This is a genomic window from Pseudanabaena sp. 'Roaring Creek' (assembly GCF_001402795.1).
In the GTDB taxonomy this organism is placed as follows: Bacteria; Cyanobacteriota; Cyanobacteriia; order Pseudanabaenales; family Pseudanabaenaceae; genus Pseudanabaena.
The window spans coordinates 1-57,671 of the sequence record NZ_LIRE01000676.1; the positions used below are offsets into that span (position 1 = coordinate 1).

A 57,671-nucleotide genomic window follows, 5' to 3' on the forward strand; every position below is an offset into this window, starting at 1 on the left:
AACTAAAACAATATCCTTCAATTGATTATAATGAATTATATAAACAGATTGATGCTAGGTTTAAATCATTTTTAGATGGCTTGAAAGATTCTGAAGAAGAGCAATTGAATATTAGTGGGAATGACTTTATAAGAGAACAAATTGATCAATTATTTTACAATAAAATTGGTTCTCCTCCAAGCAAATCTGAGTTAGATTCTATATATGAAGAAGGCAAAGAAAGATATTCAAATTTTTATCCTCCGGGATTTAAGGACAATACAGCAGAAAAAAAGAAAAGTCCTTATTTATGTAATGGGTTGATTTTTAAACGTGAATATGGTGATTTAATTGTCTGGAAAGAAATTCTTAAAAAGGTAGAAGAAGAACAGTGGAAATATATAATTTTTGTTACTGATGATGATAAGGAAGACTGGTGGCGAGAAGAGGATGGAAAAACATTAAGCGCATGTCCTCAATTAACAGAAGAGATTTTTAAGTTTGGTATTAAATGTTTTTATATGTATTCTTCTGATCGATTTTTGAAATTTGCTAAACAATATATACCAGAAGTTGATGTTAAAGAAGAATCAATTGGACAGGTTGAAGAGTTTATAGAACTTGCGCGAGAACAAGAAGCCGAAGAAAATAAAACTGATATATTAAGAATGTTAAGTTCACGTAAAGTCAATCTTTTAGTTTCAGAATGGCTTGTTGATAATTATTCTTTTGAAGAAATTATTGTGCAGGAAACAGGAATAGATATTATTTGCTTAACAACATTAGATTCATTAGATAATCAATTGAAGGTCGGATATGAAGTGAAAAACTCACACAAATTTAGACTTTCTCGATTGGGAATGAGAAATTCGTTAAATCAGATTGTGAGTTATATCCAATCCTCTCAACTTGATAAAGCTTATCTTGTAATTGTTATTCCTTCTTCTGACTCAACGACTTTAGCAATTAAAAGTTTTACAATTTCCCTAAAAGAACTCATGATTGATACACCCTTAACTAACTTTACAATTGGCTTGATCGTAGGTACTATCATCAATAATCGTATTGATTATCCTTCTCCATCTCTTTGCTTTAATGAGCTTGCACGTATTGAACCTTAAATTTTCTTAACGAAGAAGGGAAGTTCTTCGTTAAGAAATAACTATCAACAAAATAGTATGATCGCATCTCGAATGGGTTCGGGGTTGAGGGGCATTTCATGGAATCAGTAATTCGTGATATCATTAACGTGTTGATAACATATTGATGATATGCCGCAGGAAATTAAATGCCTTGTTGTGGACAAAGACAATACATTAGTTCTCCCAAAATCTGGGGAAACGTTTGTTCAAGCACCTGACGATCAGGTATTGATTGATGGTGTATCTAAGGCGCTTCGACAGTATGTTGACAATGGTTGGTCTATTTCGATCGCAAGTAATCAAGGTGGATGTGAGATAAGAACCTGTCATCCAAATGCTCTGCCAGTAGGGGCATACTATTTGGATCGTGACACCCCTTTAAAAGTTGAACAGGTTGCGATTTTGCATGGCAAGGTTGCGATCTATACAAATCCACAGCCAAAAGATATTATTTTCCTGCCTCTGGACGCGATCGCTAGATTTCAGTACAAGACTATTGACATGGCAATTTCGGAAATGAGATTTGCTATGGAACTGACTGGAATTCAAAAAGGTTATTTCTGCCCAGATATGGCTGGACAGGAATGCTATGCAGTGGGAAAATCGGCAACAGCAGAGGTAGGAGAAGTATCTCCTGTTACAAGAGGTTTATATCGAAAACCCAATGGCGGAATGCTTCAAGAAGCCCTTTTTGATTCCTGTGGAGAATATCTGACAGCTCAAGAGATAGCCAGTCGCGGTATTGAATTTCTCATGGTTGGAGATCGCCAAGAAGATCTTGAAGCGGCAAAGAAAGCTGGTGCTAAATTCAAGTACAGGACGCAATGGATAGATTTGGATTAATTCAAACCTGTCGAAAATGTCAAGGAAAACTTGTCAAAAATGGGCGATCGCACAATATCCAACGGTACGTCTGCTCTAACTGTGGTAAATATTCCAGTGAAGGTAAGCGTAAGCGTGGTGGACAGTGTAAAGGCGATCGCCCAATGACTGGTTACGAACGATTAAAAAATAGTAGGAATAGACGTATGAAAGCAAAAGAACTTGCATCCATTTTGAATGGACGAGAAATAGGTGAAGAGATTACCGCCGAAGAAATTGAAGGTGTAATTGAAAACAATTTAATAGTTGCTTTTGGGTATAGCGACGATACTCTTGTCGTTCACGGTGTAAAGGAGCGAGTTGACAGCCTATCGATCGTTCGTGTTAATGGCAAATTTTTTGATAAGTCCGAACTCCAAGAGGACAAGTCGATCTTGGCTAAGTATGGCTTTAACATTGAGCCTGATATTGCGATTGATGCGATCGATGACCCTGAAGATTTTGATGGTTATTGGCGCATTAATGTAAGCGGTGTTGAAAGCTTTCCTTTTACCATCTATGAGGGTAAATATCCATTCTGTCTTGGGGCTGTAATCCAGATTGAATAGTAAATATTAAATAACCTATGGAAATCAAACTCCTCTCATCCCCAGCAAAGCAAATTGCCGAAGATATTCTCAAAGGAGCTTTACCTCCTGAAACTTATGACATCGAGGTTATCTATTGGTTATTGCATCTTGAACCCAATTTAACCGTTTATCGGATTGATGAGTTTAATCAAAACGGTGGAGGTGATGAACGACTTGACATTCCTATCAAGGTTGTGTTTTCTGCCAATCAAATCAAGATTGCGCTAGAAAATGATATTGAGATGCGTCCTCAATTGAGGTAAATATCCATTCTGTCTTGGGGTTGTAATCCAGATCGAATAATTAATTTTGACTCAACCAAACAATAAAGCAAAAAAATGGGATATCTAAACAGAAGATACGAGCAAGCAGGATCGAAAGAATGGAATAATTTTCCCTTGTACTCTGAGCGATATGGGAAATGGTATCAGGACATCCATGAAGTCTATGAGTGGAACGAACAGCATGTTCAAGAGAGTCAGCCCGAACTTGCTGAATTAAAGGAAGAATGGGATAAAGCTAAGCTTACGGCTGAAGGTATTTGTGATTTTGATTGCCTTTACCTATCAATACCTGAATACCTCCCGACCTTGGATTTTTCGGAAGACATACAACTGCCTGACAATGTTGACGATCTATCTGAAATCTTGCCCGCCAATATTTCAGCAATGCTAAATCAGCTAAATACTCTAATCATTGAGACTAAGTTTGTTGTCAGTTACTCAGAAACAAAGTTTAAGCCAATTCCAGACACTTTAGGGTTTACCGCCAAATAGGGCAGGAAATTATGATTTTATCTACCACGTCAAAAATGCCAAAAAGGTTATCTGAAATCAAGCCTTATCAAGAAATTGAAGAACCAAGGCTAAGGCTTGCAGTTTACCAGCTTGCCAAAAAAACCAAAAATTTAGGGGCTTGCTTGAAATTTGCGATGTGGCTTTCTCCATGTCGAGAAAGCCGACAAAAACACAGGCAGCAAAAAATTGTCCAACTTCTTGCAGGATATTAATGAGCTTCAAAGAGAATCGGGATTTTCTCGGAAATCTATCATAGAAGCAACTTTTCGACTAAGAGATATTGGCTGCATCAAGATCGAGCATGAAAATCGCATACCGCACTATCTGCTTATCCCAGAAAAGCTTCCTAAACTTGGTCACTATAGAGATATTTAAAAATATCAATAACGTGGTAATATCATATCTGCGGAGTGGAGGAGCTTGGTTACCTCGTCAGTCTCATAATCTGAAGTTCGGCAGTTCAAATCTGCCCTCCGCCTTCGGGCTTAGCCCTTTTTTACCACAAAAGAAAGCGATCGCAATTACGATCGCTTTCTTTTGTCTAACAAAATTATTAAATCAAAAAGATGCAAAAAATCACTGAGTTGAATGAACCTCCGATTGTAAATGCATTTTATTTAGTACCTTGCATTTTGATAGGCGATCGCAAGTTCGAGGGATTCAAAAAAGGGGAGTATTGCCCTGTGCTATTACCTTGGCATAATGATGCAGATATTGGGCTAAAAGAAGGTCATTATCATTACGATTTTCGGTTTATAAATCCACTCATAAAAATTCGTAACAACTCAGTACTAAATGAGATTACTAGGAAACCTCATTCGGATATTCCTTTCGATATTACAATTCACTGGAAAAAGAAAAAGTGCTTTGATCCTGATGCTAGATACAGTCGTATTCAGAAGCTAATCGATTTAGATTCTACCAAAAGACTTGTTATGAAAGATAATATCTGCCCACATCGAGGGACACTGCTGCATAGCATTCCTATTCATGATGGCTGCGTAACTTGCCCGACGCATGGATTAACTTGGAATTGTAAATCGGGTGAGCTGGTGGTCTAGTACAGAACTATTAGCGTACTAGGCGATCGCTTATCTGAGTGATTTAGGAACATGCATTGTTCTGGCACGACCATAAAATGATCTCCTCTTAGTATATTTGCATCTACTAAAGCATCTGCACAAGAACCACCAGCATTATCACCGTCCTGCTTTCGATTATGCTTACCGTCGAAGATATACATAATGTTGGCTTGAACTAAAGGGAAATTGTATTTTGGATATTCCAACTTGATGCAAGACAATAACCCAGCAACTTTAGACTTCCAATCCATATAATCCGAGGGCATATATACAGTACCCGTTTCAGTATTCATTCTCGGTCTTTCTTTAGCGATGACAGAACCATTAATCCTGAACATGATTGATTCTTTCATCGCTGACTGTAAGTGCTTAATTTGCTCCGTGATCGCCCAATCTCGTAACTCGCAATCTGTCATAACAATCCTGAAAAGTCTTAACTAAATATAACAGCAATGTATTGATTCCGTGCCATTTTTTAATTCTTTTACAACAATTAAAATGAAAGCGATCGCCGAAGGGATATGTCAGAAGTAGATCTAGCAGGATACGATTCTGACAAATGTTTATTTCTATCTTTGCCAAATTCAAGTTAGAATCTATCCATAAGAGTAAGTAGCTTAATTGGAAGATACCTATAACTTTACCATCTACACCAAGTGGGGATATCGCCATGTAATGACAAGAACTTTAGGGATTTATATTTGAATGTTTTTGAGAATTGTATTCGAGGGGAAGTAGATATATCTACTTCCCCTTTTACTTAGGAGTGGTTATGCGATTATTGTTTGCTCAAGAGATACTGACGGAACTTGGATACAACCTTGGTGCGATCGCCGATCCGATTGCCGAATTAAAAAATGTAATAGAAATGGGTTCGGGGTTGAGGGTACATAACGATAATTTTGAAGAATCTTTACTTGAAGGATTGGGCTATCGCGCCGACGCAATTACGCCAGAATCATTTGAGGATTCTGTACGGTTAATCTGCAAACCCTATCGGATTGATGCTGAGGCAGACCCTAGAGATATGGTTGTGGGTGCAGCTATAGATGACTTAGGCAAGCATGTTACTGCATTCACCGAAGAGATTTCTAAAAAGGTCAAGCAATGGCAAGAAGAAGGCTTAGGATTGCAAGAAATTGGCGATCGCATTGACACAATTTACAGTAGCCCAGATTATCTAGGGAAATCATTTACAGATAGTTTGGCTGATTGGTTTGCAATCTCTTATTTGGGAGGTGTAGACGAGATTTCTTCCGAGGGCAGCTAACCTGCGACCAATCGCAAACCACCGATGGGAATATATATTTTCTTACCAATATTTACTGGGTACGGTAAGGTCAATAATGGGCAAACAATTAGATTTCCACCAACAGCAGCAGTCCAAACACCTACATTATTGATATCAGGAGTAGCGCCGAGGCTATTACCAAAAGGAAGGATTAAAGCATTAGATATTTCTTTTGTGCTTCCAACTGATGTCACTGGTGTCCATCCCGCAGGGGAGATCGCTAATCTTGTAGTAGCAATTAAAGAAGTTACTTCTGTCCCTGCGCCAGTTGGATCAAGGCTATTGCTCAATCCAACGTAGAGATTTGTAAATGAGTCTGGGTGAGCAGTTCCCAATAGCCAATTAAGCTGATTAGTCCTCTCCCAAACTGACCAAGATATAATATCGAGCGATAATGTTATGGCACTAGCTGCGATCGTAACAGGATCGCCAGTGTTGAACGTCAATGGCAATGCTGCACCTGTCGAGTCTTGCAACGGCACAGGCATTAGGAAGTTGCCGCCTACTTGTGAGTCCCACAATCCAAGAAAGGCTACAGATCCCCCTATTAAGGCATTTCCCCAGTCCAATAGCAAGGAATTGCTTGCTTGAACATTCGATCCGACAGTTGTAGGGGTTGAAAAACTGGAAGCTGATATCCTGCCAGAGACAAGAGTAGGAGTAATCTCGTTACTACCAGTTACGTCTACACCTGAAGTATGGAATCCCCACCATAGGGTCGGGGGAGATGGGTAAGCATTACCAAGAATGTAGCCTAATTGGATTGATTGAAGATACGAGGATGTAAAAGTCATATTTTTAGATGAATTTGAAAGTATTTACAATATCGGAAGTAACGGTCATGTTTACGAACTTAGGGTCTGATACTCCCATAGCTTGTTTTAATGGTTCAGTCGCGGCAAAATTTTCCCCGTTAAGCCTGTTGTAGATTGCACCTGCAAAGGGTAGCTTAGTCAGATTTTTGACCGAATTATGCATATAGGTATCCGATTGCAAATAATTCGGGAAAGCACTTGATTTAACAATCAGAGAAGATCCACAATATTCTTTAAATCCTTTATCGATAAAGATTAGATTACCTTTCTGTTCGTTAATAAATCCTGCTTCTAAATAATACCCCTCGGTAACAGGTGGATTTGCAAGAACGTATTCAACGATATTATTACTAACGAAATCATCAGCATCGATAGGCATTAAATAGCTAGGGTCGTATCGTTTTGCATAATCAAACCCGATTTGTAGCTTTTGGGCGCGATCTTTTTCTTTCTCCCGAAAGCTTGCCAGAAGGTTGGGAGATTTTATATCAGTTAGAACCCAATCAATATTGATACTCTCAAGAATTGGCTGTTGATTACAAACGACGATTGTTCTGAAACTGCTATTAGATTGATTTTGAATTGAATCCAGAGTTTTTCTCAAAAGACTGGATGCTTTCAACCAGTCATGACAAGCGGCGGGTGATTTTAATGCGACTAAGAAAACGAACATATTTTTAACTAAAAGGGTAGCTAATACCCGCTCCAGAGTTGTAGATTTGCGTCCAGTCGTCGGGACTGAGTGGCGCGTTGTAGAAGAGCATCTCGTCAAAAATTACGCCGGTGTAAGAACCCTGAAACCTAAGATCGACCTCATCGAGCGTCCCTGAAGGATATCCGTAAGAGTTGCGATAAGAGGTTAAGCCAGAGTCGGTAGCGATCGCTGAATCACTTATACGAAAAGAGTAATCTCCCGAAAATGGATTTAGTTCGATGTTGAATAAATACCAATTCCCTAGAATGATATATCCATCGCCAAGAGTTGAGGTATCAACACTTAAAGAGTAGTGCGTACCGCTAGAATCGGTTAATTTTAACATAGGAGAATAGGGATCGAAGTTTATCTCAAATTGAGGAAACCCACTACCACCACCCTGTCCTTCGTAAAAGACTTTTCTATTACCGAGTGGAAGAGCGCTAAATTTCACCCATACTGCAATGCCTAAGAATCCAGTCGCGCAAAGATCGAATTTTGCAGATTCTAAATGTGGAGCGATAAGCCCTGATTTGTTCATCTGTCCGCCCAGAGCCGAGATATTGACTGCGTTGCCTATTAAGCCCGATGGGTAGGTCGCGCTGTACGAGGGGAAATAGAACCAATAATTATCCGTACTATCTGGACTGTGCAAAGCGCTAGAAGTGTCGTCAAACTTGAAGTAAGCAAGCGTTTTATTGAGCAACCCTGATGATGGTGGAGTTATCCCCCCTGACATCAGGGCTGAAGAAGTGGATTGCGATATGGCAATCTGCGGAACTAATTGAGATGGATAACCCGACGAATTTGCGCTGGCGATCGCAGGTTTAAGTAACATGGGACGACCAGTTATGTACCCAAAAGCAAGTTGAGGAAACATTTATATACTCCTATATCCAAGACTTGCTGGGCTTCCGTGCATAATTCCACCACGACAGACGAAAGTAATGATATCCATTTTGGTAGGGGTAGTAGACAAAACTGGTCGCCCATACGCACCCCAGTCCACTGTTCCAGTCGTACCGTCATCCCAAGTTACGGATCTCCCTCCGATTGAATCTTGAATAAGGTAGATAATCCAAGAACCACCAGATTTTAAATTTGCGAATGAAATTAAGGTATCGCCAGTCAGTGTTACCTCGGCATTGCCTAAATTTAGATCGATAGTAGTAGTTGCGGCGAATGTTGCCACGGAAATTTGAACTGCTTGTGAACCTCGAAAAGTTTGATTCTTGTTAAGCTGGGCAACGATCGCTTCATATCGACCGGGTTGATTGGTGAGCCGATCGGTAGGCTTGAAGAAGCTGTTACCATCATCCGCGCTATACGACAGAGCATTCCATACAACTTCAAGACCAATATCCGAGATCTCTCGTCTGTGGGAATTCACATAAGACCCAGAAGGTAGTGACCTTAGTACTGCGGCATTTGCAACGCCATACTTCCAGTAATCACTTGATTGATATAGTTCAGCCAATGTCCCAGAAGCTTCGTAAATATTGCCCGAAGCTGTACTGTGATCGATACTCGTTACGCGATCGGTGAAAATAAAGGCGATCGCGACTTCATAATTGTCTGTAGAGAATATACTGCTTGCCCCTATTGGGGCGATAGTGTAAGTGCCATCAGCAGCACGGTATAAGCCAAAAGTATCGTCAGGATTAGTAGGAAGACTGCTAATAGTATTGCCAGTGCTAACGAGTCCTATCGTAAATGTTTGCGCTGACCCTGGGAGTACAATTGTATCGAAGTAATTAATAGTGCCACCACCGACAGGGCGCACATAAATCCGAATAGCTGAGGCATTAAAAACACCAAGATTGCTCCCTGCAATAATATCTGGATAATTAATAGAAATTGTATTTGGATAATTTGCTATAAATTGCAACGCTAATGCCGAACTAAGCGCATAGCTGCCTGACCAAGCTAAAGTATGTCCAATTCCATTAACCGTCCCGACTAATGCGCGTTGCCTTGCTCCTGCAACAGTAGAGTCTGCAACATAGAGAGAGCCGTTAATTGAAATAAAAACTTTTTGGCTTGCGGTATTTGGTTCTAACCCGATAACAGGGGATTCGGGAACACCCGTAAAAGTATATGCGCCAACTCCCGCGATCGCGATACTTCCAGAACCCTGCAAACCTTTTGCAGCGTTACCTCCTGAAGCTGGAACGATGTGCCTACGGTCAAATTCACCTGTTATCAAACTGCCATTAATCGCACCATTGGCATCAAATCGGGCAAACTCCGAGTAGATATATGGAGTAGCCCTAAGCACAGACCCTTGCACTGGGCGATTTTCTAATTGAAATGCTCTACAATTTAACTGTACTTGCAACAGGATTGCACTTCCAACTGGTAAATCCTTTTGCAGCACCATCCCAGTTTGCGAACCTGAATAGGGGACTGTCGTATTTACAATCATTGATGAAGTATCAAGTACTCCCGTCGCTACCGTGACAAATCCTTGAAAAGTGATTGCCGCAAGCCCCACAAACTGGCTAGATATGTCAACATTATCCATGTCGAAGGTTAATCCAATCTGTGTTCCTTGGGGAACGATATTGGTGTCGTTGTTATATAGCCAAAATCCCACACTCTGGCTGTAAGTTCCATCGATCGCATAGCTTGGTATCAGGATTACAGAAGTATCAACGATATCTGTAACTGCAATGTCCGCCCCATTCGTCAAAGTGCTATCGGTAACATAAGTTGAATAGACTTGAGGATAAGCAGGCTTCCACCCTGTCGGGCTGAATACCGCATCATAGGCGACAAAACTACTTGGTGAGGCGATCGCTCGGCGCATCCCATGAATGGGACTTGATGGCAAACTGCTCGAATCCGCGACAGTAAGCGAGTTGATTTGTAAGTGGCTGTCTTGATTCAGCGTAATTGCGGCGGGCAATGGGTAGATGGTTCCATTTGCTTGATAGCCGGGGAAAGTTGCGATCGTCACCGCTGTTGTCATATCGTTTGATGCTGACATCAAGATAACGTATTCCTGAATATCTACACCAAAAATTCCACCCACAGCCGCAGGTTGTGCGCCAGTGGGAATTGTGACTATAATCGACTGCCCAGCAACAACGGTAATAGAAGAAACTGTCCCTACAGCGCTATATCCCGCACGATTGCGGTATTGCATCCAGAAATATTTAGTCCCAGCCGATGCTGAGGTCAAACTCCCAGTCCCTAAGCTTAGTTGCGGTGCTGGTGGTGTTTTTGGTGTTCCCTGGTATTGGTATCTCATGTAGCGATTTTATTAATGCGATCGCTGGGTTATCTACTTTGTGGCTATATTAGCGATTTACGATAGGTATGGACTGTTAGCATGTTTCCGTGGGGTTATTGATCTAAAGATTGCGGATTGATTTTCATGCTGGTTTAGCTTGAAACCCTGACTAATAGATCGTTTACTTCACATTTCAATGCTTGGCAAAGCGCGTCTAAAGTATCTAGTTGAATACCTTTAGCCCGACCTTGCTCCAACTTTTGAATATTTTGAGGCGACATACCAGCGAGCTTAGCCAAATCGTACTGACTTAGCTCACGGGACTCTCTTACGTTTTTAAGTCTGATTTCAATCTTGCAAATAGAATCGATTGCCTCAACCTGATGTTTGCCAACATTGTTTAGAGGTGGAGTGAACCACTCAATAAGCGCCATCTCAACGCTAGGTAGCAAATCAGCCTCCATAAACAAATAAGCAATTCTTACATTACCTATCGCTTGCAAATCATCAAATTTATGATGGTTTGACCATCGTTGCTTTACGTCTACTGATCTCCCAATGTATTGAATGTTCCTTTGTGAGTCAATCGCAAAATAAATTGCTGATTGTCTGCGTTGCCGATTTTGCCTTTAGAGGCAAAATCGGCAACGCAGACAAATCTAAGCTTTTTGGACTAATCATTTTTTTAGTTACGGAAACTGGAAACAAAATTACATAGCTTTTTGTAGCGATGGGAGAGGGGCGATCACTAGAAGCTAACTTTCGAGTTGAGACTCTTTAGCTGATTGCGCTAACTCATTGATTGATACTCCATATCCAAAACCAAAGAGCTAGCTGAGTAGAGTTAGTCGATGACGTTTTATTTGTATATGTGACCTACCAAGGTCTTTTTCATATCCTGTGCGATCTCCTTATTGCTAATGGTGATGGTCTTCTTAATTGTTGCGATCAGGTCTTTTTGGTGTTAGGCGATCGGGAACCTGTTCAGATTTGGCTCAACATCAATGCCATTTAACTTTTTGGCTCTTTGATATAGATAACACAAAACTAAACAATGGCGAGATTAAATGGCTAAACTAAAGAAACTGATGGGAGTGCAGCAAAATTTACTGGACTGCGATAAGGAAACTTTGGCAGTTATTACATATTTGTGCGAACAGTCTAATAGTCTCTACAATTGCGGGATTTATTGGGCGCGACAAATCTTCTTTAAGACTAATCGCATCATCTCCAAGTTCGATCCTATCTACGAAGTTGGTGGGAACATTCACGCTCAAGCTATGCCGTCTGTAGCTGCACAGCAAACCTTGTTGAGCGTATCGGAAGCCTTTAAGTCCTTTAAAGAACTCCGTGCAATGTTCTATCGAGGCGAGTTAGAGAAGATGCCAAAAGTGCCAAATTACCGCGATTCGGGTGGTCTGTTTAAAGTTGCTTTCCCAAACAGGGGAGATGGAAAACCCACGTTTAAAGATGGCATGGTTCGATTCCCGTTGGGTTTACAGGTAAAGCGTTGGTTTGGAATTAAAGAATTCTTTCTGCCATTACCTAAAAACCTTGATTTTACTAAGGTTAAAGAGTTTACAATCTTGTCCAAGAATGGTTCATTTTACCTAGAATGCAGCTATGCAATGGAGAAAGTTCAGGTAGATGTAGACCCAAACCAAGCATTAAGTATTGATTTGGGAACCTCAACAAATCTAATGGCTTGCGTTGATACTCTGGGTAACTCATTCCTAGTCGATTCGCGCCAAGCTAAGGCAATGAACCAGCTTTACAATAAGCGAGTAGCCAACCACAAGCAAGGCAAGGCTAAGGATTACTGGGATAAAGTTCTAGATGGCATTACCCGTAAACGCAACCATCAAATGCGCGACATGGTAAACAAATCAGCACGGAAAGTAATCAATCACTGTCTGAAACATGGCATTGGTACTATTGTTGTTGGTTGGAATGATGGCATTAAAACCGAATCGAATATGGGTAAAACCAATAACCAATCATTCGTCCAGATGCCCCTAGCAAGGCTAAAAGGTCGGATTGAGCAACTCTGCTTAATCTACGGAATATATTTTGTGCAAAGTGAAGAAGCTAATACCTCTGCGGCATCCTATCTAGATGGAGACTCCCTGCCCGAACATGGTCAAAAGCCTGTTGGGTGGAAAGCATCTGGTAGAAGAACGAAGAGAGGCTTGTATCGTACAAGTGATAAAAGTTTAATAAATGCTGACCTCAATGGGGCTGCAAATATTCTACGCAAGGTAGCCAGAAACTTAGACTTAGATCTATGCAGACTGGGTAGACGGTGTTTGTCCACCGTAAGCAGGGTTAGAATTTGGTTAACGAAGCCTAATCTTGTCCGAAAGACTCCCCGTCTCTTCAGAGCGGGGAGTTAGTCAAGGTGGTTAAACTTTAAGTGACATTGCGATCGCAAATGGGTTCGGGGTTGAGGGTACACGATCGCTATTCAATATAGGCGCTTGCGTCAATAAGAGTACCAGTATTGTTATTAACGCCAGTGTAAGGGTAAAGGGCAGTAGTAAATGAAATAGTGTCACCTATTGATGTAATTACTACATCAAGATTAGCGCTACTGGATATATCTGTCGGGGGTGTAACCGAGAATACGTTGTTTCCAATTAAATTGGGGGAATAGAAAGAAAAAATATTGTGTCCGTTCCTTGAATCTCCTTCAGGGAATAGTGCGCTATCCGATCCGTCGGTAGGAGTTGTAAAAGCATCAAGATTAAAAAAAACTGGTTGAGTGTTGCGTTCTCGATAAGCAATTTTTGCTGTAGACGTAGCTGAATCGTAGTAATTTAAAAGAGAATTTTGCAGATCCTTTCCTATCGATCGAGGACTATCTAATATCAGGGTGGATTGATCCGATTTGATACCTATCCTCGCAGTTAATTGATTTGAATCGTCATAATTTAATTGCAAGCTATCAAAGGTTGGCGTACTCTGATCTGTTGAAACGGTTAGACTCTTTTTCGTTATAGATCCAATTTTATTATTCAATGCATCAATATAAAACGATCGAAATTTAGCTTCATATACCTTCGGACGTTCAGGGAGCGTAGGTAACGTGCAATCGATAATATCTACACTTACGCCTATTCCTGGTTCATAAGAGAAGGGAACACCCCAAAAAATTCGACTAGCAGGTACTGGATAAGGGGTTTCCGGTTGGAGAGTCGTAACACCGGGAGGCACTGAGCAAAGGAGATATACCTTATCGATACCTGACCCAAATTCAATAAATTTAATTGTGTCGCCTCGCTCGGCATTAAAAGGAACGTAGTATTGGTAAAAAACCCCGACAGGCAATTTGCCTATCGGATCTATGGAGTACAGAATCAATCCTTTACTTGTCTTATTGTATCCAGCATAATAAGTACCACCATTATAAATATTACCGTCATAATCCGTAGATCCATAATATGGAGAAGGTGGAACTGTTATCACATAGAGTATGACGCTACTATACGAATGACAAATTTTTGGTCGAGTATCCGGCAAAGGGGGTTGTATAGGAGTCACATCTACAACACTACTTGCATCTATCGTCGTAAGAAACCCATTCTGAAATGCAGAATTACCTAGTCCAGAAAATGTATACGATCCTTCAGAGACAGGTATCGTTAAAGGGAGTTCATATAATTGCCCACTCAAGATCGCACAAAATTTATAGCTGGTATCATCGCTACTAGACACTAATATAAAGCTTACAATCCAATCATCTTGCCCACTCCCAGTCTTATTGATGTTTGGATTATTGCCAAACCAAGTAAATCCAGATTCTAAATTGTAGATAACTTCTGGTGTATCGCGATCGCCACCAACATAAAGGGTAGCCGAAGCAAGGGTCGGGGGAACAGTTGTGGGATCTGCCGCAATTATTTTCTTAAAAAGCATTATGACGGTAGAAGTGGATGCAGTCGAGATAGGAACGCTTTTCCTCTTATATATGGTCTTTTGTTCTATAGTTCCAGACTGCCTCGCTGAGACTGCATACCATTGACCATCATCAGTTTTCAATGCAACGCAATCACCAGCAGAGATTCTCCCACCCGATTTCGCTAGGATCATTCCACCGTCACTCTGGACGGTGCAATTCCCATCTGGATCTGTGCCAATAGTTTTACCAAAAACTATATTTTGATTTTGCTTTAAAAGTTTCGTTAACTGTTCTTCAGGTGTCATTTCTGAGTTAGGGTTGAGGTAGAAACTGCTGTACCTTCGATCTCAAAGGCGATTAAAGACGTTTTCCCATTCAAGGTAATAGACAATCCATCCTGCGATCGTGTAATGCTTGGAGTGGCAGCTTTAACAATATCGTTAAGCCTCTTTATTACATCACTCTCGCTACTGTTGAGGGGCATTGAAGTTTCTCCTTTGAGAAGTATTGTAGACAAAAGAACCGTAAGTTTGTTGAGAAGTCGTTACCCGAACGTCGGGGGCAATTTTACTATCTAGGTTTCGGGCAAAAGTTGCTTGTTTAAGAGTCACTGTTCTAGCTTGATCGAAACCACAGTCAACTTGAGTTCCTTCTGAGATCACCATCAGATTACCATTTTGTAGCCCACGATATTCCAAGCTATTTGAAACTGTTGAAGCTCTCAACTGCCCGTCTGAGAAGCCAACGCGATCGCCACTGCGAATAGTTGGATAGTACCACGCTATTTTTTTAGATACGACTGCATCGTTAATCCCAATCATCCTTAAATCGGTTTCCAATAATAGTACTGCATCAGCCTGAGTCTTCGCATAGGGAAGATCGATTAAATCGCTATCAGTATAACGAAGCAAGATATTAGCTGGGTATGCTCCGACCAAATCGGAAGAAGCATAATACTTATTGTAGGTATAATTCCTTCCTGCATTAGGATTGGCGACAAGTTGAACTTCTCTTGCATTTCCCCATTTTTTGATTTGGGCTTGAGCTACTGGTGGTTTGCCTTTCTTAATTGATTTGGTTGCTTCATTTGCAGCTTCTGTAAAATTACTCCCTTGAGCCGAATCATTCAATGAAATTTCTTCGTACAATTCGGCATAATCAAAAGGTTCAGAAGAATATTTATTTGTAATACCTGTATTGATAGCATCGACAAATACTTGCCTAATAACGCTGGTATAAGCCTCATCCCCAGTAAATAGGTATTCAGGTCTATAATCTCCAACTTTGCGAGTAATCTCAGGGAGGTACGGATTGAATACAGGGCTTTTTGTGTAGGCAAATGCTGACTTAAAGCTAGATTCAGACTTTAGCCAGAATGGTTCAGAGTCAGTAGGGTTAGCAGTCACGATCCCAACATAATACTCGTCATCAATTACTTGGATGCCGTTCTGAGTCTTGTACTGTACTGGAATATTACCCCGAACAACTGTGTCGGGGGAAAGGTCTGTATATTTTTGGATCTCTATAGTAAATGGGGTTGGAGTAGATTTCCCGTAAATAGATCTTAATGGTGCAGTCTCTACTCCCGAAGTGCCACTTATCGGAATCTTTTGAAAATCACAAAGTTCGGCAGTGTACTTAGATGTCAAGTACGTGGCATTTGATACGGCAGGAGGACTAGCATATATTGATTCTAATTTAGTCGATTCTTTTTGGAATCGTACATACTTCCAACCTGTGGTTGTAGTTCCAATCATATACTTCGCGTTATTAAGTACTATTTGGTTCCCGTTTACTGAGATTACATTTACAGAATCGGGATTAGCAAACAGTCTTACCTGTTTTCCTTGATTAACTGCGCTCACGGAAAAAACAGAAAATATCGATTTGTAGGTATAAGTGACAACTTGCTCCTCTATTTGTTGCCAAAAGAGGCTTGGAGATCCTTCTAACCTGAATGATGTCCCAGATCCTTGGGCAATATCAATACCGCGATACATGTAGCCATATATCTTAGTCGTTTCTTGAATCACGACATTATCGACCAATTGAGTTTTCGTATAGATTTTCTTTGGACCAGATACATCAAAGTTTGAATCTAGCGATTTAAGCACTCCCGATGCTTCTTGGGGGGATAAAGTACTAGCCTCTTTACCCTGTTCAGATGTTTGCAAAACTGGCTGAATCGGTAGCAGCAAAGCATCAACTTGATCGAATGGATCTCTTGAAAACTCACCAGTAATCGCAACTCTGTCGATAATTGGTAATATCGGATTGCGTTTTTTCGTTCCCGAATCTATGACGACTGAATCTGGCATGTAGTAGCTACCAACTCCATCAATAGGAATCAGTTTTACTGAGTCAACATCTGAAAAGCGCACAAAGCATCCAATTCTTCGGCAATTCGTTTTTAATATTTCTTCAAAAGTCGTCTCTGACTGGGTAGGACTATAAAATATTCCTGGTCCACTATATGAAACACCTAAATATGCTGCGATCGCAGCTACGTTTAATCCTGAAGCAAATTTGAATCGAGAAAAGTTATCTCTTTGTAAGAACGGGTTCAGGTTTACCTTTCTTTGGCACAACGCTTTCCACTTGGATTCTAGTTGTACTGATACATCATAGACATCGATATCACCCCGACCGTAGCGAGATCTATGTATCGATACGCCAGCGGCAGCAACTACAAATCCTAATCCTTCAATACTAATTTGTGTTAAATCGGGGTAAGCATTAGCAATTGTTTGGGCGATCGCATAAGTACAGCTTTTATAGACAATTTCCCCAGTTGGGTAGTCTTCGATCTTATCTGTCCAACGAAGGCTTCCGACCTGCAATGAATATGGCAACGAAGGATATGATGTAAGAACCTGCGTGACTGTGGACATTAAACGCTCTCTAAATCGACGATTTTCCCAGCTAACTCATGACTGCAATCATTTAGAAACTGCCATTGCCCATTGGTTATAAATGAATGACATGTATCCAACTTCTCAGCATTGACAAGTATTGACGGACGGAAGGTTGGATTATCCTTGTCCCCTGTTAATGACCATCGGCTATCAAGCAAATGGTGCGTTTTGCATCCTGGGCAATAAACTAAATATCCATCATCAACTTTCCTGAGCTTTCCTAATTTCATGATATTTTGAAAGTGATATCCCGATCATTCTTAATCGATCGCCAATTAAGCCACATCCAATCGCTAAATAGGCGATCGCAATATCCTGAAAGCAAACTTTGTCTAAGGAGAATTATGAAAAATGGCGCTCAACTTTGTGGTTGTGACGATTGCAAAAAAAATAAGCGCTCAAAATCTGATTGCGGTTGTGGTGGTAAGGGCAAGAAATTAGCACAGCCAAAAAAGTTGCTCAAACTTGACTCTACAAAATCCCCTGAATATACCATTGCATTCCTGGAAGCCAGAAAGATTTATAGCTAAGAACATGCAATCAAATAATGCCTACCTAATTGGCGCAATGCTCGATCCCCTTGTTGCCGAATTTATGTCTCCCGCTTACTGTGAGGCAAGGCTTGAGGTTGAAATTCGCATGGATGAATTGCGCCATAATTGCCCATCTCGCGCTGGGTTCGTTTGTGTTGCAGATCCTCGCGTCAAGGGGGGGCATTACTACAGGAAACATGTTGAAGGTGAAGGCGTAAATGCTTTACCTCCTAGCCGACTTGAAAAAGCATTGGATCGACATGAGGAAAGATCTCAAAACGGTGGTCTTAGTACTCTTGGTAAAGTTGCGATCACCAGTGGCTTAGCTGTCGGTGGATTGGCTGGGATTGGTGCGATCGCTAATTCTGGGCGATCGCCTGTTGCTGGGGAAGAAGTCAAGTCAACAAACACTGCGGCAACCCCAACTACCCCAAAAGCGACTACTACGCCATCAGCTACGTATTCAGCAGCAAGGCAGCAAGCATTATTGTCGCCAAGATTTAGGCGAATGGGTTCTAAGGATGAAACCGTTAATAATGGAGTAATAACAGTGCCGCCGATGGATTCCCCACAGGCAGCAAGGCGAAAACGTGGACAACCTCAGTATGTGCAGAGTACTACTCCTACTGTGACTTCTACTGGCGGATACGTTCATCCATCACCCATACCCCCTTGGTCGCCATCTTTAATACCAACAAATAGTAATGCTAAATCTAAAGGCTTTCAGGAAGCATTAGCGAAAGTTGGCATGGCTCCTACTGGTACGGCTCAGTCGCCATCATTAATACCTGTAACTTCTGTTACTCCTTCAACTGAGACTGTGACCTCCAATCCCGAACCCACTCAGCCAAAAACAAGGGTAATTTCTGCCAAACCAACTATCATTTCTAATCCGAAGGCAGCGACACAAAGGGCAGAGGAAGCAATCAAATCAGGGTATCAAACGAACGCGATCGCGGATGTTGCAGGTACTTATGGCTATAAATCCTTGACTGGCATCAAGGAAATGCTTTCAACCAAAGGAGTAATCTCGAAGGGCAGCAAAGGGAATGATGAATTATCTAGCATGATAGACAATCATATGCTCGTCGGGCATGAATTATTAGTTCAAACTGAAGCGAAGAACGGTCGTCAACGTGGGTTTGGCAAGGACAATATTGGTATGGCTAGGATACCAATGTATACAACTGTAGAAACTCTGACGCAAGAAGCTACTGCGATTTCAAGTGGTGTAGGTACGCTAGCCCAAAGAATACCAAAAGCACGCAAGCTGGCTGAGGCGATTACCGAAAAACTGAACGATCCTGAATTGAATGACGAACAAAGGGTTCATCTATCTTCTTATCGCGATAATTTGACTATTGGGATTGGGATAAATGAGGCAAAGCTTGCGCGATCGCAAACATTAAAGATACCCTCACGAGTTCCATATACTCCTACTCCTGATGATGGCAGTCATCCTCTTGGTCCACCTGCTAAAAGCACTGAAAGCCGACCCATTTCAGCTTTAACCAAACAATTAAGTACTATGCCAGCATCAAAGTTGGCAGCAAAAATTGAGAAAGAGGCAAATATTGGGGATAATGCTCCATTCTGGTACGCTCTGAAACGTACACCAGTGCAGGAAAAGCCCACAGTATCTCAAGCAATAAAAGGTGCTTATAAGCAGATGACCGATCCTGTTGGAAAGGAATTTATTAAAGACTTCCATGATTTTCATCTAATTGATGGTTCTACTGATATTCCACCTATGCGAAGGAGTAAAAACAATCCTCAGAAAAGCCCTGAACCCTCAACGACGCAGGTTAATACTGTGAGTAAACCTAAACCCAGTGTTGCCGAGGTGAAACCAGCAACCAAGCCTGATAGTGGAATCCTTAAAGTTACAAATCCTGACGGCAAGGAACAAACAGTTCCCATTGAAAAATCAACTGCTACGAAACCCACTAAAGATCCTTCTGAGATATCGAGTCAAAAAGCATCTGATGCATTAGAGCGTGTTGAGGCTGCAAAAAACCGAATAAAAGCAGTTACAGACAATATTCTTGAGCATGTCTTGAAAGGTGATGCTCATGATTATCTGCACCTCTTAGATAATCAACCTAAAACAATCGCAACATTTAATAAACATTCAACGCAAGAACAGAAAGATATAGTGACCAAGGCGATCGCAAAGTTGAACTCATCCATCAAGCATCCTGAAGCCAATATGTTTTACGAGGATATGCACTCAAGGCTTACAGGCAAGAAGAAACTGCCTAAAATCGAGCAAGCTAGTCCCTCAACCCCGAACCCATCAGCAAGAGCCGAGCGAGATGCCCCCTCAACCCCGAACCCACCCGTAAAGAAACAGAGGAAATCTAAAGCAGATAGGGAAGTCAAAAAAACTATTAAAGACTCGTTTATTGATCGCGATATCTATTCCCTCGCCAGAGAGAGAGCTAAACAGCAATTTCTTCGGAGGGTTGCAGCTTGATTCCCGATTACCTTAAACTGCCACCATTGTTAGCCATAGACCTATTAAAAAGTCGAATATCTCTACCTATTGATTTCAAAGGTTTGGATGCTCGACTCCATGACTATGCATTTATGGTTTCGGGATTAATGCGGGCAGACTTGCTAGAAACTACCAAGAAATTGCTATTGCGATCGCTTGAGAATGGCGAATCAGCTAGTGATTTTGCCGAGAACTTGCAAAAGGCGATCATGAATTCTGGGTGGAGTCTTACTGGTACACATGTAAAAACGATATTCACGATGAATATTAACAAGATTAACTGGGATGGTAGAAAGTCTCAGATGACTAGCCCAGCAATGCGAAAAGCCCGTCCGATCTGGATTTGGAGGTGGAGAGATAGTCCAATCGCTCCTAGACTTGAGCATCAAAAGCTCAATAATAAAGGTATTCCAGCAGATCACCCATTCTGGGAGTCAATTTCTTTCCCCTGTGGATATGGTTGTAGGTGTTCTGCATTTTGCGCTACGGAGGATTATTGCAAACGAAACGGGATCGAAATACTAACTACCCCACCCGATATTAGATTAATTGTCGATCCACCCTTTCGCCGCAAATCAGACAATAAGACGAGGGAACAGATTTTAAAGCCTGGATTAGCAAGGCTTTCCCCGGACCTGCGATCGCAGGTAGCAAGAGAACTAAAGGTGAAAATATAATGGCTGACCTAACAACAATCTCAATCGAATTTATAGATCGCGCTATTCAAGAGAAACTGAAGGAGATCGCCGACAGTGTTGCCGATCCATCAGATTTAATGGACGAAATAGGTCAGATAGTCCTGTTAGGAACCGACTTACGATGGGGAAACGAAGTAGATCCTAATGGCATTCGCTGGGCTGAGGATTCAGCATATACTCGCGCCCAGAAAATAGCAAAGGGTCGAATCGACAAAATTATGCAAGACACTGGGAGGGGTCGTGCATCAATCCATTACCAAGTCAACAAAGACAAGGTTGTAATCGGGACAAATGTTGGCTATCTTGTTGATTTTCAGCTTGGAACAAACGGTCAGAAGAAGAGGGTATTTCTTGGGGTATCCAAGGATGATGAGACTGAAATAATGCTTGCGGCAAATGCTTATATTCAGAATGCAATCAACTCTTAACTCGGATGGGTTCGGGGTTGAGGGACTAAGATCAGCAATTTGAGAATAAATGGCTAGGTAAGGTTGCGCTATTTGCTACTTTTTGAATCCTGGCAAACATTTGCTCGTTTGAAACGATATAGTCGCATTTCACACCACAAGACTTTGCAGCGTAGGGCAGTAACCCATTGGTGCAAAAAGGATCGAGAAAGGTATCTGAAGGATCGCAAAATATATTTACTAGGCTTGGATGAATAATGTCTCCACGTTCCGAAACTTTTAGCCCATATTCCCGCATGATTGTATCGCTTCTACCGGTAAATACTAGCAAATGAAAGCATTCCTGTGTCCTGATAAATGGTGAGATTATCGTTGATGTGGTAATCGTGACAATTGGTTTTGAATATTTGCTGACTGGTTTATTATCAATCGATCTGAGATACAGCTTTTGCATGTTGCTGACATTGTTCTCAAGTTCTTCGATAATGGCGTATGACAAGTCCGATGGGCAGAGAATTACTACAATGCCATCTTCATCTAGCATGTCTCGTAGGCGATCGCAATGTTCAAAAAACTCGTCAATAACTGTATCTTCCATCGTGATACGGGTGATTATCACAGGATAAGTGACATTAGTGGATTGTGAATAGCTTGTTAGGGTTTCATTAAAGCCTCTTGGTGTATATTCTTCAAAAATCCTTTTACGCTTCTCGATGTCAACTTTGTGGGTAGATTCTTCAGCAAATCCAATTTGTCCTGATATTGGATGCACCACTAAGTTAAGCATTGGGTCAGCATCAGCCTGTGGGTTTACTGCTAGAATTTTTTGCCCTTTAGAGATATTTTCAGCCGCTTGCCTTTGAAGATAATCAAAATATTTTTCTTCAATATCTTTATAAAAATTGGTAATTGCTTTGAAAGCAATATCGATATGAATTTCAAACCAACACTCATTTTGAGATGAAATACGAATCAATTCTTTAAGGAATTCTTCTTTTGGAAATCCTGTTTTCCGTTTTGCCCCTTTACCGACCTCATAATAGTCAGTGGATAAGGGCAATCTATTATCGTTGTAGTGATCCTCTGCCGATTGTAACAATGAAGGTATCAACTCAGCTAGCTCAGACTGTTCTCGAATACTAGCGCTGAACTGTTTATAGATTTCGGTGCGAACTTTTTCCCATACTAACCAAGCTTTCCATCTACTCGATTCGATCTTCTTTCTCGTCTCTTTTAGCAATCGGATTAATTTCACCTGCTTTGCTTGAAGCATGGGATCGCTTAACCGCATCCTTGCAAACCAGATCTGATCGTCATCCGGGAGTTGCCCAATTTCGCGGGCTTCATAAATTGAAAATCGTTGGTCTTTACTTTGCGAATCGTCCTTGACCTTGATCGCTTTTTGGAATGAGGGATATACATCATTCATCTCAGCAACAAGCTTATTAATGAATTTGTATGAAATGCGCCAAATGGTTATAGTTGAGGCTTCGATCGATGTCCATAAAGCTACAGTATGAAGATCTTGGGTTTTATCTAACAGGTGGCACACCACCTTGAGAGCATACCAATCAGGCACTTTTCGCCCCTGCAACGTAAGAAGACAGACCTCTGCCTGAATATCGGTCATCTCACGAACAATACAAGGAGCATATTCTTTTTCCAGCACCCACAAAGCGACAAATGTGTGATGCCCACGTACTAGCCTAAATTTCCCGTTAGGCATTGGACGAACGACGATGGGTGCGCTGGTGTCGTATCCATTCGTGCGGATCTTGGCAACCAGTCTTTCGACCTCCTCCTCCTCCACATTAATGTCCATACCGATAAGTTGCGAGTATTTTTCGCTGTGTTGCGCTGGATTAATTGGATCGGGTTCGATTTCTTTGAGTGGTATCTCCCGAATAGGCTCCGTTGCAACCTCCGCATATTGGGCTGGATCGAATAAAGTGGTCTGATTAGTCATTTACGTCAATGGTGATTAAAGACATGGTATAAATCTCTTCTTTAGGTAATTGTATGCCTGTTTTCTTCGCAAGTGCAAGATATGCGGCGATCGCCTGTGTTAAACCTTTTTCCTCTTGAGTCAGCGATCGCGCAAAAATAAGGCATCCGGGTAATTCAGGAATTGTTGTTAAGTAGCCACCATCAGGTAGTTTCTTGCGAATTAGATGAAATCTTCTTTTCATAGCGCCGAAACCTCATTGGATGGGATACGCATTCCTTCAGCCACAAATACTACAGCAATTTTATTTGGATCTGCTTTATGTTTATACTCACCAATCCCACCATAGTTGTCGATTAGGATATAGTTTTCTTCTAAAGGATTTACCCCGGACTCGGTTAAATAAATTGCCTCTAGCGGAAAAAATGATTGAATTGTTCGTTTAAGCGCACTTGCAATCACAAATAACTCTTCGGCTGGGCATGTCCTACCATCGAGTTGCTCAATTTTTGAGAGTTTAGACTTATCTAAAGCTGCCCCTGAGTTATAACCAAGCTTTCTTAATTTGTTTTCCACTTCTTCAATGCTTGATGGAAGCGTGGTTAAAGTATGCCCAGCCTTAATTCTGTAATAGGCAATATTTTTTGCTACAAAATCTCTAAGGATTTTTAATGCTCCCAGCCTATTTACGACCTTAGATATTTCTTCTTCAAGATCTGCCTGAGACATGCCAACATCCGATCGAGTGTCTGCGATCTTTCTGGCTATACGTTGACGTAGGTATTTTGGCATCGTTATAAATCGTGGTAGTGATTCGATTTTGACATGAAATCGATATGTTATAGCGTATTTGATCGCCAATTTCGCGAACGTCGTAAAAACATATCGAGGATAAGCGAAAGTTTGCATTAATGTTTCCTCGAAAGCAAATGGCTTTTCGCTTTGACGATATATCCAATTTTTTTACTCGCACTGAGGAGCGCGAGGATGGAGTCTATGCTTTTAGCACTATCGCGAGAGATGGGTTACTAACTTACTTCACGGCAGAAGGCAAAAGAGTTAATGAACTCCGTCCAGCTTCAGCAAATCGTGATGAGTCTTTTTTAAGTTCTTTACAAGGATTACCTGCCACCGTCGAGCATCCTAGAGCGCTACTTACTAACAGAGAATCCTCAGTTGGTGAGTTGGCAGAAAAAGGAAGCTATCAAGACTCTGAAGGGGTAGTCAATAGTGTATTGCGATTGAAAGACCTTGACGTAGCTGCTAGGGCAAAAAATGGTGAAAAAAGTGGATTAAGTCTAGGTTATAAAGCCAAAATTGTCGAAACACCTAATGGAGTTTGGTATGACTCTATCGATAACATCACCTACCGAGGAGATTTTGTCGCAGTTCAAACTGAAATTGAGCCAAATCATATTGCGCTGACTGATTCTGCTAGAGGTGGCAAAGGCGTAAAAATCCATTTCGACAGCGCTAATGTGCCTGTTGGAGAGTATGTGAGGGTCGAAAGATCCGATTCTGTTTGCACTAAGGAAGTGGGAGTAAGCGTTGTTCAGAAATTGGAAGGTAAACCTATAATGTCCACCAAAACGGTACGGATTGATAATGTTGACTGGGAAATTGAAGCTGGAGCTGCGGCAGTTCTCGCTCAAAAGCTTGCTCGGTTAGATACGTTAGAAAAAACTTCGGCAGAATTGGCAGCTAGTCTTCAAGAAGCTGCAAATTCTTTGCTTGAAAAAGATAAATTATTGGATGCTGCTGTTGGGCGTGCTGATGGTTTTGAAGAAGCGATCGTCTTGATTGGCGATGAGTTAGATCAGCTTCGTGCGGATGCCAAGAAGGTGGCAGATGACGAGGATGATGACGATAACGATGAGGATGACGATGAGGATGACGATGAGTCATCTACGAAAGATAAGCCCATGAAGGGTAAAAAGTCTAAAAAGAAAAAGATGGACTCGGCTTCAATCAATGCTTTCTTGCAACGTCCTGAAGTTCAAGAACATATCGGGGAATTTATTGAAGATGAGATTGGTTCTCGTCTTGATGCATTCACTCGTACTAGCGAACTTCTTGAAGCAAATGGTGTCAGCCTTGAGGATGCTGGCATTACTTACCGAATGGACGCTATGACCACTGTTCGTACTGCGATCGCAGTACTGAACAAAAATTCAGACTTCTCGGAAAAGTCGGATGATTACGTGACTGCTCGGTTTGACTCTTACTACGATTCAATTGGTCAAAATTCCTTACATACTCAAAAGTTTGCATCAGTTGTTAACACAGTTAGAAACGACAGTGCAAACGAATCTAGTCGGAATTCGCAACCTCGGAAGGATGCTCGTTCAGAAAACCACAAAAGACCTCTCGCTCTATCTAAGGGGAAATAAAAAATGGGACAAACAACTTATCGCAATCGCTATTCCATAGCGATCGCAGGGATGGTTGATGGATTAGGAGACGGACAAGGAGAACCCTATCTTAACGATGGTGGCTTTGTTGCCGAATCTTGGACAATTACAACTCCCACTACTCCTGCTGACAATACTTTATACAGCATTGCAGTAACCGATAGATACCATCCAAATCCTCCGATTGTGGCTTCCTTCACTACTAGCATTGGTACGTCCCGCGCCGATCTAGCCGCAGGTCTATATGCTTCTGCGCGGAACAATATGATGTTTACTGGATTGCTGTTAGTAGTCAATAACACCAGCACTATTGTCCTAACTCATCGTCAAACAAATATACCTTTCTTCCCAGTTGTTAGTGGTGGCGGTGCAGCACCATTGACAGTACCGACCACACCGACCACACCTGCCTCGGCTCCTATGCTGATTGGCTTTGGATTGGGAGTAACTCGGATTGCAGGTGGTAGTACTTCTGTACGTGGCAACAAATCAGCCCGACTTCCCATTGCAGGTGATACAGCCAATTATATTGCTGGATTCACAATAGCTACTCGCAATAGCCAAAAAGATCGGGTTGGTGAAGGTGCTTTGGTTGGTTATGAGCCTGGCGGATTAGCGATGAATGTTTTGCAACGTTGTGCAAACCTTCCTGGTATTTGGGTTCCCACTTTAGAAACTTCTATCAATCCTGATGCTGATTCCGTTTATTTATCAGTCCTGTCGGGGAGTCAAGGCTATGTCCAAAAAACAAATGCCAACAGTGCGATCGATATTTCCCCCAAAGGACGGTTCAGATCTTTCATTACTACTTCAGTAAATGGTCAGAACCTTGTTTTAGTCCAAGCCGACTTTTAGGAGAAAAACATGGCTACAAAAGAAAAAGAAATTCGGATGGATGAGTATACTTTGGGGGCGTTTAAGGATCAACTTCTTTTCCTTGAACCTCAACTCCTTGAAGAAGAAATGGAGGATCTATATTTCGCTGATGGCACTCTGATACCAATGGAAAACCTAGAAATCCCTTGGGCACAAGATACTGCGTATCGCCAGACCACTGGCTTAGGCTCATGGGAAATTGCTAGAGATTACATCACCCATATCCCAATGGTGGAAACCTTATCTCAAGAGTTTCGCCAAAAGGTGTTTAAGTTTATCGCAGGTTATCGTTACACCGATGACGAAATGATGCAAGCCGTTCATTTGAATGAGCCGATCGAAGAGTCAAAGATGAAAACAGTTATTACTGCTGGTAATCAAAAACTTGATGATTTGATCTTTAAGGGTGGGGATGGCTTGCAAGGGTTCCTAAATCATCCAGACACCCTCAAAATGTATGCGGCTTACCCTATCTCTGCCGCTTCGACAGCAAATCAGATTCTTGCTACTTTGATCAATGGTGAGAATGCGATGGTCAATCTTACTAGGAACATTGAAAAGCCTGATACGATGCTGATTGCTAAGGTCGCCTATGACTACGCAAACTATGCACAGTTGAATACGATCAATGACACTTCAATCCTTGAGTACTACCTCAAGAAAAGTCCATATATCAAAAACGTTCAACCTTTACTGCCTTTAAACGGGGTTGGAGAGAACGGATCGAATGTTGCCTGTTTATACAAGCGCGACAAATCCAAATTGAAGGCGAGAACTACTGAGTCAATAGGATTCCGTAAGTTTATCCCTACCGCATGGGGCATCGAAAGGACTGCAACGATGCGCTATGGCGGATTAATCCTTTACCGTCCATATAGCATTCTCTGGATGCATTACATCTAAACTAATGTCCAAACAGCAATTAGAACAAATCGTCTTACAAACGGAAGACATTCGTAAATTCGTGCATGGCGATCTCTTGATCGCCGCAACGATTGAAGATGAACTCGAATTTGTAGTAAAAAACTATCCCGAATTATTCTTGGACAAGATAGAGAAAAACCATCGTTCGCGAGGAGCTACTTTATCTTGTATCGGTGAAAAGGGTGTTATTACTCAATTCCACTCAGAAAAAATTGATGGATTTGCTGAAGATTCTCTCGCGTTTGAAATCCGCGATACGATCAAAAACTTCAATCCTGAGAATGATTGTGTGATCGTTCATGTTGGGCGAGATGCTCAAGCTTGCGTCGGAATATTTAGTATTGCCTCTCTCCGTGACTATAGGAGCCAAAGATTAATTCAATTTGGCGAACAAGATTTAATTATTTACACCACTGATTAACTATGTCAACAACCAACACAGAAACTTTGAAAGATTCCCAAAAGAAAAGTTCGGTATCCCCCAGCCCCGAACCCAACGTTGAAGTTGAACCTGAAAAAGTTGAACCTCTTTTTATAACTTGGATCTATAGACCCAGAGTGGAAGGCAATAATGCTCCAGTCTGTTTTCAGTACCCACCTAACGATGCAGAGTCTTTGAAAGTCTTAGCTCAAAGTGATTTGGCTAAGTCAAACACTGAACTTCCTATGGAAAGCAAGTTTCTTGTTGAAGGTATGAATTCGATTCCGATTGATGTGGTGAGAGCAATCCAATCTCATCCTGCTTCGGCAAGAGCGCTAGAGTATAAAGTAGTTAATGGTTCGATCGAAATCCTTGAAATGGATCATGCCGACGTTGAAGGTGTCTCAGTCGATACAGCCGCATCAGTCCATTACACTCCAATTAAGGCGATCAAGTTAATTAATGCTTGTTATGATCTTGAAGCATTGAAGAGTTGGAAATCTCGCGAGATTGGCGTAGCGCGTAATGAGGTCCGCAAGGCAATTGATCGACGCATTACTATGATCAATGATGAGATCGCAGAACGAATCAAGTCCCAACAGAGCAAACACCTCGAAAGTTAAATAAATGACTTCTGTACCAGTCTCAACAGCAAGTTTTTTCGCGATCGAGCAGTTCAGGAAGTTCAGCACCATAGATGTAACGTCTGTCCAGATGTGGCTAGACGTTTATTCTGGGATGTGTCCAATTGAGCAGTTTGATACTCGTGCAGAGCTTTGCGTGATGTTGCTAACGGCACATACGTTAGAACTGACAATGGAGGAAGATGTTATCGATGCATCAAACGCTGTTTCGATCGCAAGTGGAGGGGCGATGGCAAACAGAAGGGTATCTTCAACGCCAGCTCCAAACTCTGCGAACGATACTTATTTATCGAAAACCGCCTTTGGGCAACAGTTTATGGTTATTAGAGATTTTATAAGCGGAGGGAACTCATTCTTTGGCGACAATTTAGTTTTAGTTGTCCCGCCATTTTTGGCATGGTAGCAGAGTATCAAGCTGGCGCTATAAAAAGACTGATTAGAGAAAAAAATCTGTAGTAATCGCTTTATTCGCTTTTTAAAAAATATTGTGTTGCCTGCCTTTAAATTGAATTTAAAAGTAGTCTTTCTTTTGCGCCCACAACAATAGTCATGGTATTTGCTCATTTGCAGTCTCAAATCCAACCAACTCGCGATCGCGTTGCCGAATTTGCCTCTGGTACATCAAACATTGAGGGGTTGGTTGTGGTAAAGAGGACTAGCATACAAACCACTTATTTAGAAATTAAGCCAGATCCTTGGATAAACAATGTCACTGCAAAAATGGTTTCATTTTTGGGGCAAGCTGGCATTCAGGTCGGCGTGAATGACTTTGACGTAAAAGGAATTAGCGCTAAATACACTCAAGAACAACTTAATGGGATAGGTATTTCCTATATTGTTGGTGCTGATATGTCTACAGGTATTCCCGTTGGTGGGATTCTTTGTCAAGAAGTGATGGGAACCTTGAATAACACTCGTTCGGGTATTAGCTGGGATATTGTTCTTACAAGGAAGCAGGGTAGATAAATGGGTTTAACCAATGCGATCGCTATTTTAAGAAGGCAAGATGCCAAACTAAAGGTTGAAGTCCCTGCTTCACAGCACCATAAGGCTTATAGCTATTACAAGGAAGGTCATGAACCCTCAACCCCGAACCCATCGGGCAAAAGGAAAGGTAGGGGTGGCGCGATCGCGGCAGGTATCGGTGGCGCGATCGCTGGTGGCGCGTTGACAGCAGGAATTTTGGCAATGCGTAGGGGTAAAGCTGGTGAAGAACCTATTGAGCCAAAAGGTTCTCTAAAAGCAAACAATGATATTGATGCTGATTCTAGGGAAGTTAGCAATGGTATAAAGGGTTCTAGTAGTTCTAGATTACTGGGAGGGGAATCGCGTAAAAAGCCTTTAATTACTCCACCTCCAATGAGTAATTCTGACAGAGTATTAGTTACTCCTGCGCCAAGAAAGAGTCTCAAAGAAATGGTTAAAGAGGGTGTTGGTGATGGTAGCCCATCTAAGCAAAATGCGGGGTTAGCAAAGCCTAAAAGCCTTAAGGATATGGTTCAAGAAGGAGTTAAAGCTCCTTCTACGTCCAAACAAAATGCTCAGATAGTGACCGAGAAATCGGAGAATTTATTGACAAAGGGGGTTAAAGCACTCCGTAAATTCTCTAATAAAAATCACTCCGAACAAGGAGTCCAAGCGAAACCTAAAAAAAGTTTGTCAGATATGGTAAAAGAGGGGGTTACCACTCCCTCTTTATCTAAGCAAAATGCATCTTTCTCCATCGATCCCGATGTTGGTTCTTCTGCAACCACACCTAAACGAAAAGGGCTTTTAGATAAAGGCATTGCGGCAATTCGTAAGATGACCAAAGAGGGTATAGATCGCGATCGTAAAGCTGGCGGAGCATTTGCCGAAAGGGAGGTAGATCTTAATAAGGTTGCCCATACCGCAGGGCAAAAGTCCCGAATTGCTGCCCAGAACCTAACGACATTTGCTAAAGCCTACTCTGAAACATTTGGCAAGAAACAACCTAAAGCTGTGGATGTAAAGTCCACAGAAGTCCATGAATCTTTGCCAGAGGGTAAAACAGTGCCAAAACAATCTACATCAAAAAAACAATCTAAGAAAAAGTCTCCTACTGCGGCAGAGAAGAGGGCTATCCAAAAACAGATCGATGACATTGATAAATAAATCGCTGATTTAAGTTTAAATCGTCAATTCTCACCCCAACTAATTAAATTAATTCGATACACAGGAAACAGCAATGCCAGCATCTACAGAGTACAAGATCGGTAAATTATGTGGAAGAATGGATTCCGAATCTGTCCTTACAGATATTCGACAAATGCGAATCGATCGCGCAGCTCCTAAATGCGGATCGGGAACAAAACTATGTGGGAATAGTTGTGTTCCTCAAGCTCATGTTTGCAAGAATCAAGGTGGTGGTGGCGCAGGTGCGGCGATCGGTGCGGGTGCAGCAATCGGTGCAGGGATTGGTATCGCAGCAGGAATTCATGCTTTGAGGAATCAAAAGCCTAATGCTTTGAGTGGCGCTCCTAAGAAAGCTATTAGTGCTAGAAAAGTTGGAAATAATGTAGTGACAGATGCCCCTGACGAAAACATTAAATCGGCAGATCCTAATCCAATTAATAATGCAAGGCGATCGGTAAATCGTGCTGCTGGCAACGTGAAAAACAATGTAAAGAATGCGGCATCCAATGCCCAAGCAAATTCCCCGTTTAAGAAAAAACCTGAGAAGCCTTTAAAGTCAGCAAATATTGACTCACTGATTGGCAGGTTGGACTCTTTTTTGCAGGAACGCACCGATTCCCCTAAATGCGAACCAGGCAATAAGCCTTGTGGCAAACGATGCATACCTGAGAAGCATAGCTGTTCTGCGGAAACTGCCAAAGGAGCTTTAAATGGTGCTGGTCACGGAGCATTGGGATTGTTAGGGCTGCCTGGTGCGATTGTTAACGGTGCAATTGGCGCTAGAAATGGAGGAGGAGGAAAAGGTGCGTTCAAGGCGATCGGTAGAGGACTTGCTGGACCAGTTGCAGGGGCGGTTTATGGTGGATTAAGGGCAAGAGGGCATGGTCGAGGAGCTAGTGCTGCTGCTGGTATTGCGTCAACTATTGGGACTGGTCTAGCTATTCATGCTGGTATCCATGCCGTTCGTAAAATGAAAGAAAAAGAAGATGAGAAGAAGTCGGGATCTGTAACAAAATAGTGCCTTGAGAGGATTGCGATGAATGCATACGAATATTCCAAACTGGCAGCAAGAAACGATGCTGCCAGAAAATTAAAGTGTAAACCAAGTTTCAAACAAGTTGGGGCAGCTTGTAAACCTTTAAAAAACAATATAGCTTCTGAGCCTAATAACTCTTTGGGGCATAAAGCAATCCTCCCAATGAACGTTTCAGCAGGACTCATACTGACTGCTGGGATAGGAGTTGCGAGCGCTACTATTGCTAATGACGTAAACAATGTAGTCGCAGACGTTTCCCATTTAGAGAAAACTCCTATCGGGGATAAGTTTGATAAAGTGGCAATCGCCAAAGAATATGACGAAAAATTTAAGCCGGGCGATTTAATTAGAAGCGCTTTCCCTCTTCCCGTTGGCAAAAATAAATATGCTTATCATTATGCAATTTATGCAGGGAATGGCGATGTTATCGAGTCTGCGCCAGACAAATCTGGCGGAGCAGGAATTGTAAGAAATTTTGCCCATGATTCTGACACACCTGGCTTAGCGACGACAAAATATGAGTTAGTAGATCTGCCTCCTGATGATGGGACAAGTCCTATACACTCTCGCGCTCATACTCTTGAGCTAGCTAAAAGCATGGTAGGGTTGCCCTTTAAATTTGACCTTATTGAATCAAACTGCGAAGCTTTTGCTAGAACAATTGCCTATGGAGGTACAAAAGGCGCACAGAGTGAAAAGGTTAGCAAATTTGGGCTAAAAACGGTTACTTCGGTTTTTGATGTTGTCGATCGCGTTGCTCTTGGTGGAGTATTGGGTAAAGGAATTCATTCCGACGAAATCAGGAAAACCCTTGAGGATCACAACTATGACCCTGAATTGATTAAAACTATCTTTAAAAGCAAAATAGATGAGAGACAGAAAGAAATAGCTAAAAAAAGAACTGATTCGGATACAAATCCACTCGCCGATCTAAACGATCCTAAAGAATTTACTCAGCTAGTTCAACAAGCTTCCTCTAGCTTTCAGGGTGCGGCAAAGCTGATATTTGAGAAAGAGATGTATAAGGTGTATTTGATCGCCTTATTTATGTCAGTGTCTAAGCCAAGCGCTGAAAGCTCTAGCAAAAAAGATAGTACTGTAGAGGATTTGATTGCCGAAATTCTGCGTAGATCCTCAGTCAGACTGGATACCAGAGTACTGCACTGCAAATCGGGATATAAGCAGATAGGAAATGCTTGCAAGCCTATCAGAAATACGGCTACGACACAACAATCAAATGGCAGTAATATTGCACTCCCGTCGATCGCTAGTACTGCGATTATTCTAGGAGGATTGGCAACTGCTGGCGCAGTCGTCGGTAATGATGTATCTAAACTTAGCGATCCAGAAGAAATTAAAAATGCGAGGGTAGTTCCTGCGAATGTAGCTCCGAGCAAAGAAATCCTTGCAGATTACGAGAAAAATTTCAAGAAAGGGGATTTAATTAAAAGGGGTTTCAAAGGACCTACTGGGCAATATAACTACCATTACGCAATTTATGCTGGTAACGGGGAAATCTTTGAGCTTGCTATGGACAAGTATCGAGGTTCAAGCGTCCAAAGGAATAAAATCGGTCGAACTACTGAAACAGAAGGACTTGAGTACCAACTCGTCAAAGACCTCCCCAAAGGGGCATTACCAAAATATTCGAGAGATAAATCCCTCAAAATAGCAGAGTCTTTAGTTGGAGTTCCCTTTAAATTTGATGGAGTGAGTACTAATTGTGAATATTTTGCTCGATTGGTAGTTGAAGGATCTGCAAGAAGTTCACAGATGGAATCTTTAGGTGGATTCACTAAAGTTCTTATTAAAGGATTAATTAAAACCCAGAAAAATCTTAGCGATGGGCATCCAGTTGAGGAGGTTGCCAAGATTCTTATGGACAATAATTATAATCCTGATTTAATTAAAGCTGTATTTAAAACCAGCGTAGAAAAAAGGCAGCATCAAATAAATAATACAAAGGGCATATGGCGAGGGGATAGCCAATCCGAAAATGATATGTTTGCTAACTCAGGAATTAAGTCGCCTCAAGATTTTGTCGATTTAGTTCAAAAAACATCATCAAATTTTGATGGTGTAGCAAAACAAGCTCTAGAGCAACAAATGTATAAAGCTTATTTGATCGCCTTATTTGCTTTAACCTCACCAAAAATATCAAAGATTAAACAAGATAGCTTTGAGATAGCTTCAGATCATCAAAAAATGGTTAGCGCAGTGCTATCAATTATCTCAAGGACTTATGGTGGAATTTCCACAATTGTTAGCTTAAATCGCAATCCTAATGGGCTTATTACAGTTTATTTCCGACCTTTATCCAATCCGCGATCGCTGATCAAGATGAAAATCGGCAATTCAATTTCATACAAAGATATTACGGATCAAAGCGAAAATCGCAATTTCAACTCTGATGTTCGGGTTGATTCATCATATATCTCAGAGTATTTAGCCACTCAATTAAGGCTAGACAGTATCATTGGTAAGCAGCAGAAAAAATGTGTCAAAGGGACACCATGTAAAGGTGAGTGCATTCCCAGATCTAGTACCTGTGAAGTCGAACTTGAGAAAGTTATTGATATTCCTACCATTCAAAAGTTAGATCCCCCAACCCCCAACCTCGAACCCAGTAGAATTACTGCTACTGTTGAGCATGATATTTACGACATGATGAATATTCGAGATCTCAAGGAAGAAGCTCGAAAAAAAGGTGTTATGCGATATTCTTACATGACCCAAGACCAGTTGAAATCAGCTATTAAAGTTCACGATTCTGACCCAAACTATCAAGAATCAATTAGAAAATCCTTGCAACATCACAAGGATTTAGCAACCCTTAAGAAGACTAAGAATACTGAAATTGGTAGGGCAATTTCAACAATCAACCCTGCGCTGGGTCGGCAATTTAATTTATTGACGGCTATTAGTAAGAAATTTCAAAATAATCCTACCGAGGCACTTATTTATGCTTTGCCCGCGATCGCTGGTACTACTAAGGTGGTAATGGGGATTTTACAAAAGCAAAGGACATCAAATATCAAAGAAGCTGCTGGTGCAGCGGTAAATGATGCCGAGGACTATCGCAAAGATATTGATGAGAATAGCAATCCCGATAGCGTTAATTTCTATGTTGGTGGTTATGGTCGAGGTAGCAAAGATTTATATAACAAAGTGGCTAACTCTCCACTTGCAAAGGATGAAGATACTGATTGGCTAAAAAAAGGAGAGAACATTCCTATTAATAGGGAAGGTGAAGATGTACCTATTGCCCACAACCCCAGCCAAGCACTTGGTAACAATATTACCACTGGCTACAATGTTGTCATTAATAACACCATGAAACGAGGCAAAAGCAAGGAAGCAGTCGAGCTAGCTGCAAAGCTGTATGCCCAAGGTACAAAATGGCGCACTGATGAGAATGGTATCAAATCTATGCCCTCAATCCAAGTTCTTGCGGCAGAGGATGGAGGTGTTGTCGCTAGAGATGCGATCGAGATTTTGCAGCAAATGCCGAAAGACCCGACCACTAAATTTCGTGGTAAGGACATAGCCGATCGCGTCAAATTGGTTACTTTAGGTACGCCTTATTTTGGAGAGACTAAAGCAAATATTCCTGAAGTCAATTTAGTTGGCGACGGAGATCCTTGGGGTTCTTTGCCATTTAATAAAGGTTCGCAAACCCATCGTGTTACAGGAATTGGTGGTGCTAGTCAGTCTGCTTATACAAGTAGTTCTAACGGTATTGATGCTATCTTCAAAAATCTTCGATCTGGTTCTGAGAATCGCGGAGTAGTTGATGCCGATAGTGTCAAGGAAGCTGCGTCTGCTCAGAAAAAATCTGAGACCCAACAGGAAAAAGAAGCTTCCCAAGCCAATGCAGCAGCAGATAGAGCCGAAAGTGATAAAGCTAGGGCTGAGAAACAAGCCCATGTTGACAAGTTAATTCGAGATGAATTAAAAGCTCATGCTGGCAATAGTATCGAAGAATTAGAACGCTTAATTAAGGACCCAGATGCTTTTGCCAAGGCTAAGAAAAAAGTCAGCGATCGACTTAGAAATGAGAAACAAGCTGCGGACTTTGCTAAGAGATCTGGTGTTGCTTAGATATATACCCCCAACCCCGAACCGATCTGGCGATCGCATCTGGTCTAAGCCAGTTTCCGATTCAGCATCTCAATTAGTTGTCTCACACTCTCGGCTTGCTTATCGGCGATCGCGGACTGGTATGAAATTGTTGTCTCAATCCTTGCCATACGTTCATTAGATTTTACGATACTATCTTCAATCCTTGCCATGCGATCGTTTGACTCCTGAAACGATTGGCTTATTGTCTCACGGCTTTCCCTAGCCTCTTCGGAGACACCATTTATTTCCGCCTTGAGGTTAGGTACTTCTAGATACAGTGCTTGTACTAGTTGCCCTATTTGCTCGATCAATGCGTTGATGCGATCGCCTTGCTGATCTACCTTGTCCGCAAAACGATCTAATCTTTCGTCTGTCCATGTCGAAGTCATATTTTTTCTTCGGTGGTTTTTTCTGATTTTAACTTATTAGGCTAAACATCTTCATCGCAAAGCTGGAGTAGCTCATCCAAATGTGTACATTCAAAATACTTACAAAGTATTTCAACAGTATTTCGATCAAATCTATCGATCTGATCGCGGTAAAACTTACTGATGGTCGTCGGGCTTAACCCTGTCTCGGCTGCAACAGTCTTTTGAGTAACCCCTTTCTTGTCCATAAGGGCGGCTAGATTGCTTTTCAATTTCATTGCCTCAGAATATCACGTTGCTAGTATATGTCAAAAAACAAGATAACTACAAACTAACAAGCTAAGTTGACATGATACTAGCTAGCTGTTATATTGCTGCTATACAAAAGGCGATCGCAGGTCTAGTCCGCAAAAACTTTACCGATCACCTCTTATAACCCCGTTCTATAGGAGTTTTAATATCATAACTGAATGTGTTGACTTGGTTTTTCATCTAATCAACAAGTGCTAGATACCACCTTAGCACAATGCCACCTCAAAGTCTTGCCACCTACACTTTTTTCAATTTATGAAAACCGACGAAACTTTTGAATATTGCCGTGAAATATTGGATGGGCTGATGGATCAGTGTATTGCAATTGACGATCTTCTTGAGGAATCTGAAACTAATTCACTTCCCGAAGATACAAGAAAATCTCTAAAACGACTCAAATCCAAAACCAAAGAGCTAGCCGATCGCACCCTTCAAGAATTTTGGAGAGTTGAATAATTTTGAAGTACAAAATTGAATATGCGATCGCTGCAATGCTCCTTAGCATAGTGCCACTGCAATGTTTTGCAAACTACGCTCATTTAAACGCCAACAATTTCGATTATATCCGCAAGATGTTGGGTGGACTTATCGATCAGTCCATGTCATTTAACGATCTTCTATATAGCCCTAAATCTACTGCGTTTCCAGATAGTGTTCAGAAAATCGCTAAATCGACTCAAATCTAGAATCAAAGAATTAGCCGATCGCACACTTGAAGAATTTGGATCTGAATGTTCGGAAACATATAAAATTAAAAGGAGAATAGCTATGGAAACCTATATTGAATCAGCGATCGCGGTAATGCTCCCAAAAATCACAGTTCCATCTGGACTGTCTTTAGAAGAAGAATTTGCTTTGTTCCGTAACAGGGCTAAACCTTTCCAAGTAGAGTTAGTCGATGACGTTCTATTTGTATATCTAACCTACCAAGGTTTGGCTTGGATTCTATGCGATCGCCTTATTGCTAATGGTGATTGTCTACTTCATTATTGCGATCGGGTTTTTGTGGTTTTTGGCGATCGGGAACCTGTTCAAATTTGGCTCAACATCAATGCCATTTAACTTTTTGGCTGTGCGATCGCGTACAGCTTCCAAATTCTTTAAAGGAGAATATTTTGTCTGACATATTAAATCCATTAGAATATTTGCAATCGCTTCCAAAGTATCCTTTGTTTGCGATTAAGAATAATCATTGCCTGAATCTAAATAATTGTGGAGTATATGCGATTTTTGTCGAACCAAATAACAAAATATATATAGGTAGTACGGGAGTTTCTTTCAATAAAAGGCTTAATAGTCACAAGTATCGCCTAAGAAGAAAGATGCATCATACAATTGGATTACAGCATTCATTTAATAAATATGGACTTGATTCTTTATTTATATCTATTGTTGAGATTGTAAATAATCAAGATTATTCAAATATTGAGTCTTTCAAGGATGGATTACTTGGAGTTGAGCAATATTGGATCGACCTAATCCCAAGCAATTTAAGCCTGAACTGTTGTCTGATCGCTGGTTCATCCCTTGGCAGACCTGTTAGAGAAGAAGACAAGGTTGTATTATCATTGCTAGCTAAAGAAAGGATGAGAGCAAATCCCCATTTAATAGAGAAAATGGTTGCGGGAACAAAAGCATGGGCTTCTGTTGAAGAAAATAGAATAGCACTTTCCGAAAGATGTAAAAAATATATGCATTCACCCGAAGCCACAGAACGGAGAAAGGTTTCTTTGCGTTCTGAAAAAACAAAATCATTGCAATCTTTGACCACGAAGAAAATGTGGCAAAGACCTAATTATCGTGAGAATATATCCAAAAAAGTCAAGGAATTCTACTCTAGCTCGGTAGGAAAGGAGATGCAAAGTGCAAAAGGAAAAAAATGGGCATCTATACAAGAGAATAAAGACAGAAATTCCATAAAAATTAAAAAGAGGTTTGAAGATCCTGAATATAGAAGAAGGAACAAAGAGCATCTAACCAATATGAATCGGAAGAATGCTTATAAAACAAGCGAAAGGAGTAAGGCATTATGGGCGGATGAAGATCACAAAAAATTACGCTCTCTCAAAATTCAAAGAGGAAAGGCTAAGAAATCTTTGCCTTTTTGCCTGTACTCACCTAATGGGGAAATTTATGTCACTGATAGCATTACTGCATTTGCAAAACAGTTTAGTCTTAGTCAGTCCTCTTTGGGTGCTATTGTTCGGGGAGTAAGTAAGTCCCACAAACTTTGGACTGGGACGACCCTTGACTCATGGAAAAATGTACCTATAGAAGCTATTCGGATACTTTGGGCAGAGCATGATGATCTCCCTTAGCAAAGTAATGTCTATTTTTTAATGCTATTTAATCCTTTTGTATTTTACCCATCGATCTTTATCTAGATTTTGCATCTGCATTTCATCGCCATCAATTTTAATATCAATTATATTTTTTACTCCTTTGTCCGAGATAAAAACAATACGATTATCGGAAGTTATTTCATAGTTTATTGTAGATGAGAAAAGATGCTCTCCCTTGAGATAGCAGTCAGATGTTAAAAATTTGTCTACATATTCCTTAATACATGTCTCACCTCCTGCCGTAATAGCAACTTGTTCCCATTTTCCTTTGATCTGATCCTTTATACCAGAACCGCAACCAGCACTTACTGTCGCAACTACAACAGCAACAAAAAATAATTTCCGCATAGTATTTCGCTAAATCAGCCTAATTTAATGGCAGTGGCAATGACAGACCGATCATATCGCTAAATAGTGATCGCGAAAATCAAAATGTCAGCAACTTCCTCCAATGCCCTTGAGATATTAATTACGGCTAGAGATGATGCTAGTAAACAACTATCCGTAATTTCAAATGGGATAGGAGATGTTGGGAAACAGTCGATTTTGGCTACAACTGGAATAACCAATTTTGGGGCTAGCCTTGTTAAAGCCGCAGATGGAACTGTAGCAACAAAGCTTCAACAGATTTCTGGCGCAATTATTGATATAGGGCAGAAATCTCCATCCGCATTATTGGCGACAGCTACTGGATTCATTTCTGTTGTTGGCGCAATTCAAAATAGTAGTATTGCGATCGCAGCATTTCAAGGAGTAATCGTATCTTTAGAGTCTGGATTGATTGATGCAAAAGCGTCTTTAGTAGATATAAAGGACAGCTTGATCGATGTTGGGAAAGTATTTGGTGGATTAGATTTACAAAGTAGTGCAACCAAAAATCTTGTAACTACGATCAAAGCAATTGAAGAAGTTGCTACAAACCCCACGATTATTAAAGCATCCGAGGTAATCAAAGGCTTTTTAAATGACTTAAGTTTTAATGCTGGGCAAAATACTGGCAAAGCATTCCAGACCCTTTTTAACTTATTTGATGAGATCTCGGCAACAGCAAAAGCTACTGCCGAAAAAGTCCAATCATTTTTCGCAGGTATCACATTCTTTGAAGATGCAAAAAATTCTATTAGCGAACAACTAGGGAATATTGACCTAACAAAACTAAAAGACCAGATTGACTCAACTTTCAGTAATGCAAAATCATTTCTGGATGAGCAATTAGAGAAGGTTGACTTCTCGGCATTCAAAGATCGATTTGATTCCACTATCGAAGACGTTGGTGTTTTCCTTAAAGAGCAATTAGGGAAAGTAGACGGTTCGGGGTTGAGGGGCAATTTTGAGAGTGCGATCGCGACTATTGGTTCGTATCTGAACGATCAATTAGGCAAAGTAGACCTAACAGGGCTTAAAGAAAGCGCTGAGGAGGCATTTAATACAGCCACAGTATTCTTTGATGAACAACTTAGTAAAATTGACTTAACTGGGTTAAAAGAAAGCGCTGAAGGAGCGTTCAGTTCTGCAAAAGCTTTTCTGGATGAACAACTATCCGAAGTGGATTTTACTGGACTAAAACAAGGATTTGAGTCAGTATTAGCATCGGTTCAAAGTAGTGCGAATAGCAAATCGATAGCCAGTGTATTTGAACAGGTATCTCCACAGCTACAGAAAATAGCTAGTAATATTTCAACTACTTTAGGTCCAGCGATTGCTCCTGTTTTTGAAGGAATCAACAAAGGGTTATCTGAAGCATCCGGTGAAGTAGCAAAATTTCTTTCAAATAGTGGAGTTCTCACAACAACAGAAGTAACTAAAATTCAATCCGAGCTTAAAAATTTAGGATCGAACACGATAGAGGTATTCGACCAAATCTTTTCTAGATTCTTTCAGGGAGTTGGGACAGAAGCAAAAACCAATCTAAAGGTCGTAGAAACAGAAGTTACAGCAGTCCTTGAAACAAGTTTAGGGCAAAAGTTTGCTAAAGCGGGTATCGATTATGGTCAAAAGTTAGCATCTGGGATAGAGAGTGCAGTCAATGGAGGGCTAAAAGGAGTTGATGCAATTCTAAATGCCGTTGAAAAAAGGGCAAATGCACTTAGAAATGTTCGAGAGACTTCAGGATTTATCCAACAAGCCACCCTTACCCCAGCAAATATTCCTGGCGCAGAAGCATTCGGGAAACTTAAGGAAGAATCAACTAAATTACTTACCAGTCTGAGCAATGTCGGTCAAGAACTTTTATTCTTAACCTATGGCGTTCAGCAGTTAACAAGTGCGTTTAGCGCTCCTTTCGATATTTTTATTGGGCAAAATATTAGGCTTCAAGCCACATTATTATCAACACAAGCGCAAATCGTATCTACCAACAAAGTCTTTAAAAATGGGCTTGAGGTAACATCAGCAACCGAGGCAATTCAATCGCTCGGTGCAGTCTCAAAAAGAACTATTACTGATATTCAAGAAGGGGCATTAAAGTTAGTAGGGTTAGTCTCGACCGACCTAGTCGATCAAATTCTCCCAGCCGTAACTCAGAACTTGTCCCAATTAGGGGGTAAATTAGGCGATGTGCCAAAACTGGTTACTTCACTTGGCGCAGCACTAGGAACGCTTGGAATACCACTTTTTGAGGCGAGAGAATCTCTTTCTCTAATTGCATCGGGAACGGTTACCGTTGAAAATCGACTTGCACGATCTTTGTCGATTACTAACCAACAAGTCAATTTATGGAAGTCCCAAGGTAGTTTAATTGACAACCTAACAAAAAGACTACAACCATTCGTCGAGGGTAATGCATTAGCTGCTCAAACTATCGGTGGCGTAACGTCAAACTTAAAAGAAGTTTTCCAACTCCTTACTCAACGAGCTGGGGAGACTTTCTTAGATGTTGTTGTTCAAAGATTGAATGTAGTCTATAAATTAGTCGATATTACTACTGTTGAAGGCAGAAAGAATTTTGAAGATCTTCAAGGTATTGTTGCGGGAGTTGCTAAAAATATATTTGATGGATTTGTTAAATTCGGTGATGGTGTAGCAGCTTTATTTAAAGCGATCGCGCCAGCAATCGCGGGATTTATCCAAGTTGGTGCTAAAACAATTGGCGATCTACTTAGTTTCGTTGGCGATACTCTTAAGACATTAGCCGATGGACCACTGAAATATCTATTTGCCGCATTAGGTGCGCTCAGTCAGTTTGCAGATGTGTTCACTGGCATCTTTAAGATTGGCTTATTCCTAAAGATACGGGAGGTTATTTTAGGATTGGCTATAGGTGGCATTGGTTTGCTAATCCAAACTTTGCCGGTAGTAAGTACTTTATTTGGATTATTTTCTCTACGGTCGAACGGGGCAGTTCTCGCCTTGACAAACTTGCGAGGAGCTTCAAATACAACTGTTGCTTCAATCTTGACATTAGGTAAAAACATAAATGTAATTCCTGGTGCTTTGCAAGCAGTATCAAAGGCAGTTCCATTCTTAGGAGCAAGTCTAAGTACTTTAATTCCTCAGTTTTCACAAATTGGCATTGCCGCGATCGCTTTAGGAGAGAAATTCCCTTTTATTGGTGCAATATTTGAATCGCTTGATACAGCAATCCCTAAATTGATTGCTGGGTTTGCAAGACTGGCGATCGCAGCACTTGAGACAGCAGATGCATTTGTAGGTGCTGGGGGAGCTTTAGGCGTATTTGCAGAGTTTGCCACTAGCTTTAATACGGAACCAATTATTGCTGGGCTAACTAAATTAACGACTATCACAAAATTAAGTGAAACAGGACTCAATTCATTTGGCAAATCTGTAGGAGGGCTTAGATCGACCATAATTACATCGTTGGGATCTTTTGCTTTTAGCGCTCTATTATTTGCGGGTGCATTCCAATTGTTTGAGAAATTTCAACCTGTATTTGAAGAAATTGGGAAAGCTGCCGCAGAAGCATTTGGTCAATTAGTTTTTCTTGCAAAAGTCGTCGTAGAAGGATTGAAAAGCCCTCTTGCACTGGTAGTCACTTTAGGGACAGCCATAACTTTTCTTGCCTTTGCTATTAGCAACGATTTAATCACTGTTATCGGACGGGTAATCGCATTACAATTTGTTGGTTATCTACAGGCGATCGCGGGCGCACTTAGTTTCCTAGCAGGTGCAGAAGGCACAGCCAAGGTAGCTGCCGCGATTGAGGCAATGTCTGTAACTGGAGTTGGATCGTTAGCCAAGCTTAAAATTGCCTTTGTAGAGCTAGTTCCCGTAATCCTAACTGCTCTAGCTCCATTGCTTTTAATTATTGCTGCGCTAGGAACAATTGCGATAAAAGCAAACGAATTCAAACAAGAAGATGAGATTAATGCAGACAATGCATCAACAGGTCAAGCCGAGCAAGCTGATAACAAAACTTTTTCTCTGTTGGGTAGATCCAAAAAGTCAAAGGCAATTTCCGATAAGGCAGCAGGCAGTGGCGTAAAGCTATCGAAAGAACAATATGCCGACAATGCAAAGCTCCAAAAAGAGATTGAGGAACAGATTAACTCGGAAACGGTACGTAAGGCAGGATTAGAAGAAGGGCTTAATGGTATTTCCACCTCTACGGAAAGAGACAATCAAAATAAAAAAATTAAAGATGCAACTGACAACATCGATCGCCTTAAGAAATCCGTAGAAGGAGTAGAAACCTCCGCGAAGGATTTACCTAAATACGGATCGGCTGTCGAGCAATTTACTCGTAATGTTGACAATGCTAAAAAATCATTAATTAATGCATCGGGCGACCCAGCAATATTTAAGCAACAAATCAATACTCTCCTAGAGGGTTCCCAACAACTTCAGGACATGGGAGCAATCACAGTAGAAGATGCTGTCAAAACCTACAAAGAGATTGCGAGTAATACCAGTGCTGATGCCGAAACCCAGATTAAGGCACAACAGGCTATCACTGCTGCATATAAATTAGAGTCTCAGAAGCGCATTGCTACCTATGATACTCAGATAGCTAAAACCTCTGCCTTGGTTGCTCAAGGGAGGATTTCAGAGTCCGAGGCGATCGCGTTAACGTCAAAAGCTAATCTTGATAAATTGAAGGAAGAAGAGGAAGCGATTTCTAAGAGCTATAAAGCCCGTGCTGAAATCATTGATAGTAATACCAAAAATGCTGTTGATAGTGCTAAGCAAGATCGATTAATTGCTGATGCTAAACTCGCCGCAGCACAAGGAGATCCAACCAAATTAGCAGATATTAAAGCTCAACAACTAAAGGGAGTAGACGACAAGAAGCAAGCTGTAGAGGATGACTTAAATAAAGCTAAGGCTGAACTGGCTAAGCTAGAAGAGAACAATGCCCTTGGTTCGCGCACTGGCGAGTCTACAGCCGCAATTGACGAAGCCCACGTAAAAGTCCAGAGATTACAGAACCAATTCGAGAAATTGGCAACATTTAGAGGGACTCTTGATTCGACGATTAAGATAGATGCTGATGTCCTTAAGGATGTAAAGGAATTACCCAGTCAAATTGAGGAGGCACAGGCTAAGCTTGCTGAATTGAAGAAGGGTAGAGATTCCAAAAAAGCGAATTTAGATAAAGAGAACTTCTTCAGTTCCCCGCAGGACAGGAAAGTTGCAAAGGTAAAACTTAAAGAAGATGACGATGCAGTAAATGAGCAGGAAGGAGTTGTGAATGCCCTCCAAAGTAGGTTTACCAAAGCTCAAAAAGCTACTACTCCTGACAAGGAAAATGAGAAAGCTGCCTTGAGTGAAAAGCAATCTGCGATCGATGCAGAGAACAAAGCTGTCGCCAATGGGCAGAAGGTTAAGACGGAAGCTCAACTTGCTGCCGACTCTGAACTGCAACAGAAACGTGCGGCGATCGCTCAGAAAATTGCCGAAGACCAGATAAAAATCCTTGATTCTCAGATTAAAACTGCCGGAGAAGTCCAGAAAGTAGGTGAAACGCAACGTCTAGGGGAGATCGCGAAACTGCGGAAACGTGGAGTGATCCTCGAATCTGAGGCGAAATTACAAGAGACTGGTGAGAAAAAGAAGGAAATCGATCTTGAACTATCTCTCGAACAACAGAAACTTATCAAATTCAACGAACTCGATAAAAAAGGGATTGGTGTCAGCCAAGAAGTGCGCCGAGCATCAGTCCTCAAAATTGCCGAGTTGACAAAGCAGCAAACTGAAATCGAGCTTGCTGCGATTGATGGTTTGGTTGCCGCAATCAAGGATCGGCTTACACTTGCCGCACAACAATACGGCATTACAATTGAGAAACAGAACCTTAAACTTGAAAAGCAGAAGTTACTTTATACTGCCCTTGAGAGGACTCTTGCCAACCAAGATCGTTTGGCTCAGTCCTCAAAAAAACTAAACGATTCTGTAGTTGCGGTACATGAATCAGATCTCAATGTTTTAACCAAAATTTATGACAAACAACAACAAGCCATCCGTGACGCGGGTGGTACAGGTAATTCTGCCGACAAGGAACTAGAAGAGAAGAAATTACTACTTGCAGAACAGTTGGCAAAGATTAAATTGGAATCCTTGCTCCGACAGCAGGTGTTCGAGCGTGAATCACTAGAACGAGATATTCAAAAACGAGATCTGCTCCTAGAACGTCAAAAGCTTGAAAATCAAATCAATATAGCTAAGAAAAAAATTGACTTAGCCACTGGTGAAGTTGGTATTAAAACGGCTGAGGAAGAGGTTAAGTTAAAACCCGAATCGGCTGAGGCAAAGCTAAAACTTGCCCGCGCAAAATTAGATCAACAAAAGAATGAGCTTGAATATGGCGGATTAGTCCAAGAGAGTGGTTTCCTCAATGAGACTGGGCGATTAAATAAAGAACAGAATGGTCAGGAGCGAGAAACCCTACAAAATAATCAATTCGCCCAACGTACAACTGCAAACGCCGAATTTGCCAGTGCATTGACCGATCCTGCATTACAACAACAGTTATTGCAACAAATCGAGGTTCAAACTAAGCAAAGAGCTTTTGGGGTGCAGGGACAAACCCGTATTACTGGCGATCAGGCTAGGGCATTAATCAATGCCCCTATACCCGATGTTCGTGGTGCATCCCTTTCCGACCCATCTAAGTATGGGGAGGTCTTGAAGCGATCGGAATCCAACCCTAACGGCACGTTAACGACTGAAGCACCCAAGCCAAAGGACAATAGCTTTGCTACCTCATTTGAAGAATTACAGCAAAAATACCCTGACAAGGTCGGTAATATTGACGACCTCAATAAAAAGTATGGTGGGAAAGACGCTACTACGTTTGAAGAACTAAATGCTAAATATAGTGGCAAGCCCGCAGATAATGCGGACCCTACAGCAAAAATTGGATCTTCCTTCGATAGACTGAACAAACAAATTGATGAAGGCTTTACTAAAGTACTGATTGCCCCTCAGTTAAAGGTCGATGAAATGACATCAGGGCTTGAGGCTCAATTCAACAAAATCACAACCCAAATCAAGGATAATCCCATCACTATTTCCCTTGATAATTCAGCTTTAGATAAAGCCAAAGCTGAGTTAGACAAACCTTTAAAGGTGATCGATGAGGATCAACTTAAAAGGCTTGAAGGTATCTTGGGTGCTTTAAGTCAAGGTGGCAGCAATCTCGATATTAAGACTGCTGGTGTCAATGCTGCCGGCGCAGGAACCACGACTATAAACGCCCCAATTACAGTAAACAACCCTCAAAATGGGGCTAGCAATGCCCAAGACATCCCCAAAGCAGTCAGCAATGCCCTAGACTCTGTGCTTAAAAGAGTCGCGAATATCGTAAGTTCTACGAAGTAGGGGGGTTCGGGGTTGAGGGTTGAATACAAAATTTTTGGTAGTGCTAAATAGGTAAGGGTAGGCGGCGCGAAGCGCCGCCTACCCTTAATCCTCTCTCCAAGGAGAGGGTCAAACAGAAATAAGAGTTCTTTCGATCCCCTCGAATGTTTTCCCATCTCTCTTGTCCCCATTTACTACAGGGGTAAGAACAGGATTTAGGATTGGCGCATAGACGCACCAACAAATAACGATCGCATCGAACTGAAGAGTATTATCTGACGTAGTAAAAAATTCCACCGAATCTACAACCCAGTCTGACTTACGGGAATGAGTTGTGCCATCTTCAAGCTGATCTGGACTTAGAGATTCCTTTACCGTTACTGGATGGATAGGGCGATCGCCTTTTTTGGGTATGGGTTTTGGAGAAAAATCTAGTTTAGTGTATAAGATGTCGGTAAAGCGGTTGCAATGAGTTAGCTTGCGATCGCTAGCTCCTTCGAGTTGATCTGGCTTTGCTTTATAAATAATATACTTACTCACTATTCTTGCCTCCTGCTAATTTTGGAAATTCGGCATTGCCTTCGTAAAAGCATTCATGGGTCAGAATCGGGTCTTTTGTCAACTCAAAATGGGAGTAGTCCCAACCATACTTTCTGCCCATCTTTATGCATTGTTCTTCACTCGTTGCGCCATGCTTAGTATAAAACGGTTGGTCTTCATCATGGGTATCTTGTGGCAAATTCTTGGTCGCCATTGAGCCTCAGTATAGGTTTCATTGGTTAGAATCTAATGGGATCTAGTAACAAGCGATCGCTTAGTAAATAAATACTATCTCACAAATCCAACAAAATAACGAATGGGTTCGGGGTTGAGGGTACATAAAAAAGCTATTAAATTCAGTACTGGCTTTTTTATACTAAATCGAATGGACTAAGCTTGTTTTCGATTAACCATTTCGATCATTAATCTGATATTCTCTGCCTGAACTTTTGCAGTATCGGCTTGAGCCTTAGCTGATTCTGCCTGAATTTTAGCTGCTTCTGCTTGGATTTGTGCGGCGATCGCCTGTTGCCTTGCGACCTCTTTTAGCTCAACGAGTTCAGCATGAAGAGTCTCACGTTGTTCCCTAGCTTCTTCTCGAACGCTATTGACTTCAGCCTTAACCGTAGGCAGTTCAAGGTACAATGCCTCAATAAGCCTACCAATTTGTCCGACTAGGTTATCAATTCTTTCACCTTGTTGATCGACTTTGTTAGCAACAAGATCTACCTTATCGGCAACGAGATCTACTTTGCCAACAACGAGATCTACCTTATCGGCAAAACGATCTAGCCTTTCATCTGTCCATGTTGAAGACATCGCAACTTGCACCAAAAAACTTGTCTAGACATAGTTTATCGCCAATTTCACCGAAATGGTTATTAGAACAACCTTGCAATCAACAATCTTTGCATGGTTGTTTCACTTTTAACATTCGATAATTTCGCGCTACTTCCAGAATCTATAAATTTTGGTGAGGCAGAAACTCGTGAAATCCCAAAACAAGTTGAAGGAGGTGGATTATATCGAATCAAAGCCTTCCGAGCTAACCTCTCCTTAGCGATACAAGGCGTAAATGATATCGAGGCAGCTTATTACATTGGAGCGGCTCAAAACCTATCAGATTTGCGCGATCGCATTACCTACGGTGGAAAAACCATCACGAATTGCTATTTAGTCTCTGCTGCGCCAAAAGGATTTATGTCTGTGGGCGATCGCACCAATGTAGATACCTTGGAGTTGGTGTATGAGTCGAGAGATTGGAGTAATCAGATTGTTCAGGAAATATTTCAGGGGTTCACAATCGACTTGGATGGGATAAAGTACACCGATGGGGAATCGGTAAGCGTACAGTATGCCGATGGCGCGATCGTGCGGACGGCGACCATTAAAAAGCGAAAGCTATCAATCACAATTAAAGGCAGCACCCCACAGGACTATTCTTATTTTTTAAACATTCTTTATGCGAACCCTGTAAACCCTCCAAAGGAAACTTTCACTTTGGGTGGGATTACTTTAAAGGATGCGATCTTAACCTCTGTCGTGCCGTCAGCAGCAATCAATTCGAGTTTCGGGGTCATATCCGATACATTAACTCTTGAATATGAGTCGAGAGACTATGACGTACCCTACTCGCAAGGGACGTTTCAAGGATATCCAATCGCAAATATTAGCATTGGCGCGGATACTAAAGTTTTTGCTCTCAATCAACCAGGCATAGGGCGGAGAGACGTTACGGTTTACAAGAGAAAAGCATCGTTTAACCTCATTGGAACACCCGCTTCACTGGCACTAGGGTACGTGCAAATAATCGACGATACATCTTCCGCATTATACCCACCACTAAAAGATATAACGATCGCTGGATATCGAATTACAGATGCGGTCCTTACCAATGTAGTCCTCGGAGAAACAGTATTTCTTGCAGGGCAAGAGATCCGCAGTACATTACAACTGGAATACACCAGTCGCTACTGGTCTTACGATCCAACTGGTGGGGGTGCTGCAAACTTCTTTGATGGATACGAAATCGATAGTGTTAGCTTTGGCGAAGTAGATGGCAATACCGTGCAATTGAATTTTAATGGGTCTTTGCGTAGTCTAGCGATCGCAAGAACGTCAATAACATTTACTTTAGTTGGAGTAAAAGCTGACTCAGTAACCTCTTATCGAAGTGTAGCCGCAGCTTCAAGAGGAGTATTGCTTTATGGAGGCATCCCAACTTTAAGGAATTTAAACTTTTTGGGAGTAACTTTAAATAATTGCTACCTAATAAATGCGTCGGCATCTGGCAAAGAATATCTATTTGGAAGTGAGAAACATGTGGATAGTTTAAGTTTAATTTATGAGTCGTTCGATTGGGATTATTAATCGCTGAAATCGCGCATTATCAGAATATGTAGAGATCTAATGCCAAAAATTATTGCATTGGATCTCTACACAAAAAAGCAATGTCACCACAACAACCAACCACTAAAGTAGAACCTCGCAACCTATTCTACACAAAGGTTTTTATCTTTCTTTCAATTAGCTTCCTCTCTGGTTCTCTGGCAATGCTTGATGACATTTATAAAAACGGGTTGACCTTCCTAAAAGGTGGAACTGTTGGCATTTCTCTACTCAGTGCTATCGGTGTAACTGTCGATAAAATGGAAAAGGAGACGAACACTTCTACCCCAGAATGGTTCGCTTTTGGCAGAAATCCAGATAAGGCGCTTGTTAATGCGAATGCTATCAATGAAGCAAACCAAGCTTTACCACCCTCAATGAGATTACAGACTCCAGGATCACTTGCAGAAGAACTTGTCAATGACATTCCAATGGTGAAACAATTATCCAAGGACTTAACTAATCCGATCGCTTTGGCTGAAGATGCGATCTCAGATATTCCTGAAGTAGATAAATTAATTGCAAAAGCTCGGAAAAATCCGTTTGGGAAAGCCAAACAAGTCGCACAGACCGTAGGGAATGCGACAGGTGCGGGCGTATCTGGTGTTTTTGGAGTGCTTGGAATAGTGGCGAAAGCAACTTTGCAAGGCTTGACAGGTAATCTTCCTGCATCTGGTCAAACTGTCGTAATAACCCCATCCAACAGTCAGCAGCAGTTAGCTTCTGCTAATATTCCTCAAATTGTAGATTCAGCCGAACAAATCAGCAAAAAGATTAATACAAGTCCGGTTGCAGTAATTGGGGCTGTTGTTCAAGATATTGACCCTGGCGATAAAACTATAGCTACTGCGATCGCAGTAGCTGGCGATGTGTCAAACATTGCATCAGCACCTATTAAGGGAATTGGAGATTTGGTTGAAGATATTTCGCCAGACCCAAACGTAGAAACTGTCGTCAACGACGTAGAAAAAGCTGCTTCTATTGCTACAAGTCCTATTGGTGCAGGCATCGGAATTATATCTTCTTTATTCCATTAAATAATATGCTTACAATTCAAGTAATCAATGATACTTATCTCAAGGCGAACCCAGTTCAAGCAAGTGAATTGGGTAACGATCAAAAGGTATTTATCCCAGCTAGCGACAAGACTCTTGAGATTTCTAGCTATGGGTATTACCCCGATGGACAGCACCTTCAATGCTTGATCGTGCAACCACCTATGCAATTTTTTGCTTTTCTCAAACATATCAAATTGTTCAAAGATGGCGATCTTGTATCTAGGGATTTAGTTAGCCAAAGCCAACTTGAAGCGATCGCGCCAAATTCCGACCCTGCTCGGCTAGCGCAATTATTGCCTTACTTAAATTCGACAATGATTCGTTATCAAATTAATACCCCTCTCCGCAAAGCGCACTTCCTCTCGCAGACTGCCCATGAAAGCGATGGCTTCAATACCAACGAAGAATATGCTTCGGGGAATGACTACGAAGGTTGTGAAGATTTGGGGAATGATGTGCCGGGTGACGGAGTTCGATTCAAAGGTAGAGGTTTAATCCAAGTTACAGGTCGGACAAATTATGCTGCTTGCGGCAAAGCTTTGGGCATCGATCTTATTGATAACCCAACAAGACTCGGTGACTTCGACCTTGCCTGTTTGAGTGCTGGTTGGTTCTGGGATATGAACGGGCTTAATGCCGATGCCGACATTGATGATATTCGAGTAATTACCAGAATTATCAATGGTGGCTACAACGGACTTGATGATCGCCAAGCTTATTTGGATAGAGCAAAAAGTATATTTGTTAGCTAATGTTCCAACTTTTGTCTGCCGATTTACCTACCACACCGCAGAAAGCTCCTGCTCAGACCTCAACACCATTCATGCGGCTATGGAATGGGAATGGCGCATCTAGGTCGATGGCTCCCATTGCGATCGCAGATTACCTAAAGATGTATGCAAATAGTGTAGGTTTAGAGCCAATAGTCTTTCATGGCATTACCCCTTCAAGGACAGGAATCTACTATACCTACACTTTGCCCCTTGCTGCCTATCAAGTATATATGCAGGGCTTTAAGCAAATCACAGATCCAAGATCTGCCCCCCCTAATTCCTTCTGGCTGAATGGACAGATCGTAAATATAATTAAGACGACACCAGCTACAGAGGTAAATTTAGATGCTGTACTAAGCGCAACTGCGGCATCTACTCCAATCGCAAATCAATATCAAGTCAATACTTCATCATGGGGAACATTTACCGTTCCTACCAACATATTTGTTGATGGCATTGAGTTGACCCAATCTGACACCAATTCGCCAGGAACGTTTCAGGTGCTTAGCAATGCAATTAACATTTATACCTCAGCCCCATTACCAGTAGGTAGTGTGGTAGTTCATATAAATCAAAATGTACCCCCAACCCCGAACTCAGTCGTTGCTACTTACGACCTTCCTTCCTTCGCTCATGTTGCGGACTTGGCTGGGCGATCGTACTTTCGGGCATCCAACTACTTATCCCCTAATGAGTACGATTTTGTGAGCGATGACACACAAAGTATAAGCCTGTTCGCACCATTGGCTATGTTCACTGGTCTTGAGGTCTTTACTAAAATGGATGTTCTTAATGCGATCGCTAAAGATGTGACAAGTATATCTTTTTAAGAGCGAATATCCCGAATTTTATTAGGTAATTCTTTTCCTGAGTCAATGTAGAGAAGGTTGGATCTCAATCGGTGTCAGTGGTGATACATCCCCCGTTAAATTATTAACGGGGGTTTATTTTGGTCAAATTCGCGATAAACCCAGCATTAAATAGAAGTAGAGAGAACCTGAGACTAACTATAGGTTTATCTAGCTATGCCTGATCTCAATATCTCACTAATTCCAATACCTGATTTACCAGAGTTTGTCGCAGATTCGGCAACAATCGGGCAGGGTAATGCGATTCCTCTCAAAATCAATTACAAAAGAGTTATCACAGAATTCTCCGCAGCAAAAAGAACTATTGAGTACACATGCTCCGGGCTAACTGGCGACCAAATTACTTATCTGCAATCTTTAGTAAATACCAATTTAAAAAATCTACTCCGACGGACAGATCCAGTTTCGCAGGACATTAGCATGTCGGGTTTGCTGTTCACGGGTTGTTTCATTCGCTCAGTTTTGCCGAATGGTGCGCTTACTATTGAATCTCAGTCCTTGATTGATTCTACCAAGATCATTTACGAAACTTTCGGATACGTCTTGGTCTAATTGCGATCGAGTGGTCTAGGGGATTTTTACTACTGTATATGGGTTTTAGCTTCTAAAAACACCAAAAAACAGCATATCGTGAGCGCCCATTCGGACGCTTTTTTATTGCTCTTTAATAAACCTTGACTTTCCAAAAAAAGTTCTTGCTTAAATTGTTTGATCGATTCTTCAATAGATTTACGCTTGGAATTAAAGCGAAAAGTAAGTCTTATATACCTATGCGATGCACCTTCCTAATTAACCTTAGTTCGATAGGGCTATTCATTGTGGCTTTATTTTCTCCTGAATTTTATTGCTTTTTTGGATGAGGTTGCCCTGATCTCAAAACGGAGATTCTCTATTTCTTTCAATATCTTTGTCTTATTCTCCTAAGTCATCCTGAATTTTTGCTAGGAGTTCTTCGCAGTCTTTGACTAAGGGAATGCCAAGTTCTTGGGAGAGGGTGAGGGCGGCTTGGCAATGGGTGAGGGCGAGTTGGGGTTGATTGGTTTGATGGGCGATTTCGGCAAGGGATTTGAAACTATGGGCGGTTAAATCTTTAATGTTAATTTCTTGGGAAATAACTAAGGATTCTTGAATTTTGGTTTCTGCTTCGCTGTAGTTTTTAAGTTTGATTAACGAATACCCTATATTGTGTAAAGAAATTGCTACTCCTCGCCGATAGCCGATTTCTTCACTGATGTCGTGATATTGGTGGTGGTGGGCGATCGCTTTTTCATACTGCCCCAAGGATTCATAACAATTGCCTAAATTTCCTAGAGATCTTGCCAACCCTTGCCGATCGCCGATTTCTTCACTGATATCGTGATGTTGCTGGTGGTAGGCGATCGCTTTTTCATACTGCCCCAAGCCTTTATAACAATTGCCTAAATTTCCTAGAAAACTTGCCACTCCTTGCCGATCGCCGATTTCTTCGCTGATGTCGTGATATTGATGGAGATAGGCGATTGCTTTTTCATACTGCCCCAAGAAATAATAACAAATTCCTAAATTCCTTAGAGATCTTGCCACCCCTTGCCGATCGCCGATTTCTTCACTGATGTCGCGATATTGATGGAGATAGGCGATCGCTTTTTCATACTGCCCCAAGGAATTATAACAACTGCCTAAATTTCCTAGAGAACTTGCCACCCCTTGCCGATCGCCGATTTCTTCACTGATGTCGTAATTTTGCTGGTGGTAGGCGATCGCTTTTTCATATTGCCCCAAGTCTTTATAACAATTGCCCAAACGGTTCAATGATTTGCGATGACAATCTTGTTCCCGTTGACTCCCTGCGATTACCTGCTCATATAACTGTACTTGTTGACGATAAAACCCTTGTAAATACAAAAATTGATTAACCGATTTATTTTTCCCTTCCCCCCCTCGTTCCTCATTCAAAATATCAAAAGCTAACTGCCATTCTCCCAACTCCCCTGCATGGTAAAACCCCTCTAAATACGCCGTCAAATCCTCCAAGGATTCCCAAGGTGGCGCAGGTAAATGTGCCAAAAAATAATCCAACGCAGCTTGATGCGCCGATCGCAACAACCCAGAATCCGCTTGCTGTTGCACCACCATCGAAATTAAAGGCAAAAACTGAAACCGTCGCGGTTTTCCCTTGAGAGGTTCGGGGGGAAACTCCTGCAACAACGACAAACGCGCTAAATACCGTAACTCTGCATCCGTTACCTCGGCTGTTAACCCCTGAGCTAACCCTAGATCAAAAATCCCTCGCAATACCGATAACCGCTTTAAAATATCCCCTAACTTTGCCGATAATCGCGCCAAACTCGCCGCAACTACTTCTCTGACACAGGTTTCCCTATCACGGTGATAACCCTCCACCGTAAACAAATCTAAACCCAAATTTTCCGCCTCTGTCACACCAACCCCTTCCCCTAACTTGTCCCGCATCAAACTCGATACCAGTTGCATCAAGAGAGGATGCCGATCCATTCGGTTCACAAAATGGGCTAATTCCTGCTGCGTACCCGTTAATCCATAGTCTTCCGTCACCAAACGCATCGCATCGGCTTCCGCTAACCCCTTTAGGGCTAACCAATAACAACGCGGCTGCAAATTGGCGCTAAACACTGGCTGTTCCCGACTGGTGAGCAATAGCTTACTATGCATCCCATTCCCTAACCATTGGCTCAAAAATTGACCATAAACCGACTTCCCTTCTGCTGGTATTACCGTTTCCATATTGTCCAACACCAACAAACAAGGCTCAGCGATTAACCCTTCGACGATCTGTCCAATTAACGTCTCTTCGTCCCATTTTTCATCATAATCTCGTCCCAACTGCTCCAATAACCATCGCCCAAATTGTGCCAAGGGATAAGGCTGGATAAAACTCACCCACAACACTCGCCAATCAGGGGCTAACTGCTCCTTGAACTTCACCGCTAAAGCCGATTTACCATAGCCTCCTGCGGCGGTCATCCCGATTAAGCGGACTTTCTCATTGCTTAGGGCGGTTTGGAGTTCCTTGATTTCATCCTGTCGTCCCTGCCATTCAACTACAGGCGGAGGTGTCGTATTTAAGGTTGCAGCGATCGCCACGGCTTGAGACGTTTGACGAGACTTAGCGGGATGCCATTCATTGGGGTCAACGATCTCCGTGACCTCTACACGCAAAGCAGCACAAATAGCTAGGATGCAATCTCGATCAATGCGTTCACCGTTAAAAAATCGTCTTACCGTTCTTGATTCGACTGAAGCTTGAGCGTTCTGAGAAATGCGATCGGCAATGCCTTCATAGGTCAAACGGGTTCCATCCGCTTCGCCAGCCGCCTTAACCTCACGAAGTTTTCGCAGTCCCGCAACGGTTGCGGCGATCCCTCTATTGCGCTGTGTAGGCATGGCTCAACCAAGTTTTTCTGACTGTGTGGATTTAGTTTAACTCAATATCAAAGAGGACAGAAAAGGCAGTTAAGAAAAGTTTGCTATCTGCCTTAACCCGTCTGGAGGTTTCAGGTCATTTTTTCGATGATGGCATTGTCAACTTTATGGAGAACTTCCCCATGACTCCCTTCCAACGATTTGTTAAGCTCGTAATTATTGCCAACCTTTTGTTATTCCCGCCAACACAGAGACGAGCTTTCTTACAACGATTTCTTAAGTTTGTAATCATTGCCAACACGTTACTGCATCTGTTCGCCTCCTTCGGTTTAAAACTCGATTTAGCCCACTCTTTTAAAGAACCTCCGCTCGTACCACCTAGTCAAACTTGCACCAAGCAACCCTAACCAGACAGATTGCCGACTTTTTTAGACAAGCAAAGACAATTTGCAAATTTACAAAAAGTCGGCAATCTCAACTTCGCCACTCTGGTAACCTACTAACCATTCGTTAAGAGGGTTCGGGGTTCAGGGAAGACTGTTGCTCTGCAAAGAATCTGTCCATGATTACAGGAATAGTTTCGACATCGATAACTTTAGGCTCGATTTCATCAGGTTGTTCAGGAGCCATCATTGCAGCAATCTTACTCACATACTCCCTTGCCTCGTCAGTCAAATTACTAAGGCGATCGATTGTTTCTTTCTCGTTATTAACTCGATTTAAAATGCCATTGATTCTTTTTAAATCATCATTATTGAATGCTTCGTTAGCTGCCTCTTTAATTTTTAACAACAGTGTTTTAGAGGCATCAGACTTTGCTGGAGGCAAGGCTGATTGCCCAGCCCCGATCGCCTTATTTTTATTATCGAGATTTGGTTGACTGTGAAGTACGCGGACATACTCTCCAACAGAAGTTACAACTTCTTTCCAGATTGGTCGCCACGATTCTTTGGTCATGACTTCATCTTCGCCAATCCAAACAGTTTTGTCACCGAGTGTCCATAGGGTCGCAAAGGTGACGACTTTGTTCGTCTCTCTGGCAGATGGACGTTTTTCGATCCCAATCTTTACTGCATGAGCAAGCCTGTGGTCATTGCGATTCGTCTTCTTATGGTCTTGAGTGACCACAACCCTTAGCTGGTTAAACAATGAAATCGCAAAAATATTGTCAGGGCGCATCCTGATGCTGTATTGATTTTGCCTATCGATGGCTCTAAGGTAAATATAAGTCTCAGCATTTTCAATACTCTGTGTCAATTCTGCTAATGCCCTCTCCTTCTTTTCACGCAATTCGGGCTTGTTGGCTAATGCTTCGATCTCTTCTTCAAGCTCAGCGATTTTATTTTGTGATTCCAACTGCTTACCTTCGTCTAGCTGCACCTCGCGGATTTGGTAATTGACGATCGTACATTCAATGCCAACGTAATCAAAGTCTACCCATTGCTTTGTGGGGTCAGCAATGTTTGTATCCTTGACCTGCCATCCAAGGCTACCGCGTTGATCGATCGCGATTTCGATGGGCTTAGGATATCCCTTATCGGGGAGTTTACTTAATCCTCCACGACCAAATCCACGAGCATTCTGAGGCGTAATCATGGTGATGTAAACTTCTCGAATCATCTGTTCTAGAGTCAATTCTTCTAACATGTTAATTCCCTCGATTATTTAATTCCCAACGTCTGATTGCCGCAGACCATTCTGCGTTGTGATTCCAATTCATCCGAATAATTTCATCACCTGACGGCAGATAATATTTGCGATCTAAAGAAGTAGCACCACGAAAGTCGTTAAGCTCTAACGTGCTTACATATCGCCAGTCATTCCCAGCTCGTTCTTCCCTTTTCCAATAAGGGGATGCCGCTTTTGTATCGCGAAACTGAAAACTGTTGCTAAAAGAGTATTTCCAGTAAATTACAGA

The 57,671-nt window shown here is 41.6% G+C and carries 56 protein-coding genes and 1 tRNA gene (1 of these 57 running past the window's edge); 35 read left to right on the plus strand and 22 right to left on the minus strand.

Annotation, left to right across the window (positions count from 1 at the left end):
• The 8 genes from AC805_RS26515 to AC805_RS18580 all read left to right on the plus strand — a co-directional run.
• Nucleotides 1-1,100 (plus strand): PIN-like domain-containing protein (locus tag AC805_RS26515; RefSeq protein WP_197278785.1); only part of this gene is annotated, 1,100 nt, incomplete at its 5' end.
• Between the two features lie 177 nt (nt 1,101-1,277).
• A complete protein-coding gene (locus tag AC805_RS18550) occupies nt 1,278-1,964 on the plus strand; it encodes an HAD hydrolase-like protein (protein ID WP_197278786.1) in 687 nt (228 codons plus the stop codon).
• Nucleotides 1,946-2,551: a hypothetical protein gene (locus tag AC805_RS18555; RefSeq protein ID WP_156341466.1), complete on the plus strand. Its 606-nt coding sequence runs from the start codon at nt 1,946-1,948 to the stop codon at nt 2,549-2,551. The genes AC805_RS18550 and AC805_RS18555 overlap by 19 nt, the downstream gene beginning before the upstream one ends.
• Nucleotides 2,552-2,568: 17 nt before the next feature.
• Nucleotides 2,569-2,835 (plus strand): hypothetical protein, encoded by a 267-nt coding sequence (locus tag AC805_RS18560; protein ID WP_055076765.1) that lies wholly within the window; start codon nt 2,569-2,571, stop codon nt 2,833-2,835.
• Between the two features lie 75 nt (nt 2,836-2,910).
• Complete coding sequence (locus tag AC805_RS18565; protein WP_055076766.1) at nt 2,911-3,348, plus strand: hypothetical protein; 438 nt, start codon at nt 2,911-2,913, stop codon at nt 3,346-3,348.
• A gap of 11 nt (nt 3,349-3,359) precedes the next feature.
• Complete coding sequence (locus AC805_RS25760) at nt 3,360-3,581, plus strand: hypothetical protein (RefSeq protein ID WP_156341467.1); 222 nt, start codon at nt 3,360-3,362, stop codon at nt 3,579-3,581.
• Between the two features lie 192 nt (nt 3,582-3,773).
• A tRNA-Met gene (locus AC805_RS18575) sits at nt 3,774-3,848 on the plus strand.
• Between the two features lie 87 nt (nt 3,849-3,935).
• Nucleotides 3,936-4,430 carry a Rieske 2Fe-2S domain-containing protein gene (locus AC805_RS18580; protein ID WP_055076768.1) on the plus strand — a complete coding sequence of 165 codons (495 nt, stop codon included), beginning with the start codon at nt 3,936-3,938 and terminating at the stop codon, nt 4,428-4,430.
• Here AC805_RS18580 and AC805_RS18585 read toward each other — a convergent pair.
• Nucleotides 4,427-4,867 (minus strand): RusA family crossover junction endodeoxyribonuclease, encoded by a 441-nt coding sequence (locus AC805_RS18585; RefSeq protein ID WP_055076769.1) that lies wholly within the window; start codon nt 4,865-4,867, stop codon nt 4,427-4,429. The two genes, AC805_RS18580 and AC805_RS18585, sit on opposite strands and share 4 nt — an antisense overlap.
• Nucleotides 4,868-5,223: 356 nt before the next feature.
• On the opposite strand from AC805_RS18585, the gene AC805_RS18590 reads away from it, so the two are divergent.
• Nucleotides 5,224-5,721 (plus strand): hypothetical protein, encoded by a 498-nt coding sequence (locus AC805_RS18590; protein ID WP_055076770.1) that lies wholly within the window; start codon nt 5,224-5,226, stop codon nt 5,719-5,721.
• Here the strand turns inward: AC805_RS18590 and AC805_RS18595 are convergent.
• From AC805_RS18595 to AC805_RS18615, 5 genes are all read right to left on the minus strand, one after another.
• Entirely contained in the window at nt 5,718-6,536 is an 819-nt protein-coding gene (locus tag AC805_RS18595) for a hypothetical protein (RefSeq protein WP_055076771.1), read from the minus strand. The two genes, AC805_RS18590 and AC805_RS18595, sit on opposite strands and share 4 nt — an antisense overlap.
• Nucleotides 6,537-6,540: 4 nt before the next feature.
• Nucleotides 6,541-7,230, minus strand: coding sequence for a glycosyltransferase family A protein (locus tag AC805_RS18600; protein WP_055076772.1), 690 nt, complete (start codon nt 7,228-7,230; stop codon nt 6,541-6,543).
• A 4-nt stretch (nt 7,231-7,234) separates the two neighbouring features.
• Nucleotides 7,235-8,131 (minus strand): hypothetical protein, encoded by an 897-nt coding sequence (locus AC805_RS18605; RefSeq protein ID WP_055076773.1) that lies wholly within the window; start codon nt 8,129-8,131, stop codon nt 7,235-7,237.
• A complete protein-coding gene (locus tag AC805_RS18610; RefSeq protein WP_055076774.1) occupies nt 8,132-10,504 on the minus strand; it encodes a hypothetical protein in 2,373 nt (790 codons plus the stop codon).
• Between the two features lie 134 nt (nt 10,505-10,638).
• Nucleotides 10,639-10,950 carry a helix-turn-helix transcriptional regulator gene (locus AC805_RS18615; RefSeq protein ID WP_231663773.1) on the minus strand — a complete coding sequence of 104 codons (312 nt, stop codon included), beginning with the start codon at nt 10,948-10,950 and terminating at the stop codon, nt 10,639-10,641.
• A 603-nt stretch (nt 10,951-11,553) separates the two neighbouring features.
• Here AC805_RS18615 and AC805_RS18625 point away from each other — a divergent pair.
• Complete coding sequence (locus AC805_RS18625) at nt 11,554-12,879, plus strand: RNA-guided endonuclease TnpB family protein (RefSeq protein ID WP_055076776.1); 1,326 nt, start codon at nt 11,554-11,556, stop codon at nt 12,877-12,879.
• Between the two features lie 67 nt (nt 12,880-12,946).
• Here AC805_RS18625 and AC805_RS18630 read toward each other — a convergent pair whose 3' ends face one another.
• Genes AC805_RS18630 through AC805_RS24915 form a run of 4 tightly spaced genes read right to left on the minus strand, consistent with a single transcriptional unit; the run spans nt 12,947 to nt 17,529 of the window.
• Nucleotides 12,947-14,689 carry a hypothetical protein gene (locus AC805_RS18630; protein ID WP_055076777.1) on the minus strand — a complete coding sequence of 581 codons (1,743 nt, stop codon included), beginning with the start codon at nt 14,687-14,689 and terminating at the stop codon, nt 12,947-12,949.
• Complete coding sequence (locus tag AC805_RS18635) at nt 14,686-14,868, minus strand: hypothetical protein (RefSeq protein WP_055076778.1); 183 nt, start codon at nt 14,866-14,868, stop codon at nt 14,686-14,688. Before AC805_RS18635 ends, AC805_RS18630 begins: the two co-directional genes overlap by 4 nt.
• A complete protein-coding gene (locus AC805_RS18640; RefSeq protein WP_072143678.1) occupies nt 14,852-17,275 on the minus strand; it encodes a hypothetical protein in 2,424 nt (807 codons plus the stop codon). The genes AC805_RS18635 and AC805_RS18640 overlap by 17 nt, the downstream gene beginning before the upstream one ends.
• The gene (locus tag AC805_RS24915) at nt 17,275-17,529 is read right to left on the minus strand and encodes a DUF6527 family protein (protein WP_072143679.1); all 255 of its coding nucleotides are present in this window, start codon (nt 17,527-17,529) and stop codon (nt 17,275-17,277) included. The genes AC805_RS18640 and AC805_RS24915 overlap by 1 nt, the downstream gene beginning before the upstream one ends.
• A gap of 114 nt (nt 17,530-17,643) precedes the next feature.
• Between AC805_RS24915 and AC805_RS18645 the strand changes: the two genes are divergently transcribed.
• Genes AC805_RS18645 through AC805_RS18660 form a run of 4 tightly spaced genes read left to right on the plus strand, consistent with a single transcriptional unit; the run spans nt 17,644 to nt 21,455 of the window.
• A complete protein-coding gene (locus AC805_RS18645) occupies nt 17,644-17,829 on the plus strand; it encodes a hypothetical protein (RefSeq protein ID WP_055076780.1) in 186 nt (61 codons plus the stop codon).
• A gap of 4 nt (nt 17,830-17,833) precedes the next feature.
• Nucleotides 17,834-20,308, plus strand: a complete 2,475-nt coding sequence (locus AC805_RS18650; RefSeq protein ID WP_055076781.1) for a hypothetical protein — start codon at nt 17,834-17,836, stop codon at nt 20,306-20,308.
• Nucleotides 20,305-21,006: a phage minor head protein gene (locus AC805_RS18655; RefSeq protein ID WP_055076782.1), complete on the plus strand. Its 702-nt coding sequence runs from the start codon at nt 20,305-20,307 to the stop codon at nt 21,004-21,006. Before AC805_RS18650 ends, AC805_RS18655 begins: the two co-directional genes overlap by 4 nt.
• The gene (locus tag AC805_RS18660) at nt 21,006-21,455 is read left to right on the plus strand and encodes a phage virion morphogenesis protein (RefSeq protein ID WP_055076783.1); all 450 of its coding nucleotides are present in this window, start codon (nt 21,006-21,008) and stop codon (nt 21,453-21,455) included. The genes AC805_RS18655 and AC805_RS18660 overlap by 1 nt, the downstream gene beginning before the upstream one ends.
• A gap of 31 nt (nt 21,456-21,486) precedes the next feature.
• Here the strand turns inward: AC805_RS18660 and AC805_RS18665 are convergent, their stop codons facing one another.
• The 3 genes from AC805_RS18665 to AC805_RS18675 are packed head-to-tail and all read right to left on the minus strand — an operon-like array spanning nt 21,487 to nt 24,108.
• On the minus strand, nt 21,487-23,400 hold the full coding sequence (locus tag AC805_RS18665) for a ParB N-terminal domain-containing protein (RefSeq protein ID WP_055076784.1): 1,914 nt from the start codon (nt 23,398-23,400) through the stop codon (nt 21,487-21,489).
• A complete protein-coding gene (locus AC805_RS18670) occupies nt 23,393-23,623 on the minus strand; it encodes a type II toxin-antitoxin system HicB family antitoxin (protein WP_055076785.1) in 231 nt (76 codons plus the stop codon). Before AC805_RS18670 ends, AC805_RS18665 begins: the two co-directional genes overlap by 8 nt.
• Entirely contained in the window at nt 23,620-24,108 is a 489-nt protein-coding gene (locus tag AC805_RS18675) for a hypothetical protein (RefSeq protein ID WP_156341468.1), read from the minus strand. Before AC805_RS18675 ends, AC805_RS18670 begins: the two co-directional genes overlap by 4 nt.
• Before the next feature lie 182 nt (nt 24,109-24,290).
• Here AC805_RS18675 and AC805_RS18680 point away from each other — a divergent pair, with 182 nt between their 5' ends.
• The 10 genes from AC805_RS18680 to AC805_RS18725 all read left to right on the plus strand — a co-directional run bounded on the left by AC805_RS18680 (nt 24,291) and on the right by AC805_RS18725 (nt 35,946).
• Nucleotides 24,291-25,769 carry a DUF2213 domain-containing protein gene (locus AC805_RS18680; protein ID WP_055076787.1) on the plus strand — a complete coding sequence of 493 codons (1,479 nt, stop codon included), beginning with the start codon at nt 24,291-24,293 and terminating at the stop codon, nt 25,767-25,769.
• 3 nt (nt 25,770-25,772) lie between these two features.
• The gene (locus tag AC805_RS18685; protein WP_055076788.1) at nt 25,773-26,645 is read left to right on the plus strand and encodes a hypothetical protein; all 873 of its coding nucleotides are present in this window, start codon (nt 25,773-25,775) and stop codon (nt 26,643-26,645) included.
• Nucleotides 26,646-26,654: 9 nt separating this feature from the next.
• On the plus strand, nt 26,655-27,569 hold the full coding sequence (locus tag AC805_RS18690) for a major capsid family protein (RefSeq protein WP_055076789.1): 915 nt from the start codon (nt 26,655-26,657) through the stop codon (nt 27,567-27,569).
• Between the two features lie 4 nt (nt 27,570-27,573).
• On the plus strand, nt 27,574-28,011 hold the full coding sequence (locus tag AC805_RS18695) for a hypothetical protein (RefSeq protein ID WP_055076790.1): 438 nt from the start codon (nt 27,574-27,576) through the stop codon (nt 28,009-28,011).
• 2 nt (nt 28,012-28,013) lie between these two features.
• Nucleotides 28,014-28,634 (plus strand): hypothetical protein, encoded by a 621-nt coding sequence (locus AC805_RS18700; RefSeq protein WP_055076791.1) that lies wholly within the window; start codon nt 28,014-28,016, stop codon nt 28,632-28,634.
• 4 nt (nt 28,635-28,638) lie between these two features.
• Complete coding sequence (locus AC805_RS18705; RefSeq protein ID WP_055076792.1) at nt 28,639-29,058, plus strand: DUF4054 domain-containing protein; 420 nt, start codon at nt 28,639-28,641, stop codon at nt 29,056-29,058.
• 146 nt (nt 29,059-29,204) lie between these two features.
• Nucleotides 29,205-29,621: a hypothetical protein gene (locus AC805_RS18710; RefSeq protein WP_055076793.1), complete on the plus strand. Its 417-nt coding sequence runs from the start codon at nt 29,205-29,207 to the stop codon at nt 29,619-29,621.
• Nucleotides 29,622-30,788, plus strand: a complete 1,167-nt coding sequence (locus AC805_RS18715; RefSeq protein ID WP_055076794.1) for a hypothetical protein — start codon at nt 29,622-29,624, stop codon at nt 30,786-30,788.
• Between the two features lie 73 nt (nt 30,789-30,861).
• Nucleotides 30,862-31,827 carry a hypothetical protein gene (locus AC805_RS18720; protein WP_055076795.1) on the plus strand — a complete coding sequence of 322 codons (966 nt, stop codon included), beginning with the start codon at nt 30,862-30,864 and terminating at the stop codon, nt 31,825-31,827.
• An 18-nt stretch (nt 31,828-31,845) separates the two neighbouring features.
• Entirely contained in the window at nt 31,846-35,946 is a 4,101-nt protein-coding gene (locus tag AC805_RS18725; protein ID WP_055076796.1) for a lecithin retinol acyltransferase family protein, read from the plus strand.
• A 44-nt stretch (nt 35,947-35,990) separates the two neighbouring features.
• On the opposite strand, the gene AC805_RS18730 is transcribed toward AC805_RS18725, so the two are convergent.
• Both AC805_RS18730 and AC805_RS27495 read right to left on the minus strand, forming a co-directional pair.
• Complete coding sequence (locus AC805_RS18730) at nt 35,991-36,356, minus strand: hypothetical protein (RefSeq protein ID WP_055076797.1); 366 nt, start codon at nt 36,354-36,356, stop codon at nt 35,991-35,993.
• Between the two features lie 41 nt (nt 36,357-36,397).
• Nucleotides 36,398-36,613 carry a helix-turn-helix transcriptional regulator gene (locus tag AC805_RS27495; protein WP_055076798.1) on the minus strand — a complete coding sequence of 72 codons (216 nt, stop codon included), beginning with the start codon at nt 36,611-36,613 and terminating at the stop codon, nt 36,398-36,400.
• A 289-nt stretch (nt 36,614-36,902) separates the two neighbouring features.
• On the opposite strand from AC805_RS27495, the gene AC805_RS18740 reads away from it, so the two are divergent.
• From AC805_RS18740 to AC805_RS18755, 4 genes are all read left to right on the plus strand, one after another.
• Nucleotides 36,903-37,103: a hypothetical protein gene (locus tag AC805_RS18740; RefSeq protein WP_055076799.1), complete on the plus strand. Its 201-nt coding sequence runs from the start codon at nt 36,903-36,905 to the stop codon at nt 37,101-37,103.
• A gap of 2 nt (nt 37,104-37,105) precedes the next feature.
• Entirely contained in the window at nt 37,106-37,333 is a 228-nt protein-coding gene (locus tag AC805_RS18745; RefSeq protein WP_055076800.1) for a hypothetical protein, read from the plus strand.
• 82 nt (nt 37,334-37,415) lie between these two features.
• The gene (locus AC805_RS25765) at nt 37,416-37,709 is read left to right on the plus strand and encodes a hypothetical protein (RefSeq protein ID WP_055076801.1); all 294 of its coding nucleotides are present in this window, start codon (nt 37,416-37,418) and stop codon (nt 37,707-37,709) included.
• Nucleotides 37,685-38,965 (plus strand): GIY-YIG nuclease family protein, encoded by a 1,281-nt coding sequence (locus AC805_RS18755; protein ID WP_197278787.1) that lies wholly within the window; start codon nt 37,685-37,687, stop codon nt 38,963-38,965. Before AC805_RS25765 ends, AC805_RS18755 begins: the two co-directional genes overlap by 25 nt.
• 24 nt (nt 38,966-38,989) lie before the next feature.
• Here the strand turns inward: AC805_RS18755 and AC805_RS18760 are convergent, their stop codons facing one another.
• Nucleotides 38,990-39,337, minus strand: coding sequence for a hypothetical protein (locus tag AC805_RS18760; protein WP_055076803.1), 348 nt, complete (start codon nt 39,335-39,337; stop codon nt 38,990-38,992).
• 84 nt (nt 39,338-39,421) lie between these two features.
• Here AC805_RS18760 and AC805_RS18765 point away from each other — a divergent pair, with 84 nt between their 5' ends.
• Complete coding sequence (locus AC805_RS18765) at nt 39,422-46,765, plus strand: hypothetical protein (protein WP_156341469.1); 7,344 nt, start codon at nt 39,422-39,424, stop codon at nt 46,763-46,765.
• 108 nt (nt 46,766-46,873) lie between these two features.
• Here the strand turns inward: AC805_RS18765 and AC805_RS18770 are convergent, their stop codons facing one another.
• The 3 genes from AC805_RS18770 to AC805_RS18780 all read right to left on the minus strand — a co-directional run bounded on the left by AC805_RS18770 (nt 46,874) and on the right by AC805_RS18780 (nt 48,103).
• The gene (locus AC805_RS18770; protein ID WP_055076805.1) at nt 46,874-47,284 is read right to left on the minus strand and encodes a hypothetical protein; all 411 of its coding nucleotides are present in this window, start codon (nt 47,282-47,284) and stop codon (nt 46,874-46,876) included.
• A complete protein-coding gene (locus tag AC805_RS18775) occupies nt 47,277-47,498 on the minus strand; it encodes a hypothetical protein (RefSeq protein WP_055076806.1) in 222 nt (73 codons plus the stop codon). The genes AC805_RS18770 and AC805_RS18775 overlap by 8 nt, the downstream gene beginning before the upstream one ends.
• 176 nt (nt 47,499-47,674) lie before the next feature.
• On the minus strand, nt 47,675-48,103 hold the full coding sequence (locus tag AC805_RS18780) for a hypothetical protein (protein WP_055076807.1): 429 nt from the start codon (nt 48,101-48,103) through the stop codon (nt 47,675-47,677).
• A gap of 93 nt (nt 48,104-48,196) precedes the next feature.
• Between AC805_RS18780 and AC805_RS18785 the strand changes: the two genes are divergently transcribed.
• The 5 genes from AC805_RS18785 (at nt 48,197) to AC805_RS18805 (ending at nt 52,924) form a co-directional block, all read left to right on the plus strand.
• Nucleotides 48,197-49,654, plus strand: a complete 1,458-nt coding sequence (locus AC805_RS18785) for a hypothetical protein (protein WP_055076808.1) — start codon at nt 48,197-48,199, stop codon at nt 49,652-49,654.
• Between the two features lie 80 nt (nt 49,655-49,734).
• A complete protein-coding gene (locus AC805_RS18790) occupies nt 49,735-50,709 on the plus strand; it encodes a hypothetical protein (RefSeq protein WP_055076809.1) in 975 nt (324 codons plus the stop codon).
• A 5-nt stretch (nt 50,710-50,714) separates the two neighbouring features.
• Nucleotides 50,715-51,482, plus strand: a complete 768-nt coding sequence (locus tag AC805_RS18795) for a glycoside hydrolase family 19 protein (protein WP_055076810.1) — start codon at nt 50,715-50,717, stop codon at nt 51,480-51,482.
• Nucleotides 51,482-52,333 (plus strand): hypothetical protein, encoded by an 852-nt coding sequence (locus tag AC805_RS18800; protein ID WP_055076811.1) that lies wholly within the window; start codon nt 51,482-51,484, stop codon nt 52,331-52,333. The genes AC805_RS18795 and AC805_RS18800 overlap by 1 nt, the downstream gene beginning before the upstream one ends.
• Nucleotides 52,334-52,528: 195 nt before the next feature.
• On the plus strand, nt 52,529-52,924 hold the full coding sequence (locus AC805_RS18805) for a hypothetical protein (protein WP_055076812.1): 396 nt from the start codon (nt 52,529-52,531) through the stop codon (nt 52,922-52,924).
• Nucleotides 52,925-53,284: 360 nt separating this feature from the next.
• Here the strand turns inward: AC805_RS18805 and AC805_RS18810 are convergent, their stop codons facing one another.
• Nucleotides 53,285-55,774 carry a tetratricopeptide repeat protein gene (locus AC805_RS18810; RefSeq protein WP_055076813.1) on the minus strand — a complete coding sequence of 830 codons (2,490 nt, stop codon included), beginning with the start codon at nt 55,772-55,774 and terminating at the stop codon, nt 53,285-53,287.
• 80 nt (nt 55,775-55,854) lie between these two features.
• Here AC805_RS18810 and AC805_RS25770 point away from each other — a divergent pair, with 80 nt between their 5' ends.
• Nucleotides 55,855-56,160: a hypothetical protein gene (locus tag AC805_RS25770; RefSeq protein ID WP_156341470.1), complete on the plus strand. Its 306-nt coding sequence runs from the start codon at nt 55,855-55,857 to the stop codon at nt 56,158-56,160.
• Nucleotides 56,161-56,263: 103 nt separating this feature from the next.
• Here the strand turns inward: AC805_RS25770 and AC805_RS18815 are convergent, their stop codons facing one another.
• Together AC805_RS18815 and AC805_RS18820 are read right to left on the minus strand one after the other, a co-directional pair.
• Nucleotides 56,264-57,400, minus strand: a complete 1,137-nt coding sequence (locus AC805_RS18815) for a hypothetical protein (RefSeq protein WP_055076814.1) — start codon at nt 57,398-57,400, stop codon at nt 56,264-56,266.
• Nucleotide 57,401: 1 nt separating this feature from the next.
• Nucleotides 57,402-57,671, minus strand: the 3' end of a protein-coding gene (locus tag AC805_RS18820) for a hypothetical protein (protein ID WP_156341471.1). Its footprint extends 336 nt past the window's final position; the window shows 270 of its 606 coding nt (coding positions 337-606); its start codon lies off the right edge, out of view — the gene reads right to left on this strand; the stop codon is at nt 57,402-57,404.

What these genes read in the sequence shown, in the direction of transcription:
- AC805_RS18610 (WP_055076774.1), bottom strand. Translation starts at nt 10,504, where the DNA reads ATGAGATACCAATACCAGGGAACACCAAAAACACCACCAGCACCGCAA.
- AC805_RS18560 (WP_055076765.1), top strand. Translation starts at nt 2,569, where the DNA reads ATGGAAATCAAACTCCTCTCATCCCCAGCAAAGCAAATTGCCGAAGAT.
- AC805_RS18720 (WP_055076795.1), top strand. Translation starts at nt 30,862, where the DNA reads ATGCCAGCATCTACAGAGTACAAGATCGGTAAATTATGTGGAAGAATG.
- AC805_RS18660 (WP_055076783.1), top strand. Translation starts at nt 21,006, where the DNA reads ATGGCTGACCTAACAACAATCTCAATCGAATTTATAGATCGCGCTATT.
- AC805_RS18615 (WP_231663773.1), bottom strand. Translation starts at nt 10,950, where the DNA reads ATGGAGGCTGATTTGCTACCTAGCGTTGAGATGGCGCTTATTGAGTGG.
- AC805_RS18805 (WP_055076812.1), top strand. Translation starts at nt 52,529, where the DNA reads ATGCCTGATCTCAATATCTCACTAATTCCAATACCTGATTTACCAGAG.
- AC805_RS18815 (WP_055076814.1), bottom strand. Translation starts at nt 57,400, where the DNA reads ATGTTAGAAGAATTGACTCTAGAACAGATGATTCGAGAAGTTTACATC.
- AC805_RS18725 (WP_055076796.1), top strand. Translation starts at nt 31,846, where the DNA reads ATGAATGCATACGAATATTCCAAACTGGCAGCAAGAAACGATGCTGCC.
- AC805_RS18810 (WP_055076813.1), bottom strand. Translation starts at nt 55,774, where the DNA reads ATGCCTACACAGCGCAATAGAGGGATCGCCGCAACCGTTGCGGGACTG.
- AC805_RS18665 (WP_055076784.1), bottom strand. Translation starts at nt 23,400, where the DNA reads ATGACTAATCAGACCACTTTATTCGATCCAGCCCAATATGCGGAGGTT.
- AC805_RS18595 (WP_055076771.1), bottom strand. Translation starts at nt 6,536, where the DNA reads ATGACTTTTACATCCTCGTATCTTCAATCAATCCAATTAGGCTACATT.
- AC805_RS18555 (WP_156341466.1), top strand. Translation starts at nt 1,946, where the DNA reads ATGGATAGATTTGGATTAATTCAAACCTGTCGAAAATGTCAAGGAAAA.
- AC805_RS18635 (WP_055076778.1), bottom strand. Translation starts at nt 14,868, where the DNA reads ATGCCCCTCAACAGTAGCGAGAGTGATGTAATAAAGAGGCTTAACGAT.
- AC805_RS18710 (WP_055076793.1), top strand. Translation starts at nt 29,205, where the DNA reads ATGGTATTTGCTCATTTGCAGTCTCAAATCCAACCAACTCGCGATCGC.
- AC805_RS18705 (WP_055076792.1), top strand. Translation starts at nt 28,639, where the DNA reads ATGACTTCTGTACCAGTCTCAACAGCAAGTTTTTTCGCGATCGAGCAG.
- AC805_RS18775 (WP_055076806.1), bottom strand. Translation starts at nt 47,498, where the DNA reads ATGGCGACCAAGAATTTGCCACAAGATACCCATGATGAAGACCAACCG.
- AC805_RS18565 (WP_055076766.1), top strand. Translation starts at nt 2,911, where the DNA reads ATGGGATATCTAAACAGAAGATACGAGCAAGCAGGATCGAAAGAATGG.
- AC805_RS18580 (WP_055076768.1), top strand. Translation starts at nt 3,936, where the DNA reads ATGCAAAAAATCACTGAGTTGAATGAACCTCCGATTGTAAATGCATTT.
- AC805_RS18790 (WP_055076809.1), top strand. Translation starts at nt 49,735, where the DNA reads ATGTCACCACAACAACCAACCACTAAAGTAGAACCTCGCAACCTATTC.
- AC805_RS18650 (WP_055076781.1), top strand. Translation starts at nt 17,834, where the DNA reads ATGCAATCAAATAATGCCTACCTAATTGGCGCAATGCTCGATCCCCTT.
- AC805_RS18600 (WP_055076772.1), bottom strand. Translation starts at nt 7,230, where the DNA reads ATGTTCGTTTTCTTAGTCGCATTAAAATCACCCGCCGCTTGTCATGAC.
- AC805_RS18730 (WP_055076797.1), bottom strand. Translation starts at nt 36,356, where the DNA reads ATGACTTCGACATGGACAGACGAAAGATTAGATCGTTTTGCGGACAAG.
- AC805_RS24915 (WP_072143679.1), bottom strand. Translation starts at nt 17,529, where the DNA reads ATGAAATTAGGAAAGCTCAGGAAAGTTGATGATGGATATTTAGTTTAT.
- AC805_RS18760 (WP_055076803.1), bottom strand. Translation starts at nt 39,337, where the DNA reads ATGCGGAAATTATTTTTTGTTGCTGTTGTAGTTGCGACAGTAAGTGCT.
- AC805_RS18690 (WP_055076789.1), top strand. Translation starts at nt 26,655, where the DNA reads ATGGCTACAAAAGAAAAAGAAATTCGGATGGATGAGTATACTTTGGGG.
- AC805_RS25765 (WP_055076801.1), top strand. Translation starts at nt 37,416, where the DNA reads ATGGAAACCTATATTGAATCAGCGATCGCGGTAATGCTCCCAAAAATC.
- AC805_RS18585 (WP_055076769.1), bottom strand. Translation starts at nt 4,867, where the DNA reads ATGACAGATTGCGAGTTACGAGATTGGGCGATCACGGAGCAAATTAAG.
- AC805_RS18645 (WP_055076780.1), top strand. Translation starts at nt 17,644, where the DNA reads ATGAAAAATGGCGCTCAACTTTGTGGTTGTGACGATTGCAAAAAAAAT.
- AC805_RS18700 (WP_055076791.1), top strand. Translation starts at nt 28,014, where the DNA reads ATGTCAACAACCAACACAGAAACTTTGAAAGATTCCCAAAAGAAAAGT.
- AC805_RS18590 (WP_055076770.1), top strand. Translation starts at nt 5,224, where the DNA reads ATGCGATTATTGTTTGCTCAAGAGATACTGACGGAACTTGGATACAAC.
- AC805_RS18680 (WP_055076787.1), top strand. Translation starts at nt 24,291, where the DNA reads ATGTTTCCTCGAAAGCAAATGGCTTTTCGCTTTGACGATATATCCAAT.
- AC805_RS18640 (WP_072143678.1), bottom strand. Translation starts at nt 17,275, where the DNA reads ATGTCCACAGTCACGCAGGTTCTTACATCATATCCTTCGTTGCCATAT.
- AC805_RS25760 (WP_156341467.1), top strand. Translation starts at nt 3,360, where the DNA reads ATGATTTTATCTACCACGTCAAAAATGCCAAAAAGGTTATCTGAAATC.
- AC805_RS18765 (WP_156341469.1), top strand. Translation starts at nt 39,422, where the DNA reads ATGTCAGCAACTTCCTCCAATGCCCTTGAGATATTAATTACGGCTAGA.
- AC805_RS18715 (WP_055076794.1), top strand. Translation starts at nt 29,622, where the DNA reads ATGGGTTTAACCAATGCGATCGCTATTTTAAGAAGGCAAGATGCCAAA.
- AC805_RS27495 (WP_055076798.1), bottom strand. Translation starts at nt 36,613, where the DNA reads ATGAAATTGAAAAGCAATCTAGCCGCCCTTATGGACAAGAAAGGGGTT.
- AC805_RS18800 (WP_055076811.1), top strand. Translation starts at nt 51,482, where the DNA reads ATGTTCCAACTTTTGTCTGCCGATTTACCTACCACACCGCAGAAAGCT.
- AC805_RS18675 (WP_156341468.1), bottom strand. Translation starts at nt 24,108, where the DNA reads ATGTCTCAGGCAGATCTTGAAGAAGAAATATCTAAGGTCGTAAATAGG.
- AC805_RS18625 (WP_055076776.1), top strand. Translation starts at nt 11,554, where the DNA reads ATGGCTAAACTAAAGAAACTGATGGGAGTGCAGCAAAATTTACTGGAC.
- AC805_RS18795 (WP_055076810.1), top strand. Translation starts at nt 50,715, where the DNA reads ATGCTTACAATTCAAGTAATCAATGATACTTATCTCAAGGCGAACCCA.
- AC805_RS18670 (WP_055076785.1), bottom strand. Translation starts at nt 23,623, where the DNA reads ATGAAAAGAAGATTTCATCTAATTCGCAAGAAACTACCTGATGGTGGC.
- AC805_RS18695 (WP_055076790.1), top strand. Translation starts at nt 27,574, where the DNA reads ATGTCCAAACAGCAATTAGAACAAATCGTCTTACAAACGGAAGACATT.
- AC805_RS18630 (WP_055076777.1), bottom strand. Translation starts at nt 14,689, where the DNA reads ATGACACCTGAAGAACAGTTAACGAAACTTTTAAAGCAAAATCAAAAT.
- AC805_RS18780 (WP_055076807.1), bottom strand. Translation starts at nt 48,103, where the DNA reads ATGTCTTCAACATGGACAGATGAAAGGCTAGATCGTTTTGCCGATAAG.
- AC805_RS18605 (WP_055076773.1), bottom strand. Translation starts at nt 8,131, where the DNA reads ATGTTTCCTCAACTTGCTTTTGGGTACATAACTGGTCGTCCCATGTTA.
- AC805_RS18685 (WP_055076788.1), top strand. Translation starts at nt 25,773, where the DNA reads ATGGGACAAACAACTTATCGCAATCGCTATTCCATAGCGATCGCAGGG.
- AC805_RS18740 (WP_055076799.1), top strand. Translation starts at nt 36,903, where the DNA reads ATGAAAACCGACGAAACTTTTGAATATTGCCGTGAAATATTGGATGGG.
- AC805_RS18785 (WP_055076808.1), top strand. Translation starts at nt 48,197, where the DNA reads ATGGTTGTTTCACTTTTAACATTCGATAATTTCGCGCTACTTCCAGAA.